49 protein-coding genes (1 of these 49 running past the window's edge) are annotated in these 57,671 nt (G+C 43.1%); 30 read left to right on the top strand and 19 right to left on the bottom strand.

Annotated features, from left to right (window positions below):
* From ade to BT112_RS14670, 3 genes are all read right to left on the bottom strand, one after another.
* Positions 1–85, bottom strand: partial view of an adenine deaminase gene (ade, locus tag BT112_RS14680; RefSeq protein WP_072318143.1) — the 5' portion only. It extends 1,547 nt beyond the left edge of the window; only the first 85 of its 1,632 coding nucleotides appear in the window; its start codon is at positions 83–85; its stop codon lies off the left edge, out of view.
* A 65-nt stretch (positions 86–150) separates the two neighbouring features.
* The gene (locus tag BT112_RS14675; RefSeq protein ID WP_072318142.1) at positions 151–5,697 is read right to left on the bottom strand and encodes an alpha-2-macroglobulin family protein; all 5,547 of its coding nucleotides are present in this window, start codon (positions 5,695–5,697) and stop codon (positions 151–153) included.
* Between the two features lie 126 nt (positions 5,698–5,823).
* On the bottom strand, positions 5,824–6,897 hold the full coding sequence (locus tag BT112_RS14670) for an isoaspartyl peptidase/L-asparaginase family protein (RefSeq protein WP_072318141.1): 1,074 nt from the start codon (positions 6,895–6,897) through the stop codon (positions 5,824–5,826).
* A gap of 361 nt (positions 6,898–7,258) precedes the next feature.
* Between BT112_RS14670 and BT112_RS14660 the strand changes: the two genes are divergently transcribed.
* A complete protein-coding gene (locus tag BT112_RS14660) occupies positions 7,259–7,792 on the top strand; it encodes a 3-hydroxyanthranilate 3,4-dioxygenase (RefSeq protein ID WP_072318139.1) in 534 nt (177 codons plus the stop codon).
* On the opposite strand, the gene BT112_RS14655 is transcribed toward BT112_RS14660, so the two are convergent.
* Positions 7,793–8,011 (bottom strand): hypothetical protein, encoded by a 219-nt coding sequence (locus BT112_RS14655; RefSeq protein ID WP_072318138.1) that lies wholly within the window; start codon positions 8,009–8,011, stop codon positions 7,793–7,795.
* 494 nt (positions 8,012–8,505) lie between these two features.
* Here BT112_RS14655 and amaB point away from each other — a divergent pair, with 494 nt between their 5' ends.
* Entirely contained in the window at positions 8,506–10,059 is a 1,554-nt protein-coding gene (amaB, locus tag BT112_RS14650) for an L-piperidine-6-carboxylate dehydrogenase (protein WP_072318137.1), read from the top strand.
* A gap of 89 nt (positions 10,060–10,148) precedes the next feature.
* A complete protein-coding gene (locus BT112_RS14645) occupies positions 10,149–10,619 on the top strand; it encodes a copper resistance protein NlpE (protein WP_072318136.1) in 471 nt (156 codons plus the stop codon).
* 50 nt (positions 10,620–10,669) lie between these two features.
* On the opposite strand, the gene BT112_RS14640 is transcribed toward BT112_RS14645, so the two are convergent.
* The 3 genes from BT112_RS14640 to BT112_RS14630 form a co-directional block, all read right to left on the bottom strand.
* Positions 10,670–11,086, bottom strand: a complete 417-nt coding sequence (locus tag BT112_RS14640; protein WP_072318135.1) for a DUF4296 domain-containing protein — start codon at positions 11,084–11,086, stop codon at positions 10,670–10,672.
* Positions 11,087–11,098: 12 nt separating this feature from the next.
* The gene (locus BT112_RS14635) at positions 11,099–12,430 is read right to left on the bottom strand and encodes a dihydroorotase (protein WP_072318134.1); all 1,332 of its coding nucleotides are present in this window, start codon (positions 12,428–12,430) and stop codon (positions 11,099–11,101) included.
* A gap of 72 nt (positions 12,431–12,502) precedes the next feature.
* Complete coding sequence (locus BT112_RS14630; RefSeq protein WP_072318133.1) at positions 12,503–13,237, bottom strand: polyprenol monophosphomannose synthase; 735 nt, start codon at positions 13,235–13,237, stop codon at positions 12,503–12,505.
* Between the two features lie 153 nt (positions 13,238–13,390).
* Here BT112_RS14630 and BT112_RS14625 point away from each other — a divergent pair, with 153 nt between their 5' ends.
* The 3 genes from BT112_RS14625 to BT112_RS14615 are packed head-to-tail and all read left to right on the top strand — an operon-like array spanning position 13,391 to position 16,545.
* Positions 13,391–15,085, top strand: coding sequence for a glycosyltransferase family 39 protein (locus BT112_RS14625; protein ID WP_072318132.1), 1,695 nt, complete (start codon positions 13,391–13,393; stop codon positions 15,083–15,085).
* Positions 15,086–15,122: 37 nt separating this feature from the next.
* A complete protein-coding gene (locus tag BT112_RS14620; protein WP_072318188.1) occupies positions 15,123–15,776 on the top strand; it encodes a DUF4271 domain-containing protein in 654 nt (217 codons plus the stop codon).
* Positions 15,777–15,798: 22 nt separating this feature from the next.
* Positions 15,799–16,545: a uroporphyrinogen-III synthase gene (locus BT112_RS14615; RefSeq protein ID WP_072318131.1), complete on the top strand. Its 747-nt coding sequence runs from the start codon at positions 15,799–15,801 to the stop codon at positions 16,543–16,545.
* Positions 16,546–16,630: 85 nt separating this feature from the next.
* Here the strand turns inward: BT112_RS14615 and pckA are convergent, their stop codons facing one another.
* Positions 16,631–18,226 carry a phosphoenolpyruvate carboxykinase (ATP) gene (gene pckA / locus BT112_RS14610; RefSeq protein WP_072318130.1) on the bottom strand — a complete coding sequence of 532 codons (1,596 nt, stop codon included), beginning with the start codon at positions 18,224–18,226 and terminating at the stop codon, positions 16,631–16,633.
* A 75-nt stretch (positions 18,227–18,301) separates the two neighbouring features.
* Positions 18,302–18,691, bottom strand: coding sequence for a DUF423 domain-containing protein (locus tag BT112_RS14605; protein ID WP_072318129.1), 390 nt, complete (start codon positions 18,689–18,691; stop codon positions 18,302–18,304).
* Between the two features lie 220 nt (positions 18,692–18,911).
* Between BT112_RS14605 and BT112_RS14600 the strand changes: the two genes are divergently transcribed.
* Both BT112_RS14600 and BT112_RS14595 read left to right on the top strand, forming a co-directional pair.
* On the top strand, positions 18,912–20,282 hold the full coding sequence (locus BT112_RS14600; protein WP_072318128.1) for a saccharopine dehydrogenase family protein: 1,371 nt from the start codon (positions 18,912–18,914) through the stop codon (positions 20,280–20,282).
* Positions 20,283–20,409: 127 nt separating this feature from the next.
* Positions 20,410–20,880, top strand: a complete 471-nt coding sequence (locus BT112_RS14595) for an Lrp/AsnC ligand binding domain-containing protein (protein ID WP_072318127.1) — start codon at positions 20,410–20,412, stop codon at positions 20,878–20,880.
* Between the two features lie 716 nt (positions 20,881–21,596).
* Here the strand turns inward: BT112_RS14595 and BT112_RS14590 are convergent.
* A complete protein-coding gene (locus tag BT112_RS14590) occupies positions 21,597–23,363 on the bottom strand; it encodes an alpha-L-fucosidase (protein ID WP_072318187.1) in 1,767 nt (588 codons plus the stop codon).
* A 988-nt stretch (positions 23,364–24,351) separates the two neighbouring features.
* On the opposite strand from BT112_RS14590, the gene BT112_RS14585 reads away from it, so the two are divergent.
* Both BT112_RS14585 and BT112_RS14580 read left to right on the top strand, forming a co-directional pair.
* Positions 24,352–24,666, top strand: a complete 315-nt coding sequence (locus tag BT112_RS14585; RefSeq protein WP_072318126.1) for a hypothetical protein — start codon at positions 24,352–24,354, stop codon at positions 24,664–24,666.
* A 142-nt stretch (positions 24,667–24,808) separates the two neighbouring features.
* Positions 24,809–25,327 carry a ferritin gene (locus BT112_RS14580; protein WP_072318125.1) on the top strand — a complete coding sequence of 173 codons (519 nt, stop codon included), beginning with the start codon at positions 24,809–24,811 and terminating at the stop codon, positions 25,325–25,327.
* Between the two features lie 207 nt (positions 25,328–25,534).
* Here BT112_RS14580 and BT112_RS14575 read toward each other — a convergent pair whose 3' ends face one another.
* The 6 genes from BT112_RS14575 to BT112_RS14550 form a co-directional block, all read right to left on the bottom strand.
* Positions 25,535–26,224 (bottom strand): zinc metallopeptidase, encoded by a 690-nt coding sequence (locus BT112_RS14575; protein ID WP_072318124.1) that lies wholly within the window; start codon positions 26,222–26,224, stop codon positions 25,535–25,537.
* Positions 26,225–26,390: 166 nt separating this feature from the next.
* Positions 26,391–27,488: an alanine dehydrogenase gene (gene ald / locus BT112_RS14570; protein WP_072318123.1), complete on the bottom strand. Its 1,098-nt coding sequence runs from the start codon at positions 27,486–27,488 to the stop codon at positions 26,391–26,393.
* Positions 27,489–27,640: 152 nt separating this feature from the next.
* Positions 27,641–30,484, bottom strand: a complete 2,844-nt coding sequence (leuS, locus tag BT112_RS14565) for a leucine--tRNA ligase (protein WP_072318122.1) — start codon at positions 30,482–30,484, stop codon at positions 27,641–27,643.
* Positions 30,485–30,715: 231 nt separating this feature from the next.
* Entirely contained in the window at positions 30,716–31,183 is a 468-nt protein-coding gene (locus BT112_RS14560; protein ID WP_072318121.1) for a DUF3291 domain-containing protein, read from the bottom strand.
* A 167-nt stretch (positions 31,184–31,350) separates the two neighbouring features.
* Positions 31,351–32,010 (bottom strand): aspartate kinase, encoded by a 660-nt coding sequence (locus tag BT112_RS14555; RefSeq protein WP_072318120.1) that lies wholly within the window; start codon positions 32,008–32,010, stop codon positions 31,351–31,353.
* Between the two features lie 163 nt (positions 32,011–32,173).
* Positions 32,174–32,533 carry a YraN family protein gene (locus BT112_RS14550; protein WP_072318119.1) on the bottom strand — a complete coding sequence of 120 codons (360 nt, stop codon included), beginning with the start codon at positions 32,531–32,533 and terminating at the stop codon, positions 32,174–32,176.
* A gap of 255 nt (positions 32,534–32,788) precedes the next feature.
* Between BT112_RS14550 and BT112_RS14545 the strand changes: the two genes are divergently transcribed.
* On the top strand, positions 32,789–33,247 hold the full coding sequence (locus tag BT112_RS14545) for a hypothetical protein (protein WP_072318118.1): 459 nt from the start codon (positions 32,789–32,791) through the stop codon (positions 33,245–33,247).
* A gap of 124 nt (positions 33,248–33,371) precedes the next feature.
* Here the strand turns inward: BT112_RS14545 and BT112_RS14540 are convergent, their stop codons facing one another.
* Positions 33,372–34,361, bottom strand: a complete 990-nt coding sequence (locus BT112_RS14540; protein WP_072318117.1) for a S66 peptidase family protein — start codon at positions 34,359–34,361, stop codon at positions 33,372–33,374.
* A 217-nt stretch (positions 34,362–34,578) separates the two neighbouring features.
* On the opposite strand from BT112_RS14540, the gene metG reads away from it, so the two are divergent.
* Positions 34,579–36,645 carry a methionine--tRNA ligase gene (gene metG, locus BT112_RS14535; protein ID WP_072318186.1) on the top strand — a complete coding sequence of 689 codons (2,067 nt, stop codon included), beginning with the start codon at positions 34,579–34,581 and terminating at the stop codon, positions 36,643–36,645.
* A 161-nt stretch (positions 36,646–36,806) separates the two neighbouring features.
* Positions 36,807–38,099 carry a phosphoribosylamine--glycine ligase gene (purD, locus tag BT112_RS14530; protein WP_072318116.1) on the top strand — a complete coding sequence of 431 codons (1,293 nt, stop codon included), beginning with the start codon at positions 36,807–36,809 and terminating at the stop codon, positions 38,097–38,099.
* Positions 38,100–38,204: 105 nt separating this feature from the next.
* Here the strand turns inward: purD and BT112_RS14525 are convergent, their stop codons facing one another.
* On the bottom strand, positions 38,205–38,435 hold the full coding sequence (locus BT112_RS14525) for a DUF6341 family protein (RefSeq protein WP_072318115.1): 231 nt from the start codon (positions 38,433–38,435) through the stop codon (positions 38,205–38,207).
* A 163-nt stretch (positions 38,436–38,598) separates the two neighbouring features.
* On the opposite strand from BT112_RS14525, the gene BT112_RS14515 reads away from it, so the two are divergent.
* Positions 38,599–39,522, top strand: coding sequence for a DUF6427 family protein (locus BT112_RS14515; RefSeq protein ID WP_072318113.1), 924 nt, complete (start codon positions 38,599–38,601; stop codon positions 39,520–39,522).
* Positions 39,523–39,624: 102 nt separating this feature from the next.
* Here BT112_RS14515 and upp read toward each other — a convergent pair whose 3' ends face one another.
* A complete protein-coding gene (gene upp, locus BT112_RS14510; protein WP_072318112.1) occupies positions 39,625–40,284 on the bottom strand; it encodes a uracil phosphoribosyltransferase in 660 nt (219 codons plus the stop codon).
* A gap of 254 nt (positions 40,285–40,538) precedes the next feature.
* Here upp and wecB point away from each other — a divergent pair, with 254 nt between their 5' ends.
* The 16 genes from wecB (at position 40,539) to istB (ending at position 57,584) form a co-directional block, all read left to right on the top strand.
* Positions 40,539–41,693, top strand: a complete 1,155-nt coding sequence (gene wecB / locus BT112_RS14500; protein ID WP_072318110.1) for a non-hydrolyzing UDP-N-acetylglucosamine 2-epimerase — start codon at positions 40,539–40,541, stop codon at positions 41,691–41,693.
* Between the two features lie 28 nt (positions 41,694–41,721).
* A complete protein-coding gene (gene wecC / locus BT112_RS14495) occupies positions 41,722–42,930 on the top strand; it encodes a UDP-N-acetyl-D-mannosamine dehydrogenase (protein WP_072318109.1) in 1,209 nt (402 codons plus the stop codon).
* 14 nt (positions 42,931–42,944) lie between these two features.
* Positions 42,945–44,408: an oligosaccharide flippase family protein gene (locus BT112_RS14490; protein ID WP_072318108.1), complete on the top strand. Its 1,464-nt coding sequence runs from the start codon at positions 42,945–42,947 to the stop codon at positions 44,406–44,408.
* 2 nt (positions 44,409–44,410) lie between these two features.
* Positions 44,411–45,796 carry a Coenzyme F420 hydrogenase/dehydrogenase, beta subunit C-terminal domain gene (locus BT112_RS14485; RefSeq protein ID WP_072318107.1) on the top strand — a complete coding sequence of 462 codons (1,386 nt, stop codon included), beginning with the start codon at positions 44,411–44,413 and terminating at the stop codon, positions 45,794–45,796.
* The gene (locus BT112_RS14480; protein WP_072318106.1) at positions 45,793–46,980 is read left to right on the top strand and encodes a polysaccharide pyruvyl transferase family protein; all 1,188 of its coding nucleotides are present in this window, start codon (positions 45,793–45,795) and stop codon (positions 46,978–46,980) included. The genes BT112_RS14485 and BT112_RS14480 overlap by 4 nt, the downstream gene beginning before the upstream one ends.
* Positions 46,977–47,984, top strand: coding sequence for a glycosyltransferase family protein (locus tag BT112_RS14475; RefSeq protein ID WP_072318105.1), 1,008 nt, complete (start codon positions 46,977–46,979; stop codon positions 47,982–47,984). The genes BT112_RS14480 and BT112_RS14475 overlap by 4 nt, the downstream gene beginning before the upstream one ends.
* Before the next feature lie 13 nt (positions 47,985–47,997).
* On the top strand, positions 47,998–49,215 hold the full coding sequence (locus BT112_RS14470; protein WP_072318104.1) for a hypothetical protein: 1,218 nt from the start codon (positions 47,998–48,000) through the stop codon (positions 49,213–49,215).
* The gene (locus BT112_RS14465) at positions 49,175–50,221 is read left to right on the top strand and encodes a glycosyltransferase family 4 protein (protein ID WP_072318103.1); all 1,047 of its coding nucleotides are present in this window, start codon (positions 49,175–49,177) and stop codon (positions 50,219–50,221) included. The genes BT112_RS14470 and BT112_RS14465 overlap by 41 nt, the downstream gene beginning before the upstream one ends.
* 9 nt (positions 50,222–50,230) lie before the next feature.
* Entirely contained in the window at positions 50,231–51,139 is a 909-nt protein-coding gene (locus BT112_RS14460; protein WP_072318102.1) for a hypothetical protein, read from the top strand.
* A complete protein-coding gene (locus BT112_RS14455) occupies positions 51,132–52,319 on the top strand; it encodes an O-antigen ligase family protein (protein WP_072318101.1) in 1,188 nt (395 codons plus the stop codon). Before BT112_RS14460 ends, BT112_RS14455 begins: the two co-directional genes overlap by 8 nt.
* A 21-nt stretch (positions 52,320–52,340) precedes the next feature.
* Complete coding sequence (locus BT112_RS14450) at positions 52,341–53,075, top strand: WecB/TagA/CpsF family glycosyltransferase (RefSeq protein ID WP_245777047.1); 735 nt, start codon at positions 52,341–52,343, stop codon at positions 53,073–53,075.
* 239 nt (positions 53,076–53,314) lie between these two features.
* The gene (locus BT112_RS14445) at positions 53,315–53,659 is read left to right on the top strand and encodes a helix-turn-helix domain-containing protein (protein ID WP_083564941.1); all 345 of its coding nucleotides are present in this window, start codon (positions 53,315–53,317) and stop codon (positions 53,657–53,659) included.
* A gap of 174 nt (positions 53,660–53,833) precedes the next feature.
* Positions 53,834–54,166: a hypothetical protein gene (locus BT112_RS14440; protein ID WP_139276217.1), complete on the top strand. Its 333-nt coding sequence runs from the start codon at positions 53,834–53,836 to the stop codon at positions 54,164–54,166.
* Positions 54,167–54,602: 436 nt separating this feature from the next.
* Complete coding sequence (locus BT112_RS14430) at positions 54,603–55,217, top strand: REP-associated tyrosine transposase (RefSeq protein ID WP_072318097.1); 615 nt, start codon at positions 54,603–54,605, stop codon at positions 55,215–55,217.
* 73 nt (positions 55,218–55,290) lie between these two features.
* Positions 55,291–56,838, top strand: a complete 1,548-nt coding sequence (gene istA / locus BT112_RS14425; protein WP_083564896.1) for an IS21 family transposase — start codon at positions 55,291–55,293, stop codon at positions 56,836–56,838.
* Positions 56,839–56,849: 11 nt separating this feature from the next.
* Positions 56,850–57,584, top strand: a complete 735-nt coding sequence (gene istB, locus BT112_RS14420; protein WP_072317555.1) for an IS21-like element helper ATPase IstB — start codon at positions 56,850–56,852, stop codon at positions 57,582–57,584.
* Positions 57,585–57,671 lie beyond the last annotated feature (87 nt).

Genomic DNA, 57,671 nt, shown 5'->3' with positions numbered 1-57,671 from the left:
TCCGATCCCGGATATGGACCTCTGCCGGAAATATATTCCTGTTCGGGATATCCACAAATTGTCCGGATATAATTTTTGGCTGCATACTGCTCTCATTGTTTTGGTCACGGAATATAAGGAAAAACTGCCGGACAGGCCGGACTGAGGTTGTTACTGAACAACCTCAACCCATTGTCCTTTGGTTCGTACCCTGTAATCGTTATCGTACATGGCCTCACATTGTATACCCGGAAGATAATACCGTCCCAGATAAGAGGCATTGATCAGTACCCGGAATGTTTTCGTTTTATGAGCATCCAGGTCAAAATAGAAATTGGCTCTGTCGTCCCGGAGGTCGGTATAGGTGGCCTGGTCTGTGGTTCCCTGGGCATCTCCGAAATCTGTGAAACGGGTATTTACGATTTCCCAACCACTCGGAAATATATGAGAAAGAGCAATATTCTTCAGGTTTTCCCCTTTCTGATTGGTAATACTCACTTCAGCGATAAAATTGGTTCCCTGTAGCAGGCGGCTGATCTGGATGGCATTTCCGTTTCGTCCTTTATAAGCTACTTTGGCGGAGAGGTTCTGCTGCTCGGCGAGTTCCTGTCCTACGGGGAGGATACCGCTATGGAGAACGCGTACGAAAACGGTATTTTCCTTGTTGTTTTTCAGGCGGACGGTGTTATTTCCCTGCCGGATATCCAGTTCTCTTTGGGCGAGGGTGAGGGATGTGCTCACAGTTGCTGTTTTTCCGTCGAGCTCATATTGGACTTCGATGCCTTTACCTCCGATATACGCAGCAAATTTTGCCATGGCCAGGAGACTGTATGCCGTACTTTGTGTACTCATCCAGCTATCGGTATCCAGGTTTTTGGCAATAGTTACCGCCATGTCCTGTGCCCGGGATTTTTCATCGAGCAGGATGAGGGTTTCGAGGGCCAGTGCACGGTTCCGTTCCGTAGAGCCGTAGGTGTAATAATCGTATTTTACCGGCCGGATATCGATATTGGCATTCCCGAACACTTCCCGGGCCACGTTTTTCTGCCCGATCAGCGCATAGGCTGCGGCGAGCCGGTGTTTGGCTTCGTTGGATATGTTCGGTGTTTCCCTGAGCCTGTTCATAGAAGAGACATCTGCATTCTCTGCCAATGCCAGGGTATAGAGCCTGTAGGCCTGGGCGAGATCGGAACTGCGGTCGGACTGCCGCCATTGTTTGGCAGCCTGTTTCTGGTAGTTGATCCAGCTGTTTTTAAAGCCTATGGGCAGCACATACCCTTTTTTCTCCGCTTCGAGCAGGAAATGCCCGGCATAGGAAGATCCCCAGTCATTTGCATAATTCTGCCCGCTCCAGTACGCAAAACCACCGTTGGGTAACTGGTAGCCTCCCAGGCGTTTCAGGGCAGCCTCCACATTTTTCTGGGTCTCCTGTTTTTTAGCGGCAGTAAGATCAAAAATATCAGCGAGATACAGTTGCGGGAATACCGCAGAAGTGACCTGTTCCACACATCCGTGGGGATATTGGATGAGGTATTGCATACGACCGCTGAAATTCATCGGGGGCAGGGTAGAAAACTCGAGGCTTGCCGTATTGCTTCCGGCAATGCCGAAGGTCTCGAAGGACAATGCTTCGGAACTGCCCGGCTCCAGGATGATGTCGTGTACGGAAGTGGTTACGGGGTTAGGGTTCACCACATCGATCTCTACACCGTAAGAAGCTTTCTCCCCGTTCCCGGACGCCGTAATATCGACCTTACCGATACCTTCGACATCGGCGATCTCTAATTCGAAATAAGCCATTTTTTCGTCCGGCCTGTCAAAAGAAACGGTTTGTGAAGACTCGCTAATAACCCGGAAAGCCTTGTGGTCTTTTACCTGTACCGTGACGTTTTTCACTTTATCCTCCATAGCAAAGACCGTTACCGGAAGTGTAACCCTTTCTCCGGGAGTTATTTTTCTCGGTAAAGACGCCAGGACCATCAACGGTTTACGTACGGGAGTGGTTTTTTCCGTGCTGCCGTATGCACCGGTTTCCGGATCTCCGGCAACAACCATGGTCCGCACTGAGCCTATATATTTCGGAATACGGATTTCGTGCGACCGCGTTTGTCCTTTTGGAAGTGTGAAAGGGCCGAGGTAAACCACCATGGGTTTAAACCTGTTGGCTTTTTTGTTTTTGGCGCCGGCAAGCTCTTCATCACCCCCGATACTGAATACCTGGTCTATACGCCCTCCGAAAGCCCCGATGACATCATCGTAAACATCCCAGGTTTTCACACCCAGTGCTTCGCGTGCGAAGAAGGATTCCCAGGCATCCGGGGTTTTAAACCGCGTAAGATCAAGCAGACCGTCATCGACAACTGCGATCGTATAGGTCATGGGTTTGCCCTGTTTTTCCCGGACTTTAACGGTTACGGTCTCTTCCGGCCGTAATACATCGGGCATGTTTACCTGGGGTTGGAGTCGTGTCGCCGGATCTTCCACCTGGATAGGCACGACCCCGTACAGACGCAGGGGAAGGTCATTGGCCGTAGAGGCATGAGGCTGTAACAGGGAAATATGGATATACACATTGGGAGTGTACAAGGCCGTAACCGGCAATTCGAAACGTGTTTCCCCGTCCTGGGCTTCCACCCAGCGGGAGTAGAGGACCTCCGTGCCGTTTTCTACGGTTACAAGAGCACGCCCTCCGGCACTTCCCGGAAAGGTTACAACAGCCTTTTCACCGACTTTATATTCTTTTTTATCCGTGGAGAATACGAGCATTGTTGCCGAGGAAGGGTCGTTTTTCATCGATTTTCCCGCCCATCCCGGCCAGTCGATATACACGGTCTGTCCTGTAGCATGGCCTCCTTCCGGATCTTCCACATGAACAAGGTAGCGTCCCCATTCCGGATATTTCAATTCGAACTCAAAATCTGCTTTGCCGTTTGCCCCGGTATTCAGCGTCGTTGAGAACACGTTTTCGCGTTGGCTGCTTCCGCGGTACGAAGACAGGTTATCCTCGGAGGTATCCCACCACCAGCGCCAGTTGACTTTATAAATGTTTACTTTGAGGCCTTTTACCGCTTTCGGATTACCCTTTTCGTCTACCGAGACCACTTCAAAGCGGTGCCTGGTATCCGTAAGGAGCATCCCCCTGGTCTGGTCTCCTTTCGGGGTATTGAGACCAATATAGGTGCCGTAGGGCGAATAGGTTTTTGTAAATACATCCGTACTGAAGTCTCCCCCGGTTTCATAGACCTTGGTAACGAAAGAAGCCTTTAACATACCGGGAGCCTGTTTCTCCAGTTGTGGTTTCAGCGTAAAGGAAGCTTTTCCCTCAGCATCGACCTTACCGTCAAAAACCGTTTGCTCTTCCGATCCGAAAGCTCTTGAAGGATCGTTGAAAATATATCCCGGAAATTGCCTGAAACTCGTATTTTGCGGTTGAAACCTGGCCTGTATATCCGCTTTCAGATTTCCGGCAACAGCACCGTGGAGCCAGGCTACCTGAAGCGTGCCGCTGATGGGTGAAATTCCCGAAAGAATATCTTCTTTAAAATCCGCTTTGATCTTTAAACGATTGGGTTTTATAGTTTCTATACGGATATTCTTGCTGAAAACAGCACCCCCGACCGATACCTGTGCCTGCCAGTTGCCGGTAGGAGCATCCTGTTCGGTAGGAATGGTAAAAGCATAAAAATTGTTCGTACTGCTGTTTCGCACTTCCTTACGGGTCATTTTCCCGTACGGATCACGTAACTCGAATTTTACCGGATGCCCTGCAGGAAGTTTATTGGCGTTGTCATTGAGCATAAAAGTCAGGAACAGGGTGTCGCCCGGACGCCATACACCGCGTTCGCCGTAGAGATATCCCTTGATGCCTTTTTGCAGTTTTACCCCGGAAACATCAAATTTACTGACCGAAAGGACATTGCCGTCGTACAGTTTTACATACGTTTTCTGTTTTCCTTTTTCGGCAATGGCAAAATAGGCGGGAAGAGAGGCGTCATACATGGCAAACCCGTCTTTGTCCGTGACTACCGTAGCTACTTCCTGTTGCTGGAAATTGTAGAAGGTTACCCTGGTATCTCCTTCCGGTTTTGCAGAAACGAGGTTGGTAACGCTTACAAAATACGATTCGTTGTCGCCTTTTTTAACAGTTACGCCCAGATCGGAAGCAAGGACGTTTACCGATACATCCTTGTTCCGGTAATATGAAGTATGGCAGGGATTGTCCCTTTCTCTCCAGTCGTAGGTATAATCGTAATAATAGTCATCATAGTAGTAGTTCTCCACATTATCCCAGTAGCTCGACTCCTTTTCCCGGTCGTAATCCGTGGTTGCTTCGGCTTCTTCTTCGGGGAAGTTGGTCTGGTCGCATTTATAAGTACTGTACGAGGGTTTGTAGCGGAATTCCACACGATAGATAGCACCGGGGTCGGGCGTGATCAATTCGCGGAGATCCAGTGCATAGGCATGCCATTTCCCGTCTGCGGAAGACAGATTGCTTTGCAGGGGTATGGTTTTTTGGGCGATAGGGCGGGCTACGGTACGCAGGTCCCCGCTGCCATCGAGATTCATATATTGCAGGAACTGAAGAATGTTGTTCCGGAATATTTTGATTACCGATACGTCAACGGCATTGAGGTTTACCGCTTCGAAATTTATCTTGAGATTGTTGGAGGAAGGCAGGATGTTTCCGCTCTGCAGAAGTCGTACTTCGGGCTTTAACTGCTCGAAAGCAATCTGTTCCCTGAACACGGTTTTCAGCTTGTAGTTGTCCACATTCTGTATGCCCTGGAATATTTCGAGCGATTTTACGCCTTTCAGCTCGTTCTGCGGATAGACTTTAAGTACGTTTCCTTCTGCCGAAAACTTAAGTGTCCCGCCGTCCTGAATACTGACCAGTCCTGTGAAATTCTGGTTTTTTTTCAGCGGATCCGAAAAATTGATCTCTACATAGGGTTTATCCGTTCCGGCGATGTTAACCTCAAGGACGGTAAAGTTGTTTTTCCCCGGGATGAGGACTTCTCCTTTTCCCTCCGTATCGATATCAAAGTCCTTTCCGTTCCACTGCAACAAGACCCTGGAGTCTTCTTCCGTACGTTTTATACTGTCTACTTTAAACCGGAACATCGTATTGGTTTCGGAAGTATTGTAGAATTTTACAGACAGGTTGTCGTCGTTTTGTGTGGCGCTCACCAGTTTCTGGGCTATGTCGCCGGACAACTGGTCGCTGCTGCGAAGAGTGCCTTCGAGATACTGCCAGTTCCGGTCGTAGGACTGTATACTTTCGGTGGTGATATTAAACTGTTGTTTGATGGTTCTTACTTTAAAACGAAAGTCCCGTAATTCTTCGGGTAAATCGTTTACAAGCCTTTCCAGCTTCAGGGAAAACCGGTATTCCGTATCTTGCCGGAGCGGAGCTTCGGGGATAAAAGCGATGGTCTGGTTGTTCAGGGCCACGACCTTACCCTTGGTTTTCGGGGATACCCGGAGGAGGTCGTCCGGGAGTTCCTTGTCGGCTTCCCATCCTGCCACCGGTGCGCCAAGCATGACTTTTATGCTCGAACGGGTGGATATAATACCCTGGGAAACATCCGAGATATACTCCCGGTACTTGTACAGGTTCGATAGCTGTTCCCGGATATCGTCCCGGTCGTTGTCCTTGTCTTTACAGGAAAACAGGGAGAGTATAGCCATAGCGGATACGAGTAATGTTTTTAATCGCATGATAGTCTGTTATTACATTGGTTTGCCTTTGACGGCGTGGTTTTATAAACTTAAAGAGCAGACCGCAACGGGGTTTTACAGCGTGTCTCTTTTCGTGTCCCTGTGATATTGTGGTATACGATGGTGTTAATTATCGTAAATACCGATGTAAAGTGCTCCCTTGGCATCCATACTCGCCCTGTACATTCCGGCGGTGTTGAATTCCATGACCATGTTTCCGTTATGGTCCACGGCTATAATACCTCCGTTTCCTCCGAGATCGGGAAGCTTTTTATGTATGACTTCGCGTGCGGCATCACAGAGCGTCATTCCTTTATATTCCATCATGGCCGAAATATCGTAAGCGACAAGGCCCCGTATAAAAAATTCTCCCCATCCCGTAGAGGAGACGGCACAGGTGTTGTTATTGGCATAGGTCCCGGCACCGATAACGGGAGAGTCTCCTATGCGGCCCCAACGTTTATTGGTCATACCTCCCGTAGAGGTTGCCGCGGCAAGGTTTCCGTTTTTGTCCAGGGCCACACATCCTACGGTCCCGAATTTGGCATCCTGTATATAAGGATCGTAAAAGGCTGTTTTCTGGTCGTGGTCAAGCGCTGTTTTTTCCTGGTCTTTGATCCGTTCAAGTGCTTTCATACGCGGTTCGGTATAGAAATATGAAGGGTCTACAGTCTCAATACCCTGTGTTTCGGCAAAGGCTGCGGCACCTTCCCGTGCGAGCATAACGTGCTCCGATTTTTCCATCACCGCCCTGGCCAGGTCAACCGGGTTTTTTATAGTGGTTACGCCGGCTACGGCACCGGCATTACGTGTTTTACCATCCATGATCGAAGCATCCAGCTCATTTTTGCCCTCATGGGTGAATACCGCGCCCTTTCCGGCATTGAACAGCGGGGAGTCTTCCATAACATTTACGGTTTTCTGAACGGCATCGAGGCCTGAGCCCCCGTTTTTCAGAATATCATAACCCGTACGGATCGCTTTTTCAAGCACTTCCCTGTAGGCGGCTTCCCGTTCGGGAGTCATGTTCTTTCGTACTATCGTTCCGGCCCCGCCATGGATAACAATGGCAAATTTTTTCTGCCTGTCAACGGGAGTATGTTCCGGGTCCTGTTTCTTTTCGGGTGTTTCCTGACAAGCCGTAATACCCAGCAATATCAGGGTGTAAACCAGTACAGGAACAATGCGTTCTCTTCTCATGTATGAATCGTTAGTTTGAGAAACTAAATTTAATAAAAATACCCGGCTCCTGTTAAAAATAAAAGGCTTTCCGGAGAACCTGCCCGCATTTTGCAGACAGATTTCCGAAAATTTCAGCTAACTAATCCTGTCACTCCGGAAAAACCGGACTGCGGAAAAACAAAATCCCGATCAAAAATACGATGGCTGTATCCGAAGAAAAATCCCGGGAATCGGGTATTTTTCATCCGGAGGAAAATAAAAAAGAAGAAATTCTTCAGGTCCTGCGGAAATGCTTAAATTTAAGGCTTGTAAAGAACGGGTCAAACAGGCATTGCGAAGGATTGCCGAAGGGCCGTAAGACAGATCAATACATGCACCCATGAGTATAAAAAAGCCGTTTAACCTGTTACAATGGATAGAAGAACACCGGGAACTCCTCAAACCTCCGGTAGGGAATAAGAATCTCTACGTAGATTCGGGCGATTATATCGTTATGGTTGTTGCGGGGCCAAATGCGCGGAAAGATTATCATTACAATGAGACCGAAGAGTTTTTCTACCAGATCGAAGGTCAGATAAAAGTGATTGTCCAGGAAGACGGACAGCGAAAAGAAATGGAACTGGGTGCAGGCGATATTTACCTGAATCCTGCGAAAGTGCCACATAGCCCGGTCCGCGGAGAAGGATCAATAGGGCTTGTTATCGAAAGAAAGCGGGCAGGGAAAAATTTTACGGACGGGTTGTTATGGTACTGTGAAAACTGTAACCATAAACTGCACGAAGTATATTTCGAACTACACGATATCGAAAAGGATTTCCTGCCACACTTTAAGAACTTTTATAACTCGGAAACACTACGTACCTGTGAAAAATGTGGTACGGTCATGGATACGGATCCGAGATTTACAGGTTGATCAGTTGCCTTTACGGCTCACGAGAACCACTCCGGCGATAAGGCATATCACACCTCCGCCGAGATAGGCATATCCCATGTTTTTGGATGAGGAATCCTCTGCTTTAAGCTCAAGGTCGCCGATTTCGATACCGCTTTCGCTATCCCCCAGGGTGTTTATACCTACATATCCTGCAACCAGTCCGGCCAGGATCAGAATTATTCCGATTGTTTTTTTCATAATCTGAGTTTTTATGTTGCTATATTCATAAAATTAAGAAAAAATAACACATAAATTTAATATGTGTAAAGAAGTTATAACAGCTTCCTGTATTATTTAACCCGGGAAAGCTGTGATTATTGTTTTGGGAAGAACGATATTAGCAGTTAGTTCGTAGTGGGGTAGCTAATACGTTATGGAGTTACTTCGTTCATTAGTTTGTAGTGGGTAGTGTGAAGGGAGAGGCGGTTGTAAAGGATCCCCGGCTTGACTTAGGGTGGAGTTCGGGAGTTCGTTATTGGGTTATAGAAGAAATCATATCCTAATAACCCAATAGCTGATTAACGCAATAACCGATCACTAAATTATACCGCCAGGTCCGTTATCTTTTATTGCAGGCTTATCAAATGAACCAATGACGAGCTAACCTCCGGCAAAGGGTTTTAGTGGTAGGAAAGAAAATAATAATTTGTAACTTCGTGAATATTTAACAAACCAAGCAAAAAAAGTTATAAATGTCATTAATTGCTACTGATTTCGGAATAGATAAAAGTCTCAGGGCGCTGGGGCTTGCAGATGTGAATAACGGAACATCAACGGGAAAGCACTTTTTCGGGAGCGGGGAGCTTATTGCATCCTGTTCGCCTGTGGATGGTGCCCTTATCGGAAAAGTGAGTACCACTACCCGGGAAGATTATGAAAAAGTAATTACGGCGGCTACCGAAGGATTTGCCGTATGGCGGACCATGCCTGCGCCGCAACGTGGCGAGATCGTTCGGCAATTCAATGATGAGCTGCGCCGGCTTAAAGAGCCGCTGGGGAAACTGGTATCTTACGAAATGGGAAAATCGTACCAGGAGGGTCTTGGTGAAGTTCAGGAAATGATAGACATCTGCGATTTTGCCGTAGGGTTATCGCGCCAATTGCACGGTCTTACCATGCATTCCGAACGTCCCGGTCACCGGATGTACGAACAATATCATCCGCTCGGGGTTGTGGGGATTATTTCGGCCTTTAATTTTCCCGTAGCCGTATGGAGCTGGAATACTGCCCTGGCCTGGGTATGCGGCGATGCCTGTATCTGGAAAGGCTCGGAAAAAACACCGCTTACTTCGGTAGCCTGCCAGAATATTGCAGCGAGGGTATTTGCCGAAAACGGATTGCCCGAAGGGATATCCTGCCTTATTACCGGCGATTATACCGTAGGGGAGATGATGACCCATGACGACCGTATTCCGTTGGTGTCCGCTACGGGATCTATCCGTATGGGGAAGATCGTGGCCCAGGCCGTAGCGGCACGTCTCGGAAAGTCACTTCTGGAACTCGGAGGGAACAACGCCATTATCGTTACCCCGGATGCCGATATCAAAAATACGGTGATCGGAGCTGTTTTCGGGGCTGTCGGGACCTGCGGACAACGGTGTACATCTACCCGCCGTCTCATTATACACGATGAGGTTTACGACAAAGTGAAGGATGCTTTAGTAGCCGCATACAAACAATTGCGTATAGGAAATCCGCTGGATGAGAAGAACCACGTAGGACCGCTTATCGATAAGGATGCCGTAGCCCGGTACCTTCATGCCCTTGACAAAGTGGAAGAAGAAGGTGGTAAGATCCTGGTAGAAGGCGGTGTAATTTCCGGGGAAGGATATGAGAGCGGATGCTATGTAAAGCCTGCGATCGCAGAAGCTGAAAACCATTACGAAATCGTACAGGAAGAGACCTTTGCGCCGGTACTGTACCTGCTCCGTTACAGCGGAGACCTGGACAATGCCATTAACCTGCAAAACGGGGTGAAACAAGGGCTTTCTTCGGCAATAATGACCAATAGCCTGAGAGAGGCAGAGCGATTTTTATCCGTAGCGGGATCCGATTGTGGTATTGCCAACGTAAATATAGGAACAAGCGGAGCGGAAATAGGAGGTGCTTTCGGAGGAGAGAAAGAAACCGGCGGAGGCAGAGAATCGGGCTCGGATGCCTGGAAAGTCTATATGCGCAGACAAACCAACACCATCAATTATACAACCGAACTCCCACTGGCGCAAGGTATCAAATTCGATCTGTAAAAAACCGGCAAGCCGCCCCGGTGTCCGGAAAATTCCGCAAAGTAAGTTTATCATGTACCAAAACCATACATACTAAAAACCATCAAGACATGAAAAAAGTACTTTTAAGTGCCATGGTCATGCTGGGAGTGCTGGCACTCCCGGTGTCCTGTAAAGAAAAGCAAAAAAACACTTCGGAAACGGTAGAACAGGAAGAGGTCATCGTCGAAGAGGAGTCCCCCGAAGTTCCGGACATGCACAATGCAGAGACTTCACTCGATTTCGAAGGGGTTTATGAAGGAGTCATTCCCTGTGCGGACTGCGAAGGGATCAAATTCACCGTAACCATCCATGAAGACGGTACACTTGAGGAGAACAGCGAATATCTCGGAAGGGCCAAGGAAACCACATTTAAGGACCATGGAACCTGGAATATCGACGAAAGTACGCTGACTTTTACGCCCGAAGCAGGAAACCCGAGACTGTATTTTGTCGGGGAGGGCTTTATACGCATGCTCGACCAGGAAGGCAATGATATCGAAGGCGACCTGGCAGATATGTATATCCTTCGGAAAAAATAGGGAGGTAGCAATACCGTATAAAGAGACGGCCTGAAAAGCGGTCTCTTTTTTTATTCTTTTTCTTCTTCGTTATCCGTTTTGGTTTTGGCGGCACCGGAAGTTTCTCCGGTTTTGCGCTCCTCTTCCCGGGCTTTGTCCTGTGCCTCTTTCATATCCTTCAGACGCTTTTCGACGTCTTTATACATGGCGGCATATTCCGAAGGGTTGGCAGCGTAGTACGTATTGCTCTCCGCAAATTGCAGGCTGTCTATCTGGTGTTTTTGGTAGATATAGGTATCCGGAACGATATGGTGTTCTTTCAGGACATCCATCCCTACACCCCGGGCCGCATTGACAAGGGCTACATCAAACAGGATGTCGGTCATCTTTTTTTCGGGGATGAGGTTTTCCGGTTTTTCCACGGATTGTTTTTTGCACGCAGCAAATTCCAGAACCAGCAACAGGATCAAAAAAGCTCTTTTCTTCATGGGTCGAAGTTTTTACCGGTCAAATTCCAGGCGTTTTACATTCCTGTAGGATGAAAATTCACCGTTGTTGTAAGCCAGGTTACCGTTTACAAAGGTATGGGTTATGGCCGACTGGAATGTCGTTCCTTCAAAAGGAGACCAGCCACACTGGTATAGTAAATGATTACGTTCTACGGTTTGTGGGCGGTTGAGATCGGCCAGGACCAGGTCGGCAAAATACCCTTCCCGGATAAATCCCCGCCCTTTGATATCGAAAAGAATTGCCGGGTTGTGGCTCATTTTCTCGACCATTTTTTCCAGGGAGATCTTCCCCTGGTGATATGCTTCGAGCATGGCGACCATGGCATGTTGTACCAGCGGCCCTCCCGAAGGGGCATTGGTGTAGTTGTTCTGTTTTTCCTGTAAGGTATGCGGAGCATGGTCGGTAGCAATGACATCGATACGGTCGTCCAGCAGGGCCTGCCATAAACCTTTGCGGTCTGTGGGTGTTTTTACGGCCGGGTTCCATTTGATGAAAGTGCCTTTGGACTCATAATCATCATCGCAAAACCACAGGTGATGAATACATACTTCAGCGGTGATCTTTTTGTCGCGAAGCGGAATGTCGTTCCGGAAAAGTGCGGTTTCACGGGCTGTGGAGAGGTGAAAAACATGAAGTCTCGCGCCGGTTTTTTCCGCCAGGGCTACTGCACGTGAAGAAGACAGGTAACAGGCTTCTTCGCTGCGGATCAGCGGATGGTATTTTACCGGGATATCATCGCCGTAAGTTGCTTTGTATTTTCCGAGGTTGTTTTTTATGGTGGTCTCGTCTTCGCAATGTGCGGAGATCAGGAGGTTGGTTTTCGAAAAAATGTTTTCGAGTACCTTTTCGTTATCTACCAGCATGTTTCCCGTAGAAGACCCCAAAAAGAGCTTAAGGCCGGCGCAGGATTTCGGGTCGACTCTCAGAATTTCTTCGAGATTGTCATTGGTTCCCCCGAACATAAACGAATAATTGGCCGAAGAAGTCCGGGCGGCAATGGCAAACTTCGCTTCCAGGTTGTCTATGGTCGTGGTTTGCGGATTGGTGTTGGGCATCTCGATAAAAGAGGTAATCCCGCCTGCAATGGCCGCTTTACTCTCCGTCGCTATCGTTGCTTTATGGGTAAGGCCCGGCTCCCGGAAATGGACCTGGTCGTCAATGGCTCCCGGTAACAGGTGCTTTCCTCCGGCTTCGATGACGGTACAATCGGTAGCCGAAATATCGTTATCGATCTTTTTGATGATCTCGTTCTCAATGAGAATATCGGTTTCGAATTTTTTGAATTCATTGACTACGGTGGCATTCTTTATCAGTGTCTTCATAGTATTTTTTTGTTTCGTATATTCCGGGGAGGTGCCCCGACAGCGATCTTATACCGTTTGAGGCAGGCATTCTCAGAATCCTTCCCTGTGAAAAATACTCCGGAATTTCATGGTTAAAACCCCGAATACGGCCTCGTTAATAATTTTCCCGCTCATTTTGGAATTCCCTTTTTCCCGGTCTTTAAAAATAATGGGAACCTCGACGATCCTGAATTTTTTCAGAAAGGCCCGGAATTTCATTTCTATCTGGAATGCATACCCTACAAAACGTATGTTATCGAGGTTTATACGCTCAATAACTTCGCTCTTATAACAAATAAAACCCGCTGTAGGGTCGTGAATACGCATACCGGTGATAAATTTCACATAGAAGGAAGCCCCGTACGAAAGAAGGATCCGTTTCATCGGCCAGTTCACCACATTGACCCCTTTTACGTATCGCGATCCGATAGCTACATCGGCCCCGTGGAGTGCACAGGCATTAAAAAGGCGTACCAGGTCTCTCGGGTTATGGGAAAAGTCGGCGTCCATTTCAAAAATATAGGGATAGCCCTTTCGGAGGGCCCATTTGAACCCGTGAATATAGGCCGTACCCAATCCGGATTTTTCTGTTCGTTCTTCCAGGAAAAGGCGTTCCGGGAATTCCTGTTGCAGGGTTTTTACCCGATCACCGGTGCCATCCGGCGAACCGTCGTCCACAATCAGTACATGAAAGTCTTTTTTGAGCAGAAACACTTCCCTGATAATAGCTTCAATGTTTTCGATTTCGTTATATGTGGGGATAATGACCAGTCCGTCCGTGCGCATAAAAAGTTTTAAGTAAGATGCAAAAATAGAATTTCCTTCGTTTTATAACTACGATGACAGGAGGTTATTTATTGTACAGAACCCTTTTAAGGCTAAAATAGTGTATTATTCTCATATATTATTAAGTATTTTTGCTTGAAATTTTCGGGAAGCATGAGTATTACGCAAGGAAAAGAACGACTGTTACTGCTGTTTTTAGGAGGGCTGACACTGATCAACCTCATTCAGGGCAGTGCGACTCAATTGATATTCGACGAAGCCTACTACTGGTATTTTTCGCAGCACCCGGCCTGGGGATATTTCGATCATCCTCCCATGGTGGCCTTTTTTGCCGCCATCGGCACGACTTTGTTTGACCATGAGCTCGGGGTACGTCTTTTTGCTCCGTTTCTGCTCTCCGGAACCATCTGCCTGTTGTGGAAACTTATAGACGATAAGCGAAAATACGATCATCTCCCGGTCTTTATCCTGTTTACGGCCTCGGTGGCCCTGTTCAATGCCTACGGATTTTTTATGCTGCCCGATACTCCGTTGCTGTTTTTTTCGGCTTTATTCCTGTTTGCCTATAAAAGATTCCTGCAGTATCCCGGTATCCGGTTTGTGCTTCTGCTCGGATTTTCCATGGCAGCCATGATGTACAGTAAGTACCACGCCATTCTCCTGATCGCATTTGTACTGGTGTCCAATCCCAAGATTTTTCTCAGTTACCGCTTCTGGATGGCAACCGTTTTTGCCCTGCTGCTGTACACACCGCATTTGTACTGGTTGTATGAAACCGATTTTGCCTCATTGAAGTATCATCTTTCCGGGAGGGCCAACAGCTATTACCGTATCAAATTTACGCTCGATTATATACTCAATGCTCTGATTGTCTGGGGGTTTTCTTTTCCTCTGATCTATTGGGCCCTCTATAAGTTTACACTTCCGGGGGGTGTGAAAAAAAATGTTTTCGACCGTGCCCTGGTGTTTTCCGCATGGGGTATCCTCGGTTTCTTCCTGTTGTCGTCTTTCAACCGTAAGACACAGGCACAGTGGCCGCTTCTTGCTGTTCTGCCTTTTATTGTGTTTACCTTTCGGTATGCCCTGGATAAAGAAGGATTTCGCAAATGGCTGCGCATTACGAGTATCATTTCTTTGGTGATCCTGTGTATGGTACGGGTCATCGTAGTTGACGAAGATATCTCTCCCATAAAATACGAAAGCCATGGCAACAAGCGGTGGGCGCAGCAACTTTATGAAAAGACCGGCGGGCTTCCCGTAGTCTTCGAAGACTCGTACCGGAATGCCAGCATGTACGGGTTTTACGCCCGGGTACCCGTATACTCCCTGAACAGTGTAAAGCACCGGCAAAACCAGTATGACATCGATAGTTCCGAATATAAGTTTCAACATCGCAGAGTAGCCTATATCACGGGCCGGGAAGATTATGACTCCGTTATAAAAGTTCGTATCGGAAAGGGAAAAGGACATCCATGGCGAGGAAAATTTGTAAAAGATTTCAGGTCGTTCCGCAAGCTGATATGTAAAGTAGATGACCATAAGATAACTCCGGGAAAAGATTCCATAGCCCTTACACTGATAAACCCCTATACGGAGGGTATTGCTTTTGAAGACCTGGAATTTTACGGGTTGGTGCTGAACGAGAAAAGGCGGATACAGGATACGATACGGATGTATCCGGGGAATACCGGAAAGACAAAAGTGCTTACTGCCGGAAGTACGATCCACCTGAATGCTGGGATGGACCGTATAGAGAAACTGGAGGAAGGCGTCCTTTTCAGGGTTTCCATTTCCGAGTTCGGATATCCTTCGGGTTTCCAGGGAGATATTATACCTATTGCGAAGTAAAGCGGAAATAGCCCGCTGAAGCCCCATCACTATGAATATGGAAGTATTATACCGACATACGGACCAATATACCTTAGAAACCATCCTGCTACTGGTGTGTATTGCCCTGATCACCTTTGCCAAGACTACGCACGAAGTAAAGTTTCAGCGTTTTATGGAAACTTTTTTTTCCGACAAATACCTCAAATTGTACGGAAAGGAACAGGAACCCAGTCTGAACAGGTTCAATATTTTGCTTTTTGTGGTCCAAATGATCGTTTTCGGAATTTTTCTGAAGCTTGTTCTCGGCTATCTGGACATCGGTCCGGACCCTATCAACCTTATCCTGATCATTACAGGTCTGGGGCTCTTTGTGCTTTTCAAGTTTTACCTGGAAAAAATTATTGCCACCATATTTGATCTGAATGATTTTCTGGAGCAATACAACTTTCATAAGCTGACCTACAGAAATCTGGTTGCCATAATTTTACTACCTTTTATAGCGCTGCTTATTTACAACCCTATTAATGAGAAGATTGCTTTATTTATAACAACAGGTCTTTTTCTTTTGTTAAATCTCATCGCATGGGGTAGCTTACTTAAAAAGTATCAAAAATTTATCTTTAAGAAGTTGTTTTATTTTATTTTGTATCTTTGCGCTCTGGAAATAGCACCTTATCTTTTGATGGCCCGGGTGGCTTTTTTCAGATAAGGAAATCAAACAAAAGGTTAATATGAAAGTGAAAACAATCTTGGTTTCGCAGCCGGAACCTAAAGTAGAAAATTCACCATATTTACAGCTTGTAGAAAAGCAAAAAGTAAAAATAGACTTCAGGCCTTTTATTCATGTCGAGGGAGTTAGTGCAAAGGAAGTAAGGCAGCAAAAAATAGATTTAGCCAAGTTTACTGCTATTATTCTTACCAGTAGGAACTCTGTTGACCATTTTTTCCGTGTAGCAGAAGAGATGCGCTTTAAGGTGCCGGACACTATGAAATACTTCTGTCAGTCGGAGGCTGTGGCTTACTACCTGCAAAAATATGTGGTTTATCGCAAGCGTAAGATTTATGTGGGAAAACGCACTTTCCAGGATCTTGCCCCGACCATCAAGAAATATAAAGACGAAAAGTTCCTGCTCCCCTCTTCGGATGTACTGAAGCAGGATGTGCCCGATACGCTTGATAAACTCGGTATAGACTGGAAAAGGGCAATTTTCTACAAGACTGTGATCAGTGATCTTTCGGATCTTAGGGATGTGTATTATGACATTCTCGTGTTCTTCAGTCCTTCCGGGATCGAGTCCCTGTTCAAGAATTTTCCGGATTTCAAACAGAATGAGACCAGGATCGCGGTATTCGGTAATACCACGGTAAATGCGGCAAACGATGCGGGTCTCCGCATAGACATACAGGCCCCGACACCGGAAACGCCTTCCATGACCATGGCCCTTGAAAAATACATTCTGGAGGCTAACAAAAGATAAGAAAAACGATATAGAAGTTATATCCTATAAAAAATCCCCGGTTATTATTACCGGGGATTTTTTGTTTAGAAGCATGTTCCGGCTGTTACAGCGGAGCTCCTCCCATGATTTCATCGTTGGCAAAGGCCTCAAACCTGGAGAAGTTGTTTTTAAAAGCTTTGGAGAGGTTTTCTGCCTGTCGGTCATAAGCAGTTACATCCTTCCAGGTGGTTCTCGGATTGAGGACTTCAGAAGGCACTTCCGGACACGACTGCGGTACTTCCAGTCCGAATACGGGGTGTTTTTCAAAATTCACCGTATGTAGCTGTCCATTGAGGGCCGCTCTGATCATGGCCCTGGTGTAACGCAGTTTCATTCTCGTACCGGTGCCGTAAGGCCCCCCGGTCCATCCGGTATTAATCAGCCATACGTGGACTCCGGCAGCTTTCATTTTCGCACTGAGCATCTCGGCATAAGCGGTAGGGTGCAAAGGCATAAAAGGGGCGCCGAAGCATGCGGAGAAAGAAGGAACGGGCTCGTTGATCCCGGCTTCCGTCCCGGCTACTTTAGCCGTATAACCGGAGATGAAATGATATGCCGCCTGGCCGGGTGTAAGCCTGGAAATGGGAGGCAATACGCCAAAGGCATCTGCCGTCAGGAAAAATATATTTCCCGGATTCCACCCGATAGACGGTTCCTGGATGTTCTGGATATGGTTAATCGGGTAGCTTACCCTGGTGTTTTGTGTTATGGAAATATCATCAAAATCGACATGGCCCTGCGCATCGATAATTACATTTTCAAGCAACGCGCCTTTTTTAATGGCCCGGAATATATCCGGTTCGTTCTCCTCGGAGAGATTAATAACTTTGGCGTAGCATCCGCCTTCGAAGTTAAAGACGGAATTTTCGGCGGTCCACCCATGCTCATCATCGCCGATTAATTTTCGTTGCGGATCGGCCGAAAGTGTTGTTTTTCCTGTCCCGGAGAGCCCGAAAAATATAGCGGTACGACCGTCTTTGCCCACATTGGCACTGCAATGCATAGGCAGTGTGTCCTTGAAAACGGGTAGCTCGAAGTTCAGTGCGGAAAAAATTCCCTTTTTGATTTCGCCCGTATATCCCGTACCTCCGATGAGGACGATTTTCCTGGAGAAGTTAAGGATCGCAAAATTGTGTTGGCGGGTCCCGTCTCTTTCGGGGTCTGCATGAAACCCGGGTGCATTGATCACCGTCCATTCCGCATCAAAGTCTTCCAGTTCATCCTGTGTAGGCCGGAGGAACATGTTGTATGCAAAAAGGTTACTCCAGGCATATTCGGTAATAACCCGGATACCTGTCCGGTAATCCGTGTCGGCACATGCATAACAGTCGCGTGCAAAAACCTCTTTACCGGAAAGGTAAGCCGTTACCTTACGGTATAGGCTGTCGAAGCGATCCTCGTCAAAAGGGATATTAATAGCTCCCCACCATACCCGTGCTGTGGTCACAGCATCTTTAACGATAAAACGGTCCTTAGGGGACCTTCCCGTAAATTCACCGGTGTTTACGGCAAGGGCCCCGGAAGAAGTCTCCGTACCCTGACCTTTGTCGATAGTGATCTTGTGCAACTTTTCGGGAGAAAGCTGGTAACGGACCCGGGCGTCTTTAATCCCGTAACCCTCCAACGAAATCGTTTTAGTGTTTAGTGTGTTGTTAATCATTACGAAATAGTTAGTGTGTGTTTTTACAGTACAAAAGTAAAAATTAATCCTAACGAAATCGTTTTCGTGTTATATTTATTTGCTTTTCACCTTTATAAAGTTAAAAAATAATACAACCCATGCCGCGATCAGTAAAGTCCCGCCTATCGGGGTTACTATGCCGATAGTTTTAAAGTCAAAGGCGGTAAGGGCATTGGTGGCCAAACCGTATATCGAACCGGAAAAGAGTACAATTCCGGAGGTGACGAGTGTGTATATGATTTTCTTTGATTTTTCGGATAACATGCCGAGATTCGCAATAACAAGAAGGAACAAGGCATGATACATCTGGTATTTTACCCCGGTCTCGAAAGTGTCCGAAGCCTCTGTTCCGATAGCCGATTTAAGTGCGTGTGCCCCGAAAGCACCGAGGATGATGGCCAAACATCCGAAGCATGTTGCCGTGAGGAGAATTGTTTTCTTCATTGTTATTGGATTAATTGCGTTGTTTGTTGTTTCAATACTTCAATAAAATTTCAGGGCGTACCGAAAGCTGTTATAACCCCGGAAACCAAAGGGGCATTGTCCGGTAATACCCAAACTTAGTACATAATGATTTTTTATAAATGTAACATTTTACTACATTCGTGTTATAAAAATAATATTCTGTCATCTGAACCGATACAAAAATACATCAGAAAAAATTATGGAGCATATATTGATCGTCGGCATTGGAAAATCTACATCGTATCTTATCGATTACCTTTCTAAAGCGTCTGTAGCACGCGGTATGGAGATCACCGTGGGAGATATTGACAAGGATACCCTGGACCAACTGAAAAATTCATATCCGCAGATTGAAGGTGTAGTGCTTGATATTTTCGATGCAGTACAGCGTAAGGAAGCTATCCGCAAGGCTACCCTGGTGATTTCGATGCTTCCGGCGCGGTTGCATATCGAAGTGGCCCGCGATTGTGTCTCCTTGGGTAAACATCTGGTGACGGCGTCTTATGTGAGTGATGAAATGCAGGAACTGGATGCCGAAGTAAAGGAAAAAGGGCTTGTTTTTATGAATGAGATCGGCCTTGATCCGGGAATAGATCACATGAGTGCGATGCAGGTTATAGATCGCGTTCGTGATCGTGGTGGTAAAATGTTGCTTTTCGAGTCGTTTTGCGGAGGACTCGTAGCCCCGGAAAGCGACAATAACCTCTGGAACTACAAATTCACATGGAACCCACGGAACGTAGTGGTTGCGGGGCAGGGGGGTGCGGCAAAATTCATACAGGAAGGCACCTATAAGTATATTCCGTACCAGAAGCTTTTCCGCCGTACCGAATTTCTCGATGTGGAAGGTTATGGAAAGTTCGAAGCCTATGCCAACCGGGATTCGCTGAAATACCGCGAAGCATACGGATTACAGGATGTACTGACGTTGTATCGCGGGACGATGAGAAGAGTTGGGTTTTCCAGGGCCTGGAATATGTTCGTTCAGTTGGGCATGACGGACGACAGTTATATTATGGAGGACTCCGGGGATATGAGCTATCGCGATTTTGTAAATGCATTTCTGCCCTATTCCCCGACCGATTCGGTAGAACTGAAAATGCGGCACTACCTGAAGATCGACCAGGACGATATTATGTGGAACAAACTGGAAGAGCTCGGTCTCTTCAGCAGGGATAGGCGTGTAGCACTGCCTCGTGCCACGCCTGCAAGAATACTACAAAAAATACTCGAGGAAAGCTGGAGTCTCGAAGAAGATGATAAGGACATGATTGTCATGTACCACAAATTCGGTTATGAACTGGAAGGCCGGAAATTCCAGGTCGATTCCAGTATGGTGGTTATAGGCGAAGACCGGAAATTTACAGCCATGGCCAAAACCGTCGGGTTGCCCGTAGCCATGGCTGCTTTACAGATATTAGAGGGAAAGATCAGTACTCCCGGGGTACAGATCCCCATACGTAAAGAAGTTTATCAACCCATTCTTGAAGAACTGGAACGACAGGGCGTGGTGTTTCACGAAAAGGAAGGGCCTTATACCGGGTATAATCCGGATCATGTGGCAGGATAAGCTGTGATTTTTGTTAAAATAAAATTAAAAAACCGTTTTTTGTCTTTAATTTGTTAACGAATGGGGTGTTAGCCCCGTTATTGACTTGCAAAAGTTGTATATTTAATTGCAATTTAATATCGGAGCTATGAAGATTATTAATGAAACGGTTGAAATTGATGGTATAGACAAAGAAATCCTTCGTTCCCTGATGAACGATGCCCGGAAGCCCATTCTCGAAATTGCCCGGCGTATCGGCATCTCCGGAGCGGCAATCCACCAGCGACTCCGTAAGCTGGAGGAATCGGGGCTCATTGCAGGGTCCAAATTTGTTATCAACCCTAAAGTACTCGGATATTCTACCATGGCCTTTGTAGGCATATTTCTCGATAAAGCCATGCGTAATCCGGAAGCCGTAAAACAATTGCAGGAGATCCCCGAAGTCCTGGAGTGTCATTACACCACGGGAAACTGGAGCGTACTCATAAAGATATTGTGTAAGGATAACGAACACCTGATGTACCTGCTGAACCATAAAGTGCAGACCATAGAAGGGGTGTCCCGTACCGAAACGTTTATTTCCCTGAACCAGCAAATCGACAGGCAGATACAGCTGTGATGGTTTTGGAGTGGGTTGGTTGCGTAGTTCGGCGTTCGTAGTCTGGTGGCTTTGTGGTGATTGGTTAATAAGTTATTGCGGAGTGAAATCTCCTATTAACCCAGTGACAGTCCCAGGATATATTCTATCTCCATACGTCTTCGACCCTGTTCAGGGATCAACCTGAAACTAAAAACGACCCGACGGAATTGGGTTTTGATTATTGCACTACTGTCCGGTTAAGGAATTATACATATTTTGCTGTGCTCCAAAAATATTGGACTTAGTGTGATTTCTTTGATCTTTCGATTTGAAAACAGTTACATTTTAATGGTTTAAACCTGTTTTGAAGGAGTAACGGGCAAACTGTTCTTACTCTACTGGCATCATTTATTATCCACGAGCTTAAAAGGAGATATGAAACGTTATGGTGTTCGTTGTGTAAGGACATTGGCGAGTAGTGAATACTTTTACGCGATACGCTTTACTCATATACGCTTTATACCATGAAATAAAAGAGCCAAAAAGCTGTATCCTGTACGATAGGGATAGTTATCTATCTTTATCTGCTGGCAACTATGGTCAGGAAAAAGTTAAAAATAGACCATAGCCATAACTCTTTATTACAGATTTTTGGCCTAAGCCTATTATAGCTACAATTTAATTGTTTGCAGGCGAAATACTAATAACTCAAGATGCTAAACGATTAATTCCGTTCGACTTTTATAGTATAGCCATCATTCAATTTCGAATACAATAGACGTCTCAAATGGCATTTGTGCTGGACAAATAACAGATAAACCATCAGCTTCCTGTTTCCATTTTAGCGGACCCTCGTATCCTAATAATTTTATTTTTTTAATGGTTTTGCCCAAATATTTGGCATTCATACCAAGCGACTTAATTTTCAATTGTGTACCTGGATCTGGAACAGTCATGCAAAAAATGTATAATTTACCATTTTTCCCAATTGTAAAACGAAAGTCTTGATCGTCAAATTTAAACTCAGCATGTTTTTTTCTCAATGCACCACCAGGAAGCATCTTCAATTTTCCGTTTATTATCTCACCTTCACCAGGAATAGTCCAGGCATGACTTCCGTATACTGCTTCCCCGTTTCTTCGCATCCAAATGCCGACTTCTTTTAGCATCTTGATACTACCCTCATCTAAAGAACCATCAGGTAGAATGGATATACAAAGTGCTGCATTGCCATCACGGGCAATAGCTTCAATAATATAACGAATCATCATCCCGGAATCATACGTAAAATCTGGGGCATAAAACCAGTCTCCGACCGGGGCTTCGGCAATCCATGGTTGGTCTGTATTGATTTTTTCTGGAACCCCAAATTCTTCGGTATTTACAGTTCCATTGGTCTTGTGACGGAATTTCACAATACTAAAAGTATTTACTTCACCGCGGCGTTGTAAGGTTCGGTTGTAAAAGTCGGCCATGACCAGTGGCATGGCATTAGCTTTGATACCGGTTCCTGTGCCATTTCCTGTAAAGGGACCTTGCACGGTACCGTCAGTGTAAATAAAGTCCGGGTCATAATGTTCTACTACATCCATCATTCGTAATGCCCATTGCGTGGTATACCATTTGGCATACTCGAGATGATTTGTGAAAATTCCGGCTGGAGGGGGCGACCAATCATGATGAGCGTTCTCTTCTACACCTTTGTATTCGCGGAGGTCAATACCATAAAGTAAGCGAGGATCATAACCTTCCCACCATTTTCCTTTGCCATCGGCAAGAGTAAGATTTCCATCATATGGTACGCCTTTTTTATCCCCTTCTTTATCGCTGCCAAAAGCTGTTTGCCACCACCACCAAGAGTATTCGTGGTGAAAGGTAACACCGAATCGCATTCCTGTAGCTCGGCTCGCCTTTGCCCATTCCTCAATTAGGTCGCGTTTGGGCCCCATATTTACGGAATTCCAAGGCTGATATCGTGAATTCCATAAATCGAATTGATCGTGATGAACTCCCTGAACCATGAGAAAACGGGCACCAGCATCTTGATATATTTTGGTAAGTTTAGCCGGATCAAGTTTCGTGGGATTCCAATCACGTAAAACCTCTTTATAACCAACTTCCGACGGATGCCCATACCTTTTTAGATGATTCTTATAGGCTATTTTATTAGACTTGTAGAGATTACGTGCATACCAATCACCACTCTTTCCGGCAGATTGTGGCCCGAAGTGAACCCATATGCCGAATTTCGCTTCGCGAAGCCAGGCAGGCTCACCAGGATAATTTTCTTCTATGGATTCCCAAGTTGGCTTAAAAGGACCTTCCGCAATAGGAATATCCAACGTTATTTCTGGGAATGATTTCCAATCACCCATTTCAACACTGTTTAAAGGTTTTTTTTCTGGGATGACAGGAAAAGACACTAATAAATTAGCATCACTTGAATGCGTTGGGTTTTGCGACTGACTTATTTGTAAAAAAAGCGTACAAATAAGTATAAGAATGATATTTGGTGTTTTCATAATTTGAATTTTGTATTCGGTAATCTTATCGTGTTTATCATATAAAATAAGCACGAACAACAAAAGTGTAAACATAACACTTTTATATGTGGTATTTTGCTAAAAGATGAACGTAAATTCATTATTTAAAACATTAGTGTCTGCCAAAAATCAACATACGTTCTTTGAAACTCTTATAGTCCTTAGCCTTCAAGACTTTTTTATGGTGTGACGATTGGAATGGTTGTGTATGGGAATATTTTGTAATGCTCAATATTTAAGCCTGAAACTAAAAAACCACGGACTGTAAAACGGTCCAACTCATCGGTTTTAAGTTATTAATGCGAATTAATAGTCCAAAGCATTAAAAAAGAATAGTGAAAACACCGTTTACACTGCAATAGCATACTAAAAATCAGCATCTATATAATAACTCCAATTATTCTAAATCACACACGGTTAGTTAGATCAAGGCATTAGAATGAATACAATGATAGTAATCTATATGTGTAAAATAGCAAGAGAGCCTGCGATTTATTTGACAGCGACATACCAATAACGCCAACCCGGAATTTACCGATCAAGGAGTGATCACCATAGACCTGTTTGCCATACATGAAGAACAGAGATTCAAGAGATGGCCTAACTGTGATTTCACCAGAGGGATCGTACCTATAAAGGTATGTTTTTCACGGGCTGTATCCAGAATAAGACAACCTGTAGAATCACTTCTCAATTGGATTAACGGAAAAAATACAGATTCAAAATGCAAATAAAATAAGGGCTGCTAAAGGACTGATGCCTCTTTTTGCGGTAAGCTCATCGCTTGCTTTTTAAAACCTATTGTCAACCCTTGATCCGCATTAATAATTGGTTAACTCAATAACTGAGTAACTAACAACTACGAACTAAAAAGCGAACCAACCACCAAACGACCCTACAACAGGTATGTTAAATATCGTAAATCAGTTTGTATTTATTCTAAATAATAATTAATTTTGCTTCCTGAATGGAAACGATAGTATTCAAATCCAGATATTACACCGCGTATCAACCCGAAAAGGGACGTTGTTTTTTTGCGGAGATCCAGGGGAAAAGGATAAAAATGACCTTTTGCCAGTTGCTGGCTTTCCGTCAGAAAGTACTTTCCATTGATATTGATGCCCACTTCAATCCGGAAGAGAACCGTCATGGTATAGAGATACTTACGCTTTGTAACAGGGAACATCTGTTCGTGCTCGATACCCTTGAAATCATCGATTTAAAGATGTTTGTTGAAGGTATATTTGCCATGTCCGAATTGCATACCCTGGTTTCGGCATAACCTGCTACAGTTTCTTCCTTATTTATATTTAGTCTTAGACCGGTTACAAATTCCTTGCAAATGAGGCAGTTACGCATTGTTTTCTTATCTTTGTATAAGAAAGTACGAGATATAGTACTGCGAAAATTAAAAAATCAGACCGATGAAAGATTTAGTTAGACAACGATTAAGTATAAATGTAGATGTTATGGACCTGCTCAACGAACAGATCGTTAAGGAGGCACATTCATCATCCGTATATCTGGCCATGGCTTCATGGTGCGACCACAATGCGCTGAACAACAGTGCCGAATTCTTCTATGAGCAATCTAAGGAAGAGCGCGATCACATGATGCGTATTTTCAAGTTTATCAATGATAACGGAGGTATGGCGATCTCTCCGGAAGTTACGGATATTCCTCATGATTTTGATTCTCTCGAAGGGATATTTGAAACCTCGCTGGAGCAGGAAATTGCCATAACCAAGTCTATTCACAACATCGTACTGAAATGTCGTAAAGTGAATGACCTCGCTACGGAGAGTTTCCTGCAGTGGTTTGTAAAAGAGCAGATGGAGGAAGAACAAACAATGCGTAAAGCGCTCGACCTGTTTGACCTGATGGGAACGGACGGGATTGCTTTGAAACTTATTGATGAGCGTATTCCGAAAATCAAGGAATAAGTTTTTTACAACATACCGTTTAATTGAAAAAGGCTGCCGGAAGGCGGCTTTTTTTGTCGGTAGTAGTGTGGATTCAGGACCAGGGTCTCAGTACTTAGGATGCTCGATTTGAGAAAGGTTCCTGGGTATGAGCAATACGGTGAATCATCTAAAAGCCCGTCAGGATTTGATTCCGGGCGGGCTTTTTTGCTATTGCGAAATAATTTATCAGTTCCTGGAGCCCAGTACACGCAGGGCCCAGTAGAGGAGCATAGCCAGAGAGCCTATGGCGGCCACGAGATAGGTTCTTGCCGCCCATTTCAGGGAGTCCGCAGCACCGTCGTATTCCTGGGGGCTCAACATATTTTTAGTTTTCAGCCAGGCCAGGGCACGGTTACTGGCGTCGTATTCTACAGGCAAGGTCACCAGGCTGAATATGGTAGCCAGTGACATCAGGACCAATCCGGCAACAGCGATCAGGAAACCGAAGTTATTGGCGACCCCGAGAATAAGCCCGCCTATGATCAGCCATTGTGACATTCCGGAGGATACACTGACCACGGGAACGAGTTTGGACCGCAGCTGTAACCACTGGTATGCTTTAGCGTGTTGTACGGCATGTCCGCATTCGTGTGCCGCAACGGCAGCAGCAGCAGCATTACGCTGGTTATACACACCCTCGCTGAGGTTGACAGTTTTATTGGACGGGTTATAATGGTCGGTCAGCATGCCGGGAGTGGAGATTACTTTGACGTCATAAATACCGTGATCGGCAAGCATTTTCTCGGCAATTTCAGCACCGCTCATGCCGTTTCTGAGGTGTACTTTGGAATAGTACTTAAACTTACTCTTCAGCTTGTTACTCACCAGCCAGCTGATCAGGGCAATCCCTCCTATAATGATATAATATCCTAACATTCTTTCTGAATTTTTGCGTTATAAAAATACGAAATTTTCCGATTCCGTTACGGTTTACAATGTAGTAAACCAAAGGCAAAAACCCGGCCAAATGTAGCTTGCCGGGTTTGTTGTTAAGAATATTTTAGTATTTACTGCCGTTGCGTGAAGTTTTGGCAGCCTTTCGTTACGCTATGGCGTTCCAGCCAAAGGCCTCGGCTATACCCCGGTAAACGAGGTCTCCGTGAACGATGTTCAGTCCCCTGGCCAGGGCAGGCCGTTGTGCACAGGCCTTTTCCCAGCCTTTTTCCGCCAGTTGCAGGACATAAGGCAGTGTGACGTTGGTCAGGGCTACCGTAGAAGTATAGGGTACGGCACCGGGCATGTTGGCTACGCAGTAGTGTACTACATCGTCGATGATATAGGTAGGGTCTTCGTGGGTGGTAGGCCTGGTCGTTTCTATGCAACCACCCTGGTCTACCGCGACATCGACCAGAACCGTACCGGGGCGCATTTCGCCGAGCATATCTCGCGTGATCAGGCTGGGAGCCTTGGCCCCTGGAATGAGGACTCCGCCAATGATGAGGTCGTGGGTACGGATGTGTTTTCGTATATTGTATTCCCCGGAGAATTCGGTGACGACATGGCTGGGCATGATATCGTTGACATAACGGAGACGCTTCATGTTAATATCGAGAATAGTCACGTGCGCGCCGAGCCCGGCAGCCATTTTAGCAGCCTGTATTCCCACGGTCCCCGCTCCCAGAATCAGGACTTTTCCGGGCGGAACCCCGGGAACCCCGCCGAGCAGTACTCCCCGGCCCTTTATCGGTTTTTCAAGGTATTTAGCGCCTTGTTGTATGGCCATTCTGCCGGCAACCTCAGACATCGGGATGAGGAGAGGCAGACTGCCGTCCGCCTCCTCTACGGTTTCGTACGCGATACAAACAGCCCGGCTTTTCAGCATGGCCAGGGTAAGATCCTCACTCGATGCAAAGTGGAAGTAGGTAAATACAACCTGGCCTTCACGGATCAGCGGGTATTCTTGTGCAATCGGTTCTTTGACCTTGACGATCATCTCGCTGCCGGCGTAAACTTCTTCTATAGAAGAAAGGATCACAGCCCCTGCGGCTATGTAATCGGCATCAAAAAAGCCACTCCCTTCTCCGGCAGTGGCTTGAATGTAAACCTGGTGTCTGTTTTTGACGAGCTCGAAAACCCCTGCGGGCGTCAGGCCCACCCTGTTTTCGTTGTTTTTGATTTCTTTGGGAACCCCTATTTTCATAATGTGTGTGTTTTGTACTTGAAATTTAAGTATTTACAAAAACAAAGGCATAGCAATTCAGACAAAAATAAAGGGTGTTCTTTCCGTATTACGAAAAAAAACACCCCTGGTATTAAAAATATCTAAGGGCCAACAGGCCTGACAGCAAAATGTTACCCTACGATATTGATGATCTTTCCGGGAACGATAATAATTTTTTTAGGAGTTCTTCCCTGCAGTTGTTCCTGTGTTTTTTCGTGGGCCATCACCACTTTTTCCATGTCTTCCTTAGACATGTCCATCGGAAGTTCCAGTTTGAACCGCATTTTACCGTTGAAGGAGACCGGGTACTCCTTGCTGCTTTCCACCAGGTATTTGGCCTCGAATTCGGGGAAAGTCGCAAAAGTTACGGACTCATGATGTCCCAGCTTGTGCCATAATTCCTCGGCAATATGCGGGGCATACGGAGCGATAATGACCACAAGGGGTTCGAGGATCTCCCTGGAATGGCATTGTTGCGCAGATAATTCGTTTACCGCGATCATAAAAGAAGAGACCGAAGTGTTAAAGGAGAAATTCTCAATATCTTCGATGACCTTCTTAATGGTTTTGTGCAGGGTTTTCAGGCTTTCTGCGGAGGCAGGAGCATCGGATACGTAAAAATCACCTCCCTGGCCCCCCTCGAGGGGAGAATGGTATAGCTTCCAGAGTTTTTTCAGGAAACCGTGCACACCGGTGATACCCGCAGTGTTCCAGGGTTTGGCCTGGTCAATAGGGCCGAGGAACATTTCGTACAATCTCAGGGTGTCCGCCCCGTATTGCTCACAGATGTCATCCGGATTGACCACGTTGTACTTGGATTTGGACATTTTTTCCACTTCACGGCCAACGATGTATCTCCCGTCTTCCAGGACAAATTCGGCATCCTTGAATTCCGGCCGCCAGTTTTTAAAGGCGTCCACATCGAGTTCGTCCGAAGCGTTGACAAAAGAAACATCCGCGTGTATGGGTTCCGTTTCCAGCTCTTCTTTTTTATTGGCAGAGACCAGGGTATTTGTACCTTTTACACGATACACAAATGCACTTGTGCCCAGTATCATCCCCTGGTTGATGAGTTTTTTGGCAAATTCGTCTACCGGTACCAGTTTCATATCGTACTGGAATTTCTGCCAGAACCTGGAATAGAGGAGGTGACCGGTAGCGTGTTCGCTTCCGCCGATATACAGATCCACATCTTTCCAGTATTGCAGTGTCTCGGGCGATGCCGTTTCGCTTTGGTTATGCGCGTCCATGTAGCGGTTAAAGTACCAGGAACTTCCGGCCCAGCCCGGCATGGTGTTCAGCTCGAGGGGGAAAACGGTTTTATGATCGATACGTTCATTGCCGACCACTTTGTGATTTTCGATATCCCAGGCCCATGTTTTGGCATTGCCCAATGGGGGCTCACCGGTTTCGGTGGGCAGGTATTTTTCTACTTCCGGCAGGCGTACCGGTAGGTGCTCTTTACCGATCATCTGCGGGAGTCCGTTTACATAATAGACCGGGAAGGGTTCTCCCCAGTATCGTTGACGGCTGAAGACCGCATCGCGTAACCGGTAGTTGATCCGGCCTTTTCCGGCCCCGATGGCTTCGAGTTTCCGGATGGCTTCTTGTGTTGCGTCCTCGTAGGAGAGCCCGCTGAGAAAATCGGAATTGGCGATGACCGTCCCCTGTTTTTCGCTGTGGGCTTTTTCCGAAATATCGGCATACTCAAATATGTTGGGTATGGGAATGCCAAAGTGTTTGGCAAAATCGTAGTCGCGCTGGTCACCGCATGGCACGGCCATAACCGCTCCTGTACCGTAACCTGCCAGAACGTAATCGCCTATCCATACCGGAATGGGCTGTCCGCTGAAAGGGTGTTCGGCATAGGCACCGGTGAATACCCCGGAAATGGTTTTGACGTCCGACATCCGGTCGCGTTCACTGCGTTTTGCTGTAGCTTCTATATAGGCATCTACTTCTTGCTGCTGTTCCGGGGTGGTGATCAGCGAAACGAGGTCGTGTTCGGGGGCGAGGGTCATAAAACTCACTCCGAAAATTGTATCTGGCCTGGTGGTAAAAACGGGAATCTTCGCATCGGAACCTTTAACCTTGAAGGTGACTTCGGCGCCTTCGGAACGACCGATCCAGTTGGTCTGTGCATCTTTGAGGGGCTGTGGCCAGTCCAGGCGGTCCAGTCCGTCCAGCAGGCGTTGGGCATAAGCCGTGATACGCATGCTCCACTGGGTCATCTTTTTGCGGATTACCGGGTGCCCTCCACGTTCGGATACCCCATTGACAATCTCGTCATTAGCCAGTACGGTACCCAGGGCCGGACACCAGTTCACTTCGGTCTCCGCAAGATAGGTAAGTCTGTATTTAAGCAGGATGTGCTGTTGCTCTTCATCAGTAAAAGCATTCCACTCCGCAGCCGTAAAAGATCGCGTGTCGGAATCACAAACAGCGTTAACACCCGTATTTCCGTCTTTTTCAAATTTCAGGATGAGGGTCCGGATATCTTCGGCTTTATCCGTATCATTGTTATACCAGGACCGGAAAAGCCGGGTAAAGATCCATTGTGTCCACTTGTAATAAGCGGGGTCGGAGGTGCGTACCTCCCGACTCCAGTCAAACGAAAAACCGATCTTGTCCAGTTGCTCCCGGTAACGTGCAATATTGGTCTCCGTAGTAATGGCCGGGTGTTGTCCCGTCTGGATGGCATATTGCTCCGCAGGAAGTCCGAACGAGTCATACCCCATGGGATGAAGTACGTTAAAGCCCCGGTGACGTTTGTACCTGGCATAGATATCCGATGCGATGTATCCCAGCGGATGCCCCACGTGCAACCCGGCCCCGGAAGGATAGGGAAACATGTCCAGGACATAATACTTGGGTTTATCCGCCCCTTCTGTGCCGGGGTTTTTGGCTTCGAAAGTTTTGTGTTCTCTCCAGAACTGTTGCCATCTGGCTTCTATGACTTTGTGATCGTATTTCATAGTCGGGAATTACCGTTTTTCGACGTAATTTTTTGTGAATTAAGACAAGTGATGCGCAAAAATACAGTTATTGTACGACACAGGCAATATCTGAAAAAGCCTGTCGGAAGGGAGGGCGGGTTACACGTTCCATGTTGCAGGTCTGGGCACATTGGGCTGTGGCCGAAACGGAGGCGGCTGAGTGTCCCGAACTTCGTTCGGGATGTACCGAAACCCCGGGTTACGGCTTACTCAAACGGATTTTTGAATATCTTCTTTAAGATCCGTCGGCGAATATTTGTTTTTAAAAGTAAAGGCATAAGGTGTTTCCCCGTGTTTGCGGATGTGATCGAGACGTTCGCGGGCATCGGTTACGGAAGGTAGTAGTCCGTCTTCCACATACCAAAGTGCCATATGCATTTCCTGCATTTTATGAAACCATTCCTTTTTCTGTTTTAATATTTCGGCATGGTTGCTGCGGTATACATAGCCGAATAAGGATTCTATGTCTGACCATACAGACATATTGACGATAATAAAATCATCGTCGTATATTTTTATCGAAGTGGCATTGTTACCATCATCCTTAAGTCTCCAGATAAATCCGGGACTTCCCTCCGCAAGACGGTTTATGCGGTCGAGGTTGGCAACGAAATCGGACATTACCGGGCTGTCTATGGGCCCTTTTATGCGGGAGATATTAACTTGTGCCAATGGCATGGGATTTGCTTTTGAAAATGGATCGCAAAAATACGAACAAAAGCGCAAAAAACTAATGAAACGGGATGTTCTCGTAGGATCGGGGGCAAAAGAATACAACAAAAAGGGGAGGAGGTTGTCCGGAACAGAACCTGTAGACCGACGACATGGTTGATCTTGGGATCTGTTTACAGGTTTTTCAGGTCTTTAATGACTTTGAAAGCCTTGTCGATCTGTCCTTCTCCGACGATAATGGTAAACTCGTTGGTCGTGGAGATGACTTCGTGCAGAATAATACCTTCCCAGGCAAGTCGTTGGAAAATAAAGTAATAAATCCCGGGGATGACGACATTTTCTTCAGGCAGCTTTACAGTAATAGAAGCCAGATCCTCGACTTTCTGTGTCATTTTTTCTTCCCGGAAGAGGGTTTCCACCATCGTATTGAGCGCATTGCTCACCACGATATTGGTCTCGTTTACGCCACGGGATGAGGTGTAAAAAGCATCTTTGTTCTTGTTGACTTCCTTGAGCAGGCTGGCCTGGCTGTTGAGAATGGTGTCAGACAATAAGAAGGTGTAATCGGTCAGTGACGAACGTACCGTGATCTCACCGATATTTTTCAGGACTTTCAGGATTTTATGGGTGGCCCTGAACTCCATATCCGATGACAAACGCTTGAGTGCCATAACAACAGCCCCACTTCTGACTTCCTTACCCAATTGTTCTTCGATCTCCGGCCCGATGATTCTGGAAAGCGACGTGAGGTTGATAATCCCCTGTGCAAGAGCACTTTGCAAAAAGGGTTTTGTCTTGATGTAATTTTCAACGACGGAAGAAATAGTTTTCATCTTAAATGGTTTTGGTTTACAGGGGCTAAATTAACAAATTGTTTTATTTAAAACAAATAGTAATTTAAATAAAATGATAAAAAAAATACAACAGTAGGTTTTTAAGGAAGTGTTTTTGTGAAATTTCTGCTTTTTCCGGGTTCGGATACAGGTTTATCCGGGGTTAAAAATGATAAAAAGCGTCTTTTAGATGTTCCAGGGTATGTTTTTTTCCTTTTCGGGTGATGGCAATAATATCAAATCGGACCTCTTCCTGTATGTTATTTGTAACAATATAGTGGTCGATGGCTTTGACAAGGTGTTGTATTTTTTTCCGGTTTACGGCATCCTGGGGATTTCCGAAGTCTGCCGAATTCCGGGCTTTTACCTCTATAACGGCGAGAATATCCTCTTTTTCGGCAATAATGTCTATTTCGGCCTTGTCAAAGACGTAATTTCTTTCGATAATGGTATACCCGTTTTGTAGCAGGAACTGTACGGCCATTTCTTCGCCTTTTTTTCCGAAATCGTTATGTGTTGCCATGGCGGTGTTTTTGTCTGTGGTATACTCAGGGGTCGCATTGCAAAATCATGTGGCAGGCCCGGGAACAACCGGCTACAGCACAGCGGGACTTGGCCGTCGCGTCAGATGTATTGGAATCCCGGGGATCAGGTAAAAATAATAAAAAGTTTGTAAAGCATTGATTTTCTGTGCTACACAATTGTTTTTTTATGGTTTTCGGACGGGCGGATGTGCTATTGTCGGGTATTTCGTATCTTTAAGTAAAAGATATACGTTATGAATTTCAGAAAAACAGGTTACGCTACAGTTTTCGTCCTTACCCTGGTACTGATGGCCTGTGGTGGTAAACAGGAAAAAGAAAAGCAGGATAAAAAAACGGTTTCCGGTAACGCTGCCCCGGAACGTACCGTGATCTCTGGCGATACACTGAAGCTGGCACTGGCCGGTGGGGAAGCCTGGGAAAAAGTACACAAACCCGCGCGTGACAAGAAGTTTTTTCTCTTCCGTACCGATGTTCCGGGAAAACTGACTGCCCGTCTCGAAACCAAAGATAAACATGCGAACCTGCGATTCAGCCAGATCTTTATGCCGGACGGCACGGCAGACGGGCCTTTCGGGCAGGAACTGCAGTATGATCTGGACAGTCCGGGAACCTATATCCTTGCTGTAGGAGAGAGTCAGATGGCCGGAGAACCCTGGGCCGGGGATTTTACGATAACCGTTAAAGTAGAGTAAGCGTTCTTTGTGTTATATACGTCGGGTTGTAGGTAAGTTATTAAGGCTACCTGTTTATGGCTTTTAGAACCTGATGATCCGAATTGTATCACTTGCCGGGACCCGTGAACTTCAGGTCCACGACTTAGTTTTTCCGGTTTATAAATTCCAGGGATACCTCGTCTTCTGTCACTTTGAGCACGGCATCTTTTCCGAGTATCAGCGCCCGGTTGTCCTGTATATGTCCCGCGGGAAAATCGAAACACACCGGGAAATTATAAGCCTTGGCAATGTCCCTGACAATCCCGACAGCGTCTTTACCCCATGGGATACTGTTATCGTGCATTTTGGTCATCCCCCCCACGATAAGCCCGCGGATATTGTCGAAATAACCGTTGCGTTTCAGGTTCATCATCATCCGGTCTATATGATAGAGGTATTCGTCCAGGTCTTCGATAAACAATATTTTCCCTTCTGTTTTGATGGCCGATGGCGATCCGAGCAGGCTGTATAGAATGGAGAGGTTCCCACCCACCAGTTGTCCTTCGGCCACCCCGGTACGGTTCTGCGCTCTGGGCGGAATATGGGTGTATTTCAGTTTTTTTCCGAACAGGGCTTTCTTCAGGCTCTGCATGGATGCTTCAGAATTCTTTTTTACATTGATCGGCATGGTGGCATGCAGGGTTGCTATACCGAGCGTGTGAATATGACTGTGTAGTACGGTGACATCGCTGTATCCCACGATCCATTTCGGCGTTTTCCGGAACCGGGTAAAATCGAGCATATCTATGATGCGTACGGTACCATAGCCTCCGCGTGCCGCCCAGATGGCCTTGATCGCCGGGTCGTCGAGCATTTGCTGAAGGTCGCGCGCACGGGCCTCATCGGTTCCGGCAAGCTGATGATACTCCGGCCCGATGGTTTTTCCCAGTACTACATGCAATCCCCATGTGCGTAGCGTATCGATAGCAGGCTGAAGGTCTTCCGGCTGAAAGCTCCGCGCTGTGGCTACAATGGCAACAGTGTCTCCTTTTTTGAGGTGGGGAGGGTAGAGCATCGGGGTCTGGGCATAGAGTCCGAAAGTGGTACAGGCAAACAGCAGGGCATAGAGAAAATGCGGTGTATATCTTGACATAATATGATGAGGTGTAATTTATATCCCGGAGAGCAAATTAACAAATTACCTGCAAAACAGGGCGACGATTTCCGGATTTTTACGATGTAATCCACACCTAATGCTTATTTTTGCAACTTCATCCGGATTTGTGCCGGACGGTAAGGAACAGGACTCCCAGATGGTTGTCCGGGTTCCTCTTTTTTGGAGATTAACGCAATTAAGAAAAGAATATATGATGCCACAACACCCGAAACGCTACACGATTACGTCAGCACTACCTTATACGAACGGACCGATACATATAGGCCACCTGGCCGGGGTGTATGTACCTTCCGATATCTATGCCCGTTATCTGCGGTTGCGGGGAAAGGATGTTGCTTTTATCTGCGGAAGTGACGAGCACGGGGTGGCCATATCCATGCGGGCAAAGAAGGAAGGAGTGACTCCGCAGGAAATTATAGATAAATACCACGCGATCATCAAAAAATCCTTTGCCGATTTCGGTATCTCATTCGATAATTATTCCCGGACCTCGGCCCCGGTACATCACAAAACGGCATCCGGATTTTTCCGTAAACTATATGATGATGATAAATTTATAGAAGAGGTCACGGAGCAACTCTACGACGAAGAAGCCGGACAGTTCCTGGCCGATCGTTTTGTGATCGGCACCTGTCCCAAATGCGGGAATGAGGAAGCTTACGGAGACCAGTGTGAGAATTGCGGGACCTCGCTGAATGCTACGGACCTGATCAATCCGAAATCGACCATCACGGGGACCAAGCCCGTACTCCGGGAAACCAGGCACTGGTTTCTGCCGCTGGACCGCTATGATGCTTTTCTGCGGGAATGGATACTGGAAGGACATAAGAACGACTGGAAACCCAATGTATACGGACAGGTGAAGTCCTGGCTGGATGACGGATTGAAGCCCCGGGCCGTAACCCGCGACCTGGACTGGGGGATCCCGGTACCTGTGGAAGGCGCCGAAGGCAAGGTGCTTTACGTATGGTTCGACGCCCCGATAGGGTATATCTCTTCGACCAAAGAATGGGCGGAACGCGAAGGGAAAGACTGGGAACCTTACTGGAAAGACAGTGAGACCAAGCTGGTCCATTTTATAGGAAAAGACAATATCGTATTTCACTGTGTGATATTTCCGGCGATGCTCCGGGCGGAAGGAAGCTATATCCTGCCGGATAATGTTCCGGCAAACGAGTTTCTCAACCTCGAAGGCAATAAGCTCTCTACGTCCAAAAACTGGGCGGTATGGCTCCACGAATACCTGGAGGATTTTCTGGGGAAACAGGATGTGCTCCGGTACACGCTGACAGCCAATGCGCCCGAAACCAAAGACAATGATTTTACCTGGAAAGACTTTCAGGCGAGAAACAATAACGAACTGGTAGCGATCTTCGGTAACTTCGTCAACCGGGTTATCGTGCTTACCAACAAATATTACGAGGGGGTCATCCCCGCACCTGCGGCTTTTTCCGAAAAGGACGGGGAAACCCTGGAGGCCCTCAAAGCATATCCCGGTATCATTTCTGCCTCCATAGAGCGCTATCGCTTCCGGGAGGCCCTTGGCGAGCTGATGAACGTGGCACGCCTGGGCAACAAGTACCTGGCGGACGAAGAACCGTGGAAGCTGATCAAGGAAGATCCGGAACGGGTAAAGACCATTATGTATGTGGCTTTACAGGTGGCCGGGGTGCTCAGCGTGCTGAGCGAACCTTTTCTCCCTTTTACAGCCCAAAAACTGCAGAAGATGCTCGCGCGTCCCGTTTCCGGGACCAAGGCACCTTGGGAAACCGTAACGGAGGGAGCAGATCTGTTGCCTGCAGGTCATCGCGTAAATCAGGCCGAGTTGCTGTTTACCAAGATCGAAGATGCCGAGATCGAAAAGCAACTGCAAAAACTGGAGCAGACCAAGCTGGATAACAAAGCCGGGAAAAAAGAGGTGGCTCAGCAAAAAGATACAATTACCTACGAGGATTTTGCGAAACTCGACATGCGTGTGGGGACCATCATCGAGGCCGAGAAGATGAAAAAGGCAGACAAACTGCTCATTCTGAAAGTAGATACCGGGCTCGACATAAGGACCATAGTGTCGGGAATTGCCGGGAGCTTTACGCCGGAAGAGATCATCGGTAAAAAAGTAACGGTACTGGTTAACCTGGCCCCCAGAAAACTCAGAGGTGTGGAAAGCCAGGGGATGATACTGATGACGCAGAATGCCGAGGAGAAACTCGTATTTATGAATCCGGATGCCGAGACGGAAAACGGGGAGACCATCTCCTGATAAGGAAGGTATGTCGGTATACAGGTTACGGTACCGGCCGGTCTGCCGTACGCTCCGTATATGCATAATGGCCATAAGATAAAAGCGGCTGTTGTCTTCCCGGGAAGATGACTGAAACAGCAGGAAATATATCCGACTATAAACTATAAAATTACAGACAGATGAACATATTAATATTGGGAAGCGGTGGCAGAGAGCATACGTTTGCCTGGAAAATTGCCCAGAGCGATAAGGTAGAGCGCCTCTTTGTCGCTCCCGGAAACGCCGGAACGGCCAAAACCGTGCTGGCCTCGGGAGGTACGGTAACCAATGTGGATATAGCGGCGACCGATTTTGACGCCATAAAGGATCTTGTGCTCCGCGAACATATCGGGATGGTCGTGGTAGGGCCGGAAGATCCCCTGGTACAGGGCGTTCACGATTATTTTCTGGAAGATTCCGAGCTTAGCGGGGTTGCTGTGATAGGTCCGCAAAAACAAGCTGCGCTGTTGGAGGGGAGCAAGGAGTTTGCCAAGCAGTTTATGGCACGCCACAATATACCTACCGCGGCGTACCAGAGTTTTACCAAAGACCAGCTGGAAGCCGGATACGGTTTTCTGGAAACGCTCCGGCCACCTTATGTGCTTAAAGCCGATGGCCTGGCCGCAGGTAAGGGAGTACTGATCCTCGAAGACCTGGAAGAAGCCAGGACCGAGCTTAAAAAGATGCTGGTCGAAGCCAAATTCGGTAATGCCAGTGCCAAGGTGGTGATCGAGGAATTTCTAAGCGGTATCGAACTGAGCTGTTTTGTGGTGACCGACGGTAAAAACTACCTGACCCTGCCTATGGCCAAAGACTATAAGCGGATCGGTGAAGGAGATACCGGGCTCAATACCGGTGGGATGGGAGCCGTATCGCCGGTACCTTTTGCCGATGAGGCTTTCCTGAAAAAAATAGAAGACCGGATCGTAAAACCTACGGTGGCCGGGTTACAGGAAGACGAACTGCCGTATAAAGGCTTTGTGTTTATAGGACTGATCAAGGTAGGGGATAACCCCTATGTCATAGAATATAATGTACGTATGGGCGATCCGGAGACAGAAGTCGTGCTGCCCCGGGTGAAAACAGACCTCGTGGAGATCTTTGAAGCTGTTCATCAGGGGAAACTGGATGAGGTAACACTCGATATCGATCCGCGGACGGCGACAACGGTAATGGCCGTTTCGGGAGGATACCCGGAAGCTTATGAGAAGGGGAAGGAGATTACCGGAGAAGAAGCCGTAGAAGGTGCTCTGGTATTCCATGCCGGAACGACACTCAAAGCCGGTAAGACCATAACGAGCGGAGGCCGTGTGATCGCTGTGACTTCTTACGGAAAAGATGCTGAGGAAGCATTGCAGCAGTCTTATAAGAATATGGAAAAACTGCATTTCGATGCCATGTATTACAGAAAAGATATTGGGTTCGACCTTTGATGTACGATCGATATACTGAAACAACGGCATTTGAAATAAACATCTCCAACCGGAAAGGATGTTTATTTCAAATGCCGTTGTTATTTTATGTTTATATGTACGAGCCTATTTCAGGAAGGAATGTGCAGAAATATCCTTGCCCCCTTCACCGGCATCGTTATATTTTTTCAGTTGCATCACCCAATATACCAGAGCGGCCATACAGATGATGATAAATATCCAGTTGAGCGCATTTGCAGCCCACCAGTTTTCAAGCTCTACATTACGCAACCAGTTCAGGGGTAAAAAAAGTACATGTTCAAACAAGTACTGAATGCTGTCCAAAAAGTCTTTCATGTGTTTATATTTAATCGTTTTCGGCGGGATAATCCCTTGTTTATATCCGATCCCGTACAGATAACCGGGAAGCAAAAAGGCATTTCATCGCCGAAAGGTAAAAGTTGTACTATATTTACGCAGCAAATTTACGTTTTTTACGTTGTAAAAAATAAAAAACCACATGATTTCCAGTTTTTTTAACGGGGCCAAACCCATAAACTTTTTGTTGATCGTACTGTACGTGGGTTTTTTCTACTGGATCACACAGTTTTATCTTTACGATACCGTGTGGACCGGAGGGGAATTGCTTTCCCGATTTTTTACCTTTCTCGTTGTCGTATTCAGTGTATTCCTGGTAAACTTTATCATCCGTAAAAATACACTTTGCGAGGGCAATGCGTATGGAGCATTGCTCTTTGTATTGTTTCTCTGTGCATTTCCACAGATTTTCAGAAGCCCGGAGATTATTATGGCCAATCTTTTTGTCTTGCTTGCCCTGAGACGGATGATCAGTATCCGCTCGCTGATACAGATCAAACAGAAGATCTTCGATGCTGCTTTGTGGATCTGTGTTGCAGGATTGTTTTACGAATGGACCCTGGTATTTCTCGTTGTCGTATTTGCCGCTGTACTGGTATACCGTATCGGTGATTACCGTAACTGGCTGGTGCCTTTTGTCGCTGTATTTGTCGTGGGGTTACTGCTGGTGACTTACGTGGCCTGGTGTTCGGATATGGCCTGGGTCCGGCAAACGTTTCCGTTTTCCGTGAGTTTTTACAGTGCCCGGACCACAACGGCGGGATTTGTTATTCCGCTGGTCCTGATCGCGCTGTTCAGTTTTATGTCGCTTGCGGTATTCCTGGCCAATTACAAGTCAAAGCCTTCGGCACTGCAGTCCTCCCTGCTGTTGGTGGTCATTACCCTGCTCGTCGCGTCGGGTATAGCGGCGATTTCCAATAACAGGGAAAGTGATGAGGTGGTTTTTACCTTTTTTCCGGCTGCCGTGCTTATGGCCAACTACCTGCAATTGCTTACCAGAAAATGGTGGAAGGAATTTGTACTATGGGTTTTCGTAGCCCTTCCCGTGATACTATTGTTTGTTTAAGCTAAAGGCAAAACGACAGCTAAGTGTTCCGGGTAATATCAGCCTTACCCGCGAAATGTCTGGTATATCAACCCCTTTTTAAGTGATGCTATAAACAGGTTTTCAATGCTGTAATTTATTCCCGTATGCCAGGTCTCCGGCATCGCCAAGCCCGGGTACGATATAGCCTTTGTCGTTGAGGGTATCGTCTATGGCTGCGATCCACAGGTGGGTTTCCGGGGGGAAGTGTTTCTCGAGGAGTGCTATACCCGGCCTGGCGCCGATCACGGCAAGGATGTGTACTTCGGCAGGGGTTCCCAGTTTTTTCAGGCTTTCGTAAACAGATACGAAAGACTGCCCGGTAGCGAGCATGGGATCGGCAAGGAGTAGTGTTTTGTTTTCCAGTGAAGGTGCGGAAAGGTATTCTACCAGGATCTCGAATTCGTCTTTCGTTCCGGTGTGGTGCCTGTAAGCAGAAATAAATGCGTTTTCGGCGTGATCGAAATAATTGAGCAACCCGTTGTGAAAAGGAAGTCCGGCCCTGAGGATAGAGCAGATCACCATGTCTCTTGCCAGCATAGGGACCTTCTTTTCTCCGAGCGGAGTGGTGACCGTTTGCTCCCGGTATTCGAGGTATTTACTCATTTCGTACCCCAGGATCTCCGCGATGCGCTCCAGGTTACGGCGAAACCGCATACGATCGGTCTGTACCGAACAATCGCGTACCTGTGCTATAAAATGATTGAGTATGGAAGGACGGGTTTCGATATGATGAATATGCATTTTGACGAAGTTTAAAGATTCAAATGTACGCAAAATGAGGATAAAGCCTACGTTTTGTATTTGCATAGGACTTTCCCCTTTGAACTTTACAGGATTATCGTACTTTTGCGCGGAGGTGGAGGGGGATAAAGATGTTTTTATGAAATTAGACCGGGTTTTTAAGCAACGGTTTGGGGAATGGGGCGTCTTGGAGGAGAAGGCAATGGACCGACATATTTGTATGTTTAGTATTGACTCTTAAAAGTAAAGCAGTAATGAATAAGATAAGAAACCTGATTATTTTTGGAACAAGACCAGAGGCCATTAAGATGGCCCCCTTGGTAAAAGAGTTTCAGAAACATCCCAATCAGTTTGATACTAAGGTTTGTATTACAGCTCAACACAGGGAAATGCTGGACCAGGTTCTTTCTTTTTTCGATATTATTCCGCACTATGACCTGAACCTTATGAAGCCTGGTCAGAATTTATATTCACTTACTGCGGATATCATTAGCAGCCTGAAAGAAGTTTTAGAGGAATTTAAACCTCATTTTGTTTATGTGCACGGAGATACGACAACTACTATGGCTTCAAGTATTGCGGCATTTTATTCGGGTGCCAAGGTCTGCCATGTAGAAGCGGGATTACGAACGTATAATATGCAATCCCCTTTTCCGGAGGAAATGAACAGATGTGTTACGGGTGTAGTTTCGGATATACATTTTGCTCCGACCCTGACTTCAAAAAATAACCTGCTTGGGGAAAATAAAAAGGAAGAGCATATTGTTGTCACCGGTAATACAGTCATTGATGCCTTATTTTATAGTGTAGATAAAGTAAAACAAACGGATTTTCAGGATAAGGAAATAGAGTATTTGAAAGAGCTGATTAAAAAAGGGAAAAAACAGATTCTTGTTACCGGTCACCGTAGAGAAAATCACGGAGAAGGGTTTATAGCCATTTGTAAAGCCCTGAAACAAATAGCACAAGAGAATCCCGATGTTCAGATAATTTATCCGGTACATTTAAACCCTAATGTACAGAAGCCGGTATATGAATTACTTGCTGAAGTAGATAATATCAACTTAATAAAGCCTTTATCTTATCCTGCTTTTGTATGGCTTATGGAAAAGGCATATTTAATAGTTACGGATAGCGGGGGAGTACAGGAGGAAGCCCCTAGCCTTGGCAAACCTGTATTGGTTATGAGGGATACCACAGAAAGACCGGAAGCTGTTGAAGCCGGAACGGTGTTCCTTGTTGGTACCAACAAGGAAAAAATAGTCAGAGAGACGGAAAAATTATTGAATAATGTCGAGTTATATGATGCTATGAGTAAAAATCATAATCCATATGGAGATGGGGAAGCATGTAGAAGAATAGTGGAATACATAAGTAATGTAAGCTCATTGACTCAGGTTTTAAAATAGAGCTATAATTTATTATAAGAAAAAAGCAATGAAGAAACCCGAGGTGGTCATGGTTGGTTTGGGATATATAGGCCTCCCTACCGCTGCACTTATAGCACAAAAAGAGGTGTTTGTACATGGCGTGGATATAAATCCCTCTGTTGTGGAGACGATTCATGAAGGGAAAATACACATTATAGAACCGGAACTGGATAAGGCAGTAGCTGAATCGGTAAAAAACGGGTACTTGAAGGCCGCGCTTACCCCTGTTGAAGCAGATATTTACCTGATTGTTGTTCCCACACCTTTTAAAGGTAAAAATGAACCTGATATTTCTTTTGTGGAATCTGCCACCAAAGCTGTCATACCATTACTTAAGGAAGGCGATCTGTATATCATTGAGTCTACTTCTCCCGTGGGCACAACCGAGAAAATGCAGGAATTAATCTATAGTGAGCGACCGGAGCTTAAAGATAAGATTAATATAGCCTATTGTCCGGAGCGTGTTTTGCCGGGAAATGTAATGTATGAACTGGTTCATAATGATAGGGTAATAGGAGGAATAGATCAAAAATCCACAGAAAAAGCGGCAGCTTTTTATAGTAGGTTTGTAAAAGGAGATCTGCATAGAACAAATGCACGTACGGCCGAAATGTGTAAGTTGGTGGAAAACTCCTCAAGGGATGTCCAGATTGCTTTTGCTAATGAGCTATCCATTATATGTGATAAAGCGGGAGTAAACGTGTGGGAATTAATTTCACTTGCCAATAGGCACCCGAGGGTGAACATTCTTAAACCGGGTTGTGGAGTTGGCGGGCATTGCATTGCTGTTGATCCTTATTTTATCGTATCTGATTATCCCATGGAATCGCAATTAATAGGTAAAGCCAGGGAAATTAATAATTATAAAGCCTTCTGGTGTGCCGAGAAGATACAAACGGCAAAACTGGAATTTGAACTGAGACATGGGCGTAAACCAAGTATAGCTTTAATGGGATTGGCCTTTAAGCCTAATATTGATGATTTACGGGAATCCCCAGCGAAATATATAGTACAAAAGGTTTTACAGAATGCCAATAATGAAGAGTATTATATAGTGGAGCCTAATATTTCAGAACATAAGGTCTTTAAGCTGACTGACTATAAGGATGCGGTGAAAAAGGCGGATATTTTAGTGTTTTTGGTAGGTCATAATGAATTCAAAGATTTGAAGATTACTGAGGATAAGGTTGTGTTGGATTTTTGTGGGGTCTATTAGAAAAAAGAACTTGTTTGGGAAAAATAAAACTGCTATTAAGAAAGATAAACAACTCCAGTGATCTTAAAGAACTTTCTATAAATTCTTTTTGGTCACTTTTGGCATCTGTTATTTCAAAAGGATTAATTTTTGTAGCGTGGTTAATGGTGGCAAAAATATTAGGTAAGGAAGGAAATGGTCAGGTTGGAGTTATAAGGTCTACTATTAATTTATTCATGATTTTTGCAGGGTCAGGTATAGCTTTAACGACAACTAAGTATATTCCTGAATTAATAACTAAAGATAAAGATAAGGTTAGTCGCATCATTACATGGTCAGCTGTTTTTTCTTGTTTTATTGGGTTGATTTTAAGTTTTTTACTTTTTTTTGGAGCGCCATACATTTCAAAAAATATTTTAAACTCTGCTGAATTAGCTGATACTTTAAAAATCAGCTCTTTTCTTTTATTTTTAAGTGTGGTTGATAGTCTTATATCAGGTTGTTTAAAAGGCTTTAAAGATTTTAAAGGGCTTCTATTGATAGGTTTCCTGTATGGTATCTGTTTGTTTGCCTCATTATACATAGGTACTATAAGATACGGAGTTGAAGGAACTTTTGCGGGGTTTACTTTTAGCACTTTTATTTTAGTGCTTTTAGGAGGAACCTTTCTAAAAAGAAATATGATAAAGTATGGACTGAAGTTTGCGTTTAAACTTGAAGATGAAGTTAAGATTCTCAAGAAGTTTACTTTGCCAGCGATTTTAACCGGAGTAATGGTTATTCCATTTAAATGGGGTGTGGACACTATTATGGTAAACCAACCAAGCGGATACAAAGAGTTAGGACTTTATGCAGCAATAATACTTTTTCAAAACATGATACTAATGATTACTGCAACGCTGGATGCACCATTAATAACAATTATGGTGAAAGAAAAAAAGGACAAAAGAATTGAAAAATTGAATCTAATAATTCCTTGGGCAATAGGAACGTGTATGGTTCTTCCCATACTTTTTTTTCCATCTATATTTAATGTTTTTCTGGGAGAGGAATATACGGGAGACGATAATTATCGGAAAACATTATTTTTAATTATGCTTACTACTACAATTATCCTTTATAAACAAGGAATTGCGCGGATCATGATTGTGAATAGTTTAATGTGGTTTAGTTTCTTCAGCAATTTAGTTTGGGGAACTTTATTAGTGTTATTTTTTTATTTTGTAAAAAATAAAAATGCAGAAACTCTGGCTTATTCTTATTTTATTGCATACGTAATAAATACGATCTTAATAATTCCAATCTATATAAAGAAGAAAATTATTCCTTTGACACTGATTACGTCCAGGTGGGCAATACTAATTTGGATAATTTTTTCAGGGACCTTTATTGTTTTTTATAACTATAGTTTTGAAAATGTTATCTTTAGAATATTTGCTCTTGTAATCTTATTTATCACTTTTGTTGGACTTTTTTACAATTTATTATTAAAGGATTAAAAATGAAGAATGTAATTTCCAGCGTAGTAGCTAATGATTTATGTGTGGGCTGTGGAATGTGTGTTGCGGTCTGTCCTTCAGAAAGCTTAAAAGTAAGATTAGGAGAAAAAGGGACTTATGAACCTTTTATGATACAAGATCATTGCGATGAAACAGGAAACTGTTTAAAAGTTTGTCCTTTTAATCCTTTTCCTGATGAGGAATTAAAGATTGAAGAAGACATATCAGTTAAAATAGGGATACAGGATAGTTCTTATAATTTATCTAAGGCATTCGGCAGATATTATTCATTATATGCTGGCTATGCTTCAGCATTTAGAGAGGAAGCATCATCTGGAGGAGTAGCTACATGGTTGCTTAGAGAATTATTAAAAAATAAAATAGTAGATTACGTAATTGCAACTATCGGTGATAATTCAGATGAAGAGAGGTTTTTTAAATATACTATAATTGAAGATATAGGCGAATTAGATTTAACAACTAAAACAAAATATTATCCAATAGAGGTCAGTGAAGTTTTAAAATTGACAGAACTAAAAGGAGGGAAGTATGCGATAATTGGGTTGCCATGTACCATTAAAGCGATAAGGTTAGCTCAAATTAATAACCCGAAAAGATGGGGTTGTATTAAGTTTACGATCAGTATTTTTTGTGGAGGATTAAAAAGTTCTTTTTTTACTGAATATTTGGCTTCCAAAGTGAATGTGAAACATGGTGAAATTACTACACCCAAATATCGTGTTAAAGACATCAAATCAAGTGCATCAGATTATTCTTTTTCTTGTATTAAAAAAGGAGAACAAAAACCACGTTCAATACCGATGAAAGAGGTTGGGGATATGTGGGGAACAGGGTATTTTAAGCCAAATGCTTGCGACTTTTGTGAGGATTTATCGGGAGAATTAGCTGATATTTCATTGGGAGATGCATGGATTCCCCCGTTCAGTAAAGATGGAAGAGGACATAGTATTATCATAACAAGAACAGTTTTTTCAAATAATTTAATAGAGAAAGGGATTGATATAGGAGAATTATCCTGTAAACAAATTTCTTCAAAACAAGTTTTTAAATCTCAGGAAGGCAATTATAATCATAGGAGAATAGGGTTATCCTATCGCTTAAAATGGGCTTCGGAAAAGGCGCATATTGTTCCCCCAAAAAGGACTAAAAGAGTTTTTTTCGAGAATCCTTTAAAATCCCGAATTTTTGGCTTAAGACAGAAAATTCAGAATGAGAGTACTCAGTATTGGCTTGAAGAGAGAAATAATGGGGGAATGGGTTTTGAGAAAAAGATTTACGGGACAAAGAAGAAGTTATTGCTTTATACAAGAATAGAACATTTATTTAGAAAAAAATATTGGCTTAGAAAATTGAAGATAAGATCATGAAAGTTTTATTATACGGAATTTGGGGTGTATATAACTATGGGTGTGAAGCTATTGTACGAGGGACGGTTAATAATTTGAAAACTGTTTTTCCGGAGGCAACTTTTTTTTATGCATCTTTTAATGTAGAAGAGGATAGTAAGCGGTTAAAAGGATGTGATATAGAAATAATAGAACGTCCTTTCCACAATAGTATTATTAAGCGTGGTATTCGAAAGTTATTATCTTTTGTCAATGTGGATTATCCGGTGTATATAGATTCTTTTGATCTAATAGACAATTATGATGTTATTGTTTCTATTGGCGGAGATATGTATACAATTAGCTCAGAAGGTTATTACCCTTACTCATTAATGAAATTTGGTGATATAGCGGTTAAAAAAGGTAAAAAGTATATTCTTTGGGGATGTTCTATTGGGCCTTTTGATAGACACCCAAAAATTTTAAAAAAGTTTCAAAAACACTTAAATAATATTTCTCTTATTGTTTGTAGGGAACTAGAAACTGTGAGATACTTGAATCAGATAGGGATTGACAAAAATACAATTTTTTGTCCCGATCCTGCATTTAGTGTGGCTCCAAATAAAGTGAAACAACTATCTGATGATACAACAGATATCTTTACTATTGGGATCAATTTGAGTCCTTTATCCACTCTTTATTATACAGATGATGTAAAAAAAGCTATTGATAGTCAAACTCAAACGATCAAAGATATAATTAAAAAGTTAAATTGTTCTGTAATTCTATTGCCACATGTCTTATCCAAAAATATTAAAGATGATGATTATGGATATCTGTTGGAAATAAAAAGTAAAGTCTCTGAGGATTTTCCTGAAAAAATACAGATTGTGGAAAACGACCCGGGGTTTATAGGAATTAAGGAAGAGATTGTTAAATGTGATTTGATTCTTGCTGCAAGAATGCATTGTGCCGTAAATGCAGTTACTTCTTTTGTGCCCGCCATATTTTTATCCTATAGTAAGAAATCTTTAGGGATGGCTAACTTAATATATGGAAGTGATGAATTTGTTATTGACCTAGAGCAGTTTAATAATTCTGAAGTTGTAATAAATAAAATACTTGAAATTATCAGAATAAATAGATCTAATTTTCATTCTAAAATAGAAGAATTGAAAAATAATGACAATTATTTAACTCAAATAAAAAAACATCTTAACAATTGAAGGTTATTTTCTATTTAACAAAGTTTGAAACTATTAGTGATGCGGTCATTGTATATTTAAAAATAATTAATGAAGCATTGACTGGCGAAAAGAAGTTGAATATTACGGATAATATTAGGAAGTTAAAAAATGCCGATATGATAGTTACTTATTTTGTGAAAGATTATTTTTTCGCAAGGATATTTAACCCAAGAGCAATTATTGTTAACTGGTATCAGGGAATACTTCCGGAAGAATCCTTGATGTGGCAAAAGAGTAAGATGAGATATTATGTTTATACTTTAATGGAATGGTTTGCCTTAAAAACCTGTAAGTACAATTTTTTTGTCTCCTGTGCTATGCTTGAGCACTACCGGCAAAAATATAATTATAACGGTGCAAATTACTACATAATGCCTTGCTTTAATGCAGAGATCGGTGATTTTACTCATAAGAAGAGAGATGAGATTTCTTTTGTTTATATTGGTTCATTATCGAAGTGGCAATGTATTGAAGAAACGTTGAAATTATTTAAAGAGATCAATGGGGAAATTCCAAATGCTTCTTTAGAAATACTTACTAAAGAAAAAACTAAAGCACAAGAATTATTAGCTAAATATGGCTTAGATAATGTAAAGGTGAATTATGTTTCGTTAAAAGAACTTCCTGATTATTTATTAAAATTTAAATATGGCTTTCTTATAAGGGAAGATATTACGATAAACAGAGTTTCTACCCCAAATAAACTTAATACCTATATGGCGTCGGGAGTCGTGCCTATTTACTCTGGAGTAATAGATGCTTTTAAAATATATCTTGATAATGTCAAATATAAAATTGAATTATCCGATAATTTTAATTTGCAAAATGCATTAGAGCAAATTTTATTGTTTGAAAATGAGGTAAATTTCGATTATGCTAATATGCATAAAGAATATTCTGAGGTTTTTACTAACTTTTATGATAGGGAAAAATATATTAGTGATATTCGGAATGTGCTAATAACAAAAAATCTATTGAATTAATAGTTTCTCGGTCTTGAAAATATCCATAAAGAATACAGTTGTAATATTTCCAATTTTATTAATTTTTGTATCGGAATATTTTAGGTTTGTATATCCTGTCGCCGGTCTTGTTTTAAAGTTGGTATCAGTTATACTTATGGTCATAATTGCGATAGTTTATGGAAAATTGGACAAGAAACTTGTTTTTTTTTCTTTTTTAGTAGTACCTTTTTTAATAGTTCATTTTTTTGCTTCTTTTAGTTATCGTGCTGCTTGTGAAGAATTATTTAGATATTTATTTCCTATAGTAGTTTTATTTTATGGTTATACTTTAAGAAAGCAGTTTGAGGTAATATTTAAATTTCTACTGTTTTTTTTGATACTAAATTATATTGCGCAGATTATTAACTATTTGTTGTGGTGGCAAGGGATAGACCAATGGTTTTATATATACTCTCCTACTGGACGGGTGAATATTCCTGCCGTGTCTGGCATTCTGAGAGCTACAGGATTGATGGGTTTTTTTAGTGTTTTTGGATTCTTCAATATAATAATGTATTTTTTAATTAGTTTTCTTTATGAAGGTAAATTCAAAAAAATACTTCTAATTAGTACTGTTGTTTTTTTGTTTTTAAGTTTGTCTTTTAAGGGGATTGTCACTTTTTTTGTACTCTTATTTTTCTTGGCCAAGAATAAATTGAAAATTTTTGTAACTTCCTTGTTTACCTTTCTCATAGTAACTATAGCTTTCCCATTAAAAGTTGTATTTTTTGTTGACAATGCAATCGTTAGGTTACGAGCTTATATATTGGAAGGAACTTCGGCTAGATCAGAATCTTATAGAATAATGTTTAGAGAAACCGGATTTTTATTTGGTGAGGGTTTAGGAGCTTTTGGAGGTCCGGCGTCAACAAAATATAATTCTCCTTTTTATGAAGAGGTTAACTTTAATTGGTTTGGCCTACCTAATTTACAAACAACAGATACGTATTACCCCCATTTATTTGTTGAACTTGGTTTTATTGGTGCAACATTATATCTTTTAATTTTTTTTGTTCCTCTTTTTAAATTGAAACAATTGAATGTAAAATACTTGAAGATTATCCTCATTGTTTATATTGCTTTATTCCTGGATGCGTTATTTACATATTCTCTTAATAATTTGGTGTATTTATCGATATCCATGTTATTAATATATCCTATAATATATTATGGAAAATCATCGAAAATTAAGAGTACTATTTCTTGCTAATATTCCCGTACCGGACAAGCGATCTATAGGAGGGGCCACAGTACTATCTGAAAGAATATTAAATTATTTGATAAAAAAAAACAGTCTGTGTATTGAGCATTACCAATTTAGAAAAAACTGGAGACCAAAATTTCAAATTTTAGATTTTATTATTCTGTTAATTAAAGCTCCTGTCCTTTTTAGGAAATTTGATGTTATTAGTATACATTCGACACCGGATATGAATATCAGCCTATCTCCTTTGTTGGTTTGGATAGCTAGGTTCAATAACAAGAAAATAGTAGTTCATTTTTTTGGAGGAAATTTTGATAATCAATACAATTCTTTACCGTCTGTACTCAAATCATTCATAAATAATACAATTTTTAGAAGTGATTATGTGCTTTTTGAAACCAAAAATCTTGTTAAGAAGTTCAATTTTCAGAAGACTACTAGTCTCTTATGGTTGCCAAATTCTAGAGAAACTGTTTTTACGGAAAACCGAAAAAAAAAGTATAGCAAAAAATTTGTGTTTATTTCTCGGGTTATTAAGGAAAAGGGAATTGGAACTATTTTGAAAGCATTTGAGAATCTAGATGCTTCCTATAGTGTAGATATTTATGGCCCTATTGGTAAAGGAGATTATGCAGAGGAAGAGCTGAATAAAAGAAATTGTAAATACAAAGGTGTGGTACCGGCAAATAGGGTAATTGAAATACTTAAGAAATACGATGTTCTCCTACTGCCTACATTTTTTGAAGGAGAAGGGTATCCTGGAATTATTATTGAATCCTTGTCCATCGGAATGCCGGTGATTACTACTAAATGGAAGGCAATAGATGAAATAATAATCCATAATTATAATGGCTTTTTGATAAAACCGAAGGATTCAGACGAGTTACTCGATAAAATAAAATTATTGGATGAAAAAAATTATGAAAATTATTCTTTAAATGCGTGGAATAGCTTTGAAGAGTTTAATACTGACAATGTTTTTAATAAATTATTAGAGTGCTATTTAAAATAAGGACTGGCAGTGAAGTGTTTTCCCTCCATTAGGTTTTATGTATTTATTTTTAGCTTAATAGCTATATATATACTTATAGATTTTAAAGTAAAGGGATATAGAGAGTTTCCCCAAATGGATTTTGATTGGGAAAAAAAAGAGTTGATTAATCGTTATGGAGTCAAACGAATATATTTTGTTACGCATAATTCAGTAGGAATCGAATATGATAAAGATGATTTAAGTCATGTAGAGAATAGCAATACCATAGAATTGATAACCTCTGAAGGTAAGAAGTATTATTTTAGACATGAATATAAAATAGTAAGGGATTCAGTATTATTTTTAAAAGGAGGGATATGGCTTACTAAAATACCTGAAAATAAGAATATAAAGAAAGCAGAAGTTAATGAGATAAAACTAAATTACAAGCGAAATAATGAAGGAATAAATGTTTGTTTTATAGGTAATACGGATAATAAATGGGGTAGGTATAGATCTCTTAGACGTAGCATTAAAATGAAAAATAGGGAAGTAAACTTCATTGGGTCTAAACAAGATATTTATGGATATTTTTATGATCCGGTTGATTATAAAAAAGATTACTTTCATACACCAAATGTCTCGTTTTATATAGTGTTTCTAGGAAAGTTGAGTGAGAAAAAGGATTTTTATAAATATGAAAAATTGATAAATAAATTATTGCTTAGGAATGGAAAGGTAATTATCAATACATGGCCACAGATTAATTGTAAATTGAACCCGATGATTTTAAAGAAAAATCAATTTATGAAGCAATGGAATGAAAATGAAAAAATAATTTTAATTGATTTAGAGAATTTAGTCGGAGGAAGTGAGATACGAGAGGATAATACATATGATTTATCTAAGGAGGGGTACAGAGTATACATAAAAGAAATATTAAAAAGCATTGAGTAACAGTAGAGCAATTTTAAAAGAAAAGATATTTTATGGGTTGTTGTCTATAGTTTTTATTACTATACCATTTCCTAAATATAGTTTAAATACCCAAAGTATAATTGTTCTGTGTATTTACTGGTTATTTTATAATTCTTTGTCCAGTAAGAGAAAATATTTAAAAGAGAATAAGAGATCTTTTTTGATTGTTTCAAGTCTTTTTTGGATTTCTCTTCTCGGGTTATTTTATACCGATTCTTTTCATGGAGTGCTTTCCGATTTATTTATACCTTTTTTAATTTTCCCTTTAATTTTTTTTTCAGTAAAAGGGATTACTAAAGAAAAGGTTGGTTTTCTATTGGATTATTTTTCCATTGCTACAATTATAGCATCTTTAATAGGTTTGTTAAAGGCGTTTTGGTTGATGTATAATGGTTTAGGAGATTATTTCTATTACTTGGATTTTGCAAAGGTATTAGGTATCCATACGACGTATTTTTCACTCTTTACATGTGTGTCCATAATTCATGTGACCAATAAATTAAAATTATCATCTCGATTAAAGTTAAAAGATTGGTTGAATTTATGTGCAATTATATATATGTTGTTCATATTATACATGATTAGTGCAAAAATTAGTTTTATTAGTTTATGGGTTGTACTAATCCTCGGATTTGTTTGGTCTTATAAGTCGATGAAGAAAAAGCATGTGTTTTTTGGCTTTTTTTTCATTTCTTGTCTTCCATTAGTTTTTTTTTCCCCCAATTTACAAACTAGAATCCGTCATGAAAAAGCGTCTAATATTAATGAAAGAGTAATTTTATGGGAGGCGGTTGGAAAGTCATATCTAGAGGGAAATATTTTTTTAGGGAAAGGTACAGGAGATGGGCATAAAGGGTTGGTGGAGGAATATAAAAAGGCAGGTTATGAGATTGCTGCTAAAAATGAGTATAATGCTCATAATCAGTTTTTAGAACAGCTTTTGTATTTTGGACTTATCGGCTTAACTGCACTTTCGTATATCTTTTTTTATTCTTTTAGGTCAATGCTATTAGGCAGAGAGCTGACTTACATGTTGATTTTAGTTGTATTTTTATTATTCATGATGTCCGAATCACTCCTGAAACGCCATAGTGGGGAGGTTTTGTTCCCGCTTTTAGTCACAATTTTTCTGTCTACTTCAAAAGATGAGATTAAATAAATGAGTCATAAAATTAAACTTTTGAATGTTTTAATAGATAATCTTTCCATGCAGGAAACCCTGCGAGAGATAGAAAACACCATTACAAAGCAACAACAACTCCACCACGTTGTAGTCAACGCAGGGAAAATCGTTGCCATGCAAAAAGACCTGGAACTACGCAAAAGTGTCAATGAAAGTGACCTGATCAATGCAGACGGCCAGGCTGTAGTATGGGCCTCTAAGTTTTTGAGAAAGCCCCTGAAAGAACGGGTGGCGGGAATCGACCTCATGACTAATTTGGTGGGGATGGCATATGAAAAAGGATATAAAATATTCTTTTTCGGGGCAAAAGAAGAAGTGGTCATGAAAGTTGTTGAAAAGTACAAGGAGCAATACTCTCCTGATATTATTGCAGGTTATCGCAACGGATATTTCAAAAAAGAAGAAGAGAAGGATATAGCCCGGCAGATTTCGGATAGTGGTGCTCACATGCTGTTTGTGGCCATTAGTTCGCCTACTAAGGAAAATTTTTTATATCAAAACAGGAAGCTACTATCCGGTGTAAACTTTATTATGGGAGTTGGCGGTAGCTTTGATGTAGTGGCCGGAAAAGTAAAACGTGCCCCTATATGGATGCAAAAAGCCGGCCTGGAATGGTTTTATCGTTTTCTCCAGGAACCCGGAAGGATGTGGAAAAGATATTTGATTGGTAATACGAAATTTATTCTTTTGGTATTGAAGGAAAAGTTCTCTTCTTCACAATTCTCTTCATGACTGGATATCTCGGAACAATTTGTGCCAGTAAAAATGGCTGGTTAATGCCAGGGGTTTCGGTTTAAATTGTGCCACTACGTAATGGCGGTAACGGTTCGTTTTGTGCCAGTGTAACGGTTCAAATGATGCCACTTTATACCGGTGTTAGGGATTAACGTTTTGATTTGTGCCATTTCTTTCGGTTTGAATGGTGCCACTGGGAAAGATCAAGTATAAATACCTTGCTGTTAAAAAGCAGCATGGCCGACACACTTGATCCAATGGACTTAAAGCAAATCATCCGATTACACTTAGACGGTTTTAGCAATCGCAACATAGGAACCACTTTAGGGCTCTCCCGCAATACAGTCAATCATTATATAAAACTCTTCAAGGCCAGTAAATATACCCTGGAAGCATTATTGTCTTTTGACCAGGGTGCTTTACGAGCCCAGTTTCCAGCCTATACGACCATAGAGAACGATCGCTATAATGCGTTAATGCTTTATTTTGAAGGGGTCAACAAGGCCCGGAATCATCCCGGTTTTACCTTTTTGCACCATTACAGGGAGTATTCTTCATTGACCACGTCTTTGCAGCAATAAATGAAGTAAGACTTGTGAGAAACAGGGATACGCCACAGAGAGGCGTTTTTCGTTTTTTTCTTTTTATTGAAGGTTTGGGCTGCGAAGTTGTAAACTTCGCAGAGCGGGGTTCAGAAATCAATCCTGGAATTGGAAGCCATATTTTCAATATCAATCACCTAACTCTTATTCGCTATGGTAAAAAATAGAGTATTATTAGTATTAATGTTTATTTTGGGTTCTATTTTTTCATGTAAAACTTGGATTCACACAAGCGAAGGAGGGTTTTGGCCTAAAAAACCTAAATTTAGTTTAATCTCTTCTGGAAATAATAATGAAAATAGTAGAATTAATACAGTGGGAATTTATAGGCTTTATAGAACCTATATGGGAGAAGATAATTTCTCATCCAATGAAAGGATGTATGATAAATTAGTATCAGATGATGAATATTATAAAAATAGACCTATTCCTATTTTGAGATTTTATGATAACTTTAGATATAGAAGTGATTTAAACTTTTTTTAAAAATAAAAAAGGGTTGCAGATATTTGTGTTGCGAAACATACAATTATCAAAACCAACCCTTTATGTACTCTGTACTTGACAAAGATACAATAGCATTGGAAATAGTCCCTTACATACCAAAGACGAATCGAGGATTTGCTCCGACGGTTCCATTGGTTGAGATCGTTAATGCCATCCTTTACAAACTCAAAACGGGTGTTCAGTGGTATCAATTGCCTGTAAAAGCCCTTTTTGACAGTAAAGTACTCAGTTGGCAGTCGGTATATTACTCCCGCTCAACGAAGTGTTGTAGGCTCTGCGAATGTCTTCGACTTCGCAGTTCACTGCACATCGATGACGGCCAATACGTCGTGCTCCTCTCTGAGGGGCTTCCAAAAACGATATTTACAGGCTTAAATCACGTTTTTTGTAACTTGCTTCTAAAAGGAACAAAGCCATGCCAGAAGGATATAGCATACGTGACGCTTCCAAACCACACTTTATTACCCTGACCGTGGTGGATTGGATAGATGTATTTACAAGGAAAGTTTATAAAGACTGTATATTGGACAGCTTACGGTTTTGTATGGTTAATAAAGGGATGCTACTATATGGGTATGTGCTTATGAGCAACCACCTGCATATGGTGGTACAGTCGGAAGCCGGGGACTTATCGGGTTTGTTACGAGATTTTAAGAAGTTTACTGCCAAGACCATTCTGGAAAAAATACAAACCGTACCGGAAAGCAGGAGGGAATGGATGCTGGAACGATTTGCCAGGGCAGCCAGTACGCATTCCAGGAATAAAACATACCAATTCTGGCAATACGGTAACCATTCCGAAGAGGTTTATAGCGAAAAATTTCTGTGGTCTAAGTTAGACTATCTCCATTTAAATCCTGTAAGAACAGGTATTGTGGAGCGTGCGGGGGACTATTTGTATTCCAGTGCTGGTAATTATATCTGCATATTCCGCTTAAAACGGACACCCATTCCGCTGGAAAGCGGACAGTCATTCCGGATTAATACGGACACCCGTTCCGTTTCAAAACGGACAGTGATTCCGTTTTAAAGCGGACAGCCATTCCGGAGCAAAACGGACACTTTTCTCATCTTGGAGCCATTAACTTATAAAACGAAGGATAATGGCCAACATTCCGATAGGTATGAGAGAAGTACGCGAACTATTACGTTTATATTTTGAGCAAGGGCTTAGTGGCCGAAAGGCGGCTAAAATTGTAGGCATCGGTAAAACCGCAGCCAGCCAGTATATTGCGGGTTTTAAAAGCAGTGGTCTTCCCATTAGGGGAATCTCCGGGATGAGTGACAGTGAGCTCATCCACTTACTCAATATCAGGAAGCAAACCCAAAATCCCCGATACATTGTTTTAGAAAAGCTTTTCCCTTATTTTGAAAAGGAGCTTAAAAAGGTAGGGGTAACCCTGCAACTGCTTTGGGAAGAATACCGGCAGATCCATAAAGAAGGCTATGAATACAGCCAATTTTGCCATCATTATTATCATTGGCGTAAAGAGAGCAAAGTCAGTATGCATATGGAGCATAAGGCTGGCGATAAGCTCTTTGTGGATTTTGCAGGACAGAAACTTTATATCACGGATCGGACCACTGGTAAACGAAAAGCTTGTGAAATTTTTGTCAGTGTTCTTGGCTGTAGCCAGTTGTGTTATATTGAAGCAGTCCCCTCGCAAAAGAAAGCCGATTGGGTGGCCGTAAATCAAAATGCCCTTCGTTTTTATAAAGGTGCTCCGGCAGCCATTGTCCCGGATTGTTTACGTGCTGCGGTGAGTAAATCCCATAAATACGAACCTGAAATCAATCAGACCTATCAGGATTTTGCCGCGCATTACGGAACCGTTATTTTACCGGCCAGAGCTTTACACCCAAAAGACAAGGCCTTAGCGGAGAACTTTGTGCGCATTGCCTATCAGCGTATCTATGCCCCTTTGCGCAATCAGGTCTTTTATTCTATAGAAGAACTCAATGAAGCCCTTTGGGATCAGTTGGATAAACACAATCAAAAGTCTTTTCAAAACAAACCCTTTAGCCGGCAAATGCTCTTTGACCAGGTGGAGAAAAAAGAGTTAAAGCCGCTGCCCACTACATGGTATGAATTAAAACACTTTTGCAAACTCAAGGTGCAATACAATCATCATATTTATTTAAAAGAAGACAAACATTATTATAGTGTCCCTTTTCAGTATACGGGAAAACAGCTCAGGGTCATCTATACCGACCGTTACCTGGAGGCTTATTTTGATCACCAAAGGATTGCGCTGCACCGGCGCGACCACACCCCCTATAAATATACCACAAAGAGTAAACATCGCCCGGCCCATCATCACTTCCAGGCCGCATGGACCCCGGATCGTTTTATCCGCTGGGGCCGATCCATTGGCCCTGAAGTAGAACAACTCATCACTAAGGTCCTGGACAGTCGCGATCATCCCGAACAGGCTTACCGAAGCTGTATGGGACTGTTGAATCTGGCCAAAAAACACCCCAAGTCCAACTATATAAAAACCTGCAAAAAGGCACTTGAACTGAACTGCTTGCAGTATAAGTTTATCAAAAACACCCTGAACAACAAAACCTTTGATCTGGAAGAAGAACCTTTAGACTTATTCCAGTTACCAGTACACACCAACATCAGAGGAAAAGAACATTTTAATTAAAACCAATAGATATGAATATTAATGCCACTTTTGAAAAGCTGCATACCATGCGCTTAAACGGGTTTGCACAAGCCTACCGGGAACTTACCGAAAATGCCTTGGAGAAGAACTTCTCCTTAGATGAGCTTATCGCTCATCTTATCGAAGCAGAGTACGAGAATCGGTACAATAAAAAACTAAAACGCCTGATCACTCAGGCCCGATTTAAACAACAAGCATCTTTTGAACAAATCAATTTTCATCAACCCAGAGGAATGGATAAAAACATGCTTTTGCGTTTGCAGCAGGGGGACTGGATCAAAAAATCAAAAGACCTGATCATTACAGGACCCACCGGAGTCGGCAAATCGTTTATTGCTTGTGCTTTAGGCTTCCAAGCTTGTAGCCAGGAACTCAAAACCATCTATTATACCGCTAATAAGCTACTGGATCGTATGACACTGGCCAAGGCTGATGGCAGCTATTTTGAGTTTATGGACAAATTAGCCAAGACAAAACTCTTAATTATCGATGACTTTGGGCTCAAACAAATTGATCATAAACAATGTAATATGCTTTTGGACCTGGTGGATGAGCGCCATGGAAGTTCATCCACAATAATCACCTCACAACTACCTGTAAAGGCTTGGTTTGACTGCTTTAAGGAACCCACTATTGCCGATGCAATATTAGATAGATTAACTAATGGTTCTTACAGAATAGAATTGCAAGGGGAATCCATGAGAAAATTTAGAAAAGAACAGTAAAAAAAATTTAATTAATTTAACCGAAAGTTTTTGAGAAAAGTGTCCGTTTTGAAACGGAACACCTGTCCGTTTTCAGCGGAATATGCA

Source organism: Sinomicrobium oceani (assembly GCF_900119185.1).
Lineage (GTDB): Bacteria > Bacteroidota > Bacteroidia > Flavobacteriales > Flavobacteriaceae > Sinomicrobium > Sinomicrobium oceani.
The sequence above is the reverse complement of the archived record's forward strand: the minus strand, read 5'-3'. Positions and strand labels throughout refer to the sequence as shown.

What these genes read in the sequence shown, in the direction of transcription:
- BT112_RS14675 (WP_072318142.1), bottom strand. Translation starts at nt 5,697, where the DNA reads ATGCGATTAAAAACATTACTCGTATCCGCTATGGCTATACTCTCCCTG.
- BT112_RS14670 (WP_072318141.1), bottom strand. Translation starts at nt 6,897, where the DNA reads ATGAGAAGAGAACGCATTGTTCCTGTACTGGTTTACACCCTGATATTG.
- BT112_RS14660 (WP_072318139.1), top strand. Translation starts at nt 7,259, where the DNA reads ATGAGTATAAAAAAGCCGTTTAACCTGTTACAATGGATAGAAGAACAC.
- BT112_RS14655 (WP_072318138.1), bottom strand. Translation starts at nt 8,011, where the DNA reads ATGAAAAAAACAATCGGAATAATTCTGATCCTGGCCGGACTGGTTGCA.
- amaB (WP_072318137.1), top strand. Translation starts at nt 8,506, where the DNA reads ATGTCATTAATTGCTACTGATTTCGGAATAGATAAAAGTCTCAGGGCG.
- BT112_RS14645 (WP_072318136.1), top strand. Translation starts at nt 10,149, where the DNA reads ATGAAAAAAGTACTTTTAAGTGCCATGGTCATGCTGGGAGTGCTGGCA.
- BT112_RS14640 (WP_072318135.1), bottom strand. Translation starts at nt 11,086, where the DNA reads ATGAAGAAAAGAGCTTTTTTGATCCTGTTGCTGGTTCTGGAATTTGCT.
- BT112_RS14635 (WP_072318134.1), bottom strand. Translation starts at nt 12,430, where the DNA reads ATGAAGACACTGATAAAGAATGCCACCGTAGTCAATGAATTCAAAAAA.
- BT112_RS14630 (WP_072318133.1), bottom strand. Translation starts at nt 13,237, where the DNA reads ATGCGCACGGACGGACTGGTCATTATCCCCACATATAACGAAATCGAA.
- BT112_RS14625 (WP_072318132.1), top strand. Translation starts at nt 13,391, where the DNA reads ATGAGTATTACGCAAGGAAAAGAACGACTGTTACTGCTGTTTTTAGGA.
- BT112_RS14620 (WP_072318188.1), top strand. Translation starts at nt 15,123, where the DNA reads ATGGAAGTATTATACCGACATACGGACCAATATACCTTAGAAACCATC.
- BT112_RS14615 (WP_072318131.1), top strand. Translation starts at nt 15,799, where the DNA reads ATGAAAGTGAAAACAATCTTGGTTTCGCAGCCGGAACCTAAAGTAGAA.
- pckA (WP_072318130.1), bottom strand. Translation starts at nt 18,226, where the DNA reads ATGATTAACAACACACTAAACACTAAAACGATTTCGTTGGAGGGTTAC.
- BT112_RS14605 (WP_072318129.1), bottom strand. Translation starts at nt 18,691, where the DNA reads ATGAAGAAAACAATTCTCCTCACGGCAACATGCTTCGGATGTTTGGCC.
- BT112_RS14600 (WP_072318128.1), top strand. Translation starts at nt 18,912, where the DNA reads ATGGAGCATATATTGATCGTCGGCATTGGAAAATCTACATCGTATCTT.
- BT112_RS14595 (WP_072318127.1), top strand. Translation starts at nt 20,410, where the DNA reads ATGAAGATTATTAATGAAACGGTTGAAATTGATGGTATAGACAAAGAA.
- BT112_RS14590 (WP_072318187.1), bottom strand. Translation starts at nt 23,363, where the DNA reads ATGAAAACACCAAATATCATTCTTATACTTATTTGTACGCTTTTTTTA.
- BT112_RS14585 (WP_072318126.1), top strand. Translation starts at nt 24,352, where the DNA reads ATGGAAACGATAGTATTCAAATCCAGATATTACACCGCGTATCAACCC.
- BT112_RS14580 (WP_072318125.1), top strand. Translation starts at nt 24,809, where the DNA reads ATGAAAGATTTAGTTAGACAACGATTAAGTATAAATGTAGATGTTATG.
- BT112_RS14575 (WP_072318124.1), bottom strand. Translation starts at nt 26,224, where the DNA reads ATGTTAGGATATTATATCATTATAGGAGGGATTGCCCTGATCAGCTGG.
- ald (WP_072318123.1), bottom strand. Translation starts at nt 27,488, where the DNA reads ATGAAAATAGGGGTTCCCAAAGAAATCAAAAACAACGAAAACAGGGTG.
- leuS (WP_072318122.1), bottom strand. Translation starts at nt 30,484, where the DNA reads ATGAAATACGATCACAAAGTCATAGAAGCCAGATGGCAACAGTTCTGG.
- BT112_RS14560 (WP_072318121.1), bottom strand. Translation starts at nt 31,183, where the DNA reads ATGCCATTGGCACAAGTTAATATCTCCCGCATAAAAGGGCCCATAGAC.
- BT112_RS14555 (WP_072318120.1), bottom strand. Translation starts at nt 32,010, where the DNA reads ATGAAAACTATTTCTTCCGTCGTTGAAAATTACATCAAGACAAAACCC.
- BT112_RS14550 (WP_072318119.1), bottom strand. Translation starts at nt 32,533, where the DNA reads ATGGCAACACATAACGATTTCGGAAAAAAAGGCGAAGAAATGGCCGTA.
- BT112_RS14545 (WP_072318118.1), top strand. Translation starts at nt 32,789, where the DNA reads ATGAATTTCAGAAAAACAGGTTACGCTACAGTTTTCGTCCTTACCCTG.
- BT112_RS14540 (WP_072318117.1), bottom strand. Translation starts at nt 34,361, where the DNA reads ATGTCAAGATATACACCGCATTTTCTCTATGCCCTGCTGTTTGCCTGT.
- metG (WP_072318186.1), top strand. Translation starts at nt 34,579, where the DNA reads ATGCCACAACACCCGAAACGCTACACGATTACGTCAGCACTACCTTAT.
- purD (WP_072318116.1), top strand. Translation starts at nt 36,807, where the DNA reads ATGAACATATTAATATTGGGAAGCGGTGGCAGAGAGCATACGTTTGCC.
- BT112_RS14525 (WP_072318115.1), bottom strand. Translation starts at nt 38,435, where the DNA reads ATGAAAGACTTTTTGGACAGCATTCAGTACTTGTTTGAACATGTACTT.
- BT112_RS14515 (WP_072318113.1), top strand. Translation starts at nt 38,599, where the DNA reads ATGATTTCCAGTTTTTTTAACGGGGCCAAACCCATAAACTTTTTGTTG.
- upp (WP_072318112.1), bottom strand. Translation starts at nt 40,284, where the DNA reads ATGCATATTCATCATATCGAAACCCGTCCTTCCATACTCAATCATTTT.
- wecB (WP_072318110.1), top strand. Translation starts at nt 40,539, where the DNA reads ATGAATAAGATAAGAAACCTGATTATTTTTGGAACAAGACCAGAGGCC.
- wecC (WP_072318109.1), top strand. Translation starts at nt 41,722, where the DNA reads ATGAAGAAACCCGAGGTGGTCATGGTTGGTTTGGGATATATAGGCCTC.
- BT112_RS14485 (WP_072318107.1), top strand. Translation starts at nt 44,411, where the DNA reads ATGAAGAATGTAATTTCCAGCGTAGTAGCTAATGATTTATGTGTGGGC.
- BT112_RS14480 (WP_072318106.1), top strand. Translation starts at nt 45,793, where the DNA reads ATGAAAGTTTTATTATACGGAATTTGGGGTGTATATAACTATGGGTGT.
- BT112_RS14465 (WP_072318103.1), top strand. Translation starts at nt 49,175, where the DNA reads ATGGAAAATCATCGAAAATTAAGAGTACTATTTCTTGCTAATATTCCC.
- BT112_RS14445 (WP_083564941.1), top strand. Translation starts at nt 53,315, where the DNA reads ATGGCCGACACACTTGATCCAATGGACTTAAAGCAAATCATCCGATTA.
- BT112_RS14440 (WP_139276217.1), top strand. Translation starts at nt 53,834, where the DNA reads ATGGTAAAAAATAGAGTATTATTAGTATTAATGTTTATTTTGGGTTCT.
- BT112_RS14430 (WP_072318097.1), top strand. Translation starts at nt 54,603, where the DNA reads ATGCCAGAAGGATATAGCATACGTGACGCTTCCAAACCACACTTTATT.
- istA (WP_083564896.1), top strand. Translation starts at nt 55,291, where the DNA reads ATGGCCAACATTCCGATAGGTATGAGAGAAGTACGCGAACTATTACGT.
- istB (WP_072317555.1), top strand. Translation starts at nt 56,850, where the DNA reads ATGAATATTAATGCCACTTTTGAAAAGCTGCATACCATGCGCTTAAAC.